The sequence below is a fragment of the Brevibacterium sp. NPDC049920 genome (assembly GCF_040656435.1).
Classification (GTDB): Bacteria; Actinomycetota; Actinomycetes; order Actinomycetales; family Brevibacteriaceae; genus Brevibacterium; species Brevibacterium pityocampae.
This window is the reverse complement of sequence record NZ_JBFAMF010000005.1, coordinates 1-54,253: the sequence shown is the minus strand read 5'-3', so window position 1 is coordinate 54,253 and position 54,253 is coordinate 1. Positions and strand designations below refer to the sequence as shown.

59 protein-coding genes, 1 tRNA gene and 1 pseudogene (1 of these 61 cut by a window edge) are annotated in these 54,253 nt (G+C 70.0%); 39 read left to right on the top strand and 22 right to left on the bottom strand.

Annotated features, from left to right (window positions below):
* A protein-coding gene (locus tag AB0I45_RS06155) for an N-acetyltransferase family protein (protein WP_345030782.1) crosses the window boundary here: on the top strand, positions 1 to 238 show its 3' portion. 284 nt of this gene lie to the left of the window's left edge; 238 of the gene's 522 nt are visible here — the last part of the coding sequence; its start codon lies beyond the left edge, outside the window; the stop codon is at positions 236 to 238.
* Between the two features lie 45 nt (positions 239 to 283).
* On the opposite strand, the gene AB0I45_RS06150 is transcribed toward AB0I45_RS06155, so the two are convergent.
* The gene (locus AB0I45_RS06150; protein ID WP_345030779.1) at positions 284 to 1,057 is read right to left on the bottom strand and encodes a DUF899 domain-containing protein; all 774 of its coding nucleotides are present in this window, start codon (positions 1,055 to 1,057) and stop codon (positions 284 to 286) included.
* 252 nt (positions 1,058 to 1,309) lie between these two features.
* On the opposite strand from AB0I45_RS06150, the gene AB0I45_RS06145 reads away from it, so the two are divergent.
* Complete coding sequence (locus AB0I45_RS06145; protein WP_265808671.1) at positions 1,310 to 1,996, top strand: nitroreductase; 687 nt, start codon at positions 1,310 to 1,312, stop codon at positions 1,994 to 1,996.
* 3 nt (positions 1,997 to 1,999) lie between these two features.
* Here the strand turns inward: AB0I45_RS06145 and AB0I45_RS06140 are convergent, their stop codons facing one another.
* Positions 2,000 to 3,208 carry an MFS transporter gene (locus tag AB0I45_RS06140; protein WP_345030775.1) on the bottom strand — a complete coding sequence of 403 codons (1,209 nt, stop codon included), beginning with the start codon at positions 3,206 to 3,208 and terminating at the stop codon, positions 2,000 to 2,002.
* Between the two features lie 260 nt (positions 3,209 to 3,468).
* On the opposite strand from AB0I45_RS06140, the gene AB0I45_RS06135 reads away from it, so the two are divergent.
* A complete protein-coding gene (locus tag AB0I45_RS06135; RefSeq protein ID WP_345030773.1) occupies positions 3,469 to 3,720 on the top strand; it encodes a type II toxin-antitoxin system ParD family antitoxin in 252 nt (83 codons plus the stop codon).
* Positions 3,717 to 3,935, top strand: coding sequence for a type II toxin-antitoxin system RelE/ParE family toxin (locus tag AB0I45_RS06130; protein ID WP_345030772.1), 219 nt, complete (start codon positions 3,717 to 3,719; stop codon positions 3,933 to 3,935). The genes AB0I45_RS06135 and AB0I45_RS06130 overlap by 4 nt, the downstream gene beginning before the upstream one ends.
* A 147-nt stretch (positions 3,936 to 4,082) precedes the next feature.
* Here AB0I45_RS06130 and AB0I45_RS06125 read toward each other — a convergent pair whose 3' ends face one another.
* The 3 genes from AB0I45_RS06125 to AB0I45_RS06115 form a co-directional block, all read right to left on the bottom strand.
* Positions 4,083 to 4,505 (bottom strand): LysE family transporter, encoded by a 423-nt coding sequence (locus AB0I45_RS06125; protein ID WP_345030769.1) that lies wholly within the window; start codon positions 4,503 to 4,505, stop codon positions 4,083 to 4,085.
* A 95-nt stretch (positions 4,506 to 4,600) separates the two neighbouring features.
* Positions 4,601 to 4,723 (bottom strand): helix-turn-helix domain-containing protein, encoded by a 123-nt coding sequence (locus AB0I45_RS06120; protein ID WP_247618665.1) that lies wholly within the window; start codon positions 4,721 to 4,723, stop codon positions 4,601 to 4,603.
* Between the two features lie 22 nt (positions 4,724 to 4,745).
* On the bottom strand, positions 4,746 to 5,030 hold the full coding sequence (locus AB0I45_RS06115; protein ID WP_345030764.1) for an AraC family ligand binding domain-containing protein: 285 nt from the start codon (positions 5,028 to 5,030) through the stop codon (positions 4,746 to 4,748).
* On the opposite strand from AB0I45_RS06115, the gene AB0I45_RS06110 reads away from it, so the two are divergent.
* On the top strand, positions 5,017 to 5,289 hold the full coding sequence (locus AB0I45_RS06110) for a hypothetical protein (RefSeq protein ID WP_345030762.1): 273 nt from the start codon (positions 5,017 to 5,019) through the stop codon (positions 5,287 to 5,289). The genes AB0I45_RS06115 and AB0I45_RS06110 overlap by 14 nt on opposite strands.
* Here AB0I45_RS06110 and AB0I45_RS06105 read toward each other — a convergent pair.
* Together AB0I45_RS06105 and AB0I45_RS06100 are read right to left on the bottom strand one after the other, a co-directional pair.
* Entirely contained in the window at positions 5,264 to 7,225 is a 1,962-nt protein-coding gene (locus tag AB0I45_RS06105; RefSeq protein ID WP_345030760.1) for a KUP/HAK/KT family potassium transporter, read from the bottom strand. The two genes, AB0I45_RS06110 and AB0I45_RS06105, sit on opposite strands and share 26 nt — an antisense overlap.
* Positions 7,226 to 7,229: 4 nt before the next feature.
* Positions 7,230 to 8,150 carry a LysR family transcriptional regulator gene (locus AB0I45_RS06100; RefSeq protein ID WP_345030758.1) on the bottom strand — a complete coding sequence of 307 codons (921 nt, stop codon included), beginning with the start codon at positions 8,148 to 8,150 and terminating at the stop codon, positions 7,230 to 7,232.
* 79 nt (positions 8,151 to 8,229) lie between these two features.
* Here AB0I45_RS06100 and AB0I45_RS06095 point away from each other — a divergent pair, with 79 nt between their 5' ends.
* Positions 8,230 to 9,183, top strand: a complete 954-nt coding sequence (locus AB0I45_RS06095; RefSeq protein WP_137319528.1) for an EamA family transporter — start codon at positions 8,230 to 8,232, stop codon at positions 9,181 to 9,183.
* Positions 9,180 to 9,818, top strand: coding sequence for an NAD(P)H-binding protein (locus AB0I45_RS06090; protein ID WP_137319527.1), 639 nt, complete (start codon positions 9,180 to 9,182; stop codon positions 9,816 to 9,818). The genes AB0I45_RS06095 and AB0I45_RS06090 overlap by 4 nt, the downstream gene beginning before the upstream one ends.
* Here the strand turns inward: AB0I45_RS06090 and AB0I45_RS06085 are convergent.
* A complete protein-coding gene (locus AB0I45_RS06085) occupies positions 9,799 to 10,524 on the bottom strand; it encodes an SDR family NAD(P)-dependent oxidoreductase (protein ID WP_137319526.1) in 726 nt (241 codons plus the stop codon). The genes AB0I45_RS06090 and AB0I45_RS06085 overlap by 20 nt on opposite strands.
* Before the next feature lie 37 nt (positions 10,525 to 10,561).
* A complete protein-coding gene (locus AB0I45_RS06080) occupies positions 10,562 to 11,386 on the bottom strand; it encodes a helix-turn-helix domain-containing protein (protein WP_137319525.1) in 825 nt (274 codons plus the stop codon).
* 71 nt (positions 11,387 to 11,457) lie between these two features.
* On the opposite strand from AB0I45_RS06080, the gene AB0I45_RS06075 reads away from it, so the two are divergent.
* The 7 genes from AB0I45_RS06075 to AB0I45_RS06045 all read left to right on the top strand — a co-directional run bounded on the left by AB0I45_RS06075 (position 11,458) and on the right by AB0I45_RS06045 (position 16,972).
* Positions 11,458 to 11,973 (top strand): VOC family protein, encoded by a 516-nt coding sequence (locus AB0I45_RS06075; protein WP_137319524.1) that lies wholly within the window; start codon positions 11,458 to 11,460, stop codon positions 11,971 to 11,973.
* Positions 11,974 to 12,100: 127 nt separating this feature from the next.
* On the top strand, positions 12,101 to 12,517 hold the full coding sequence (locus AB0I45_RS06070) for a hypothetical protein (RefSeq protein WP_137319523.1): 417 nt from the start codon (positions 12,101 to 12,103) through the stop codon (positions 12,515 to 12,517).
* A 45-nt stretch (positions 12,518 to 12,562) separates the two neighbouring features.
* Complete coding sequence (locus AB0I45_RS06065) at positions 12,563 to 13,714, top strand: VanZ family protein (protein ID WP_137319522.1); 1,152 nt, start codon at positions 12,563 to 12,565, stop codon at positions 13,712 to 13,714.
* A gap of 65 nt (positions 13,715 to 13,779) precedes the next feature.
* Complete coding sequence (locus AB0I45_RS06060) at positions 13,780 to 14,424, top strand: maleylpyruvate isomerase family mycothiol-dependent enzyme (RefSeq protein ID WP_137319521.1); 645 nt, start codon at positions 13,780 to 13,782, stop codon at positions 14,422 to 14,424.
* 91 nt (positions 14,425 to 14,515) lie between these two features.
* Positions 14,516 to 16,276 (top strand): ABC transporter ATP-binding protein, encoded by a 1,761-nt coding sequence (locus tag AB0I45_RS06055; protein WP_345030751.1) that lies wholly within the window; start codon positions 14,516 to 14,518, stop codon positions 16,274 to 16,276.
* Positions 16,277 to 16,466: 190 nt separating this feature from the next.
* Positions 16,467 to 16,697, top strand: coding sequence for a hypothetical protein (locus AB0I45_RS06050; RefSeq protein ID WP_345030749.1), 231 nt, complete (start codon positions 16,467 to 16,469; stop codon positions 16,695 to 16,697).
* Positions 16,698 to 16,702: 5 nt separating this feature from the next.
* Complete coding sequence (locus AB0I45_RS06045) at positions 16,703 to 16,972, top strand: hypothetical protein (RefSeq protein ID WP_247618675.1); 270 nt, start codon at positions 16,703 to 16,705, stop codon at positions 16,970 to 16,972.
* Between the two features lie 186 nt (positions 16,973 to 17,158).
* Here AB0I45_RS06045 and AB0I45_RS06040 read toward each other — a convergent pair whose 3' ends face one another.
* From AB0I45_RS06040 to AB0I45_RS06025, 4 genes are all read right to left on the bottom strand, one after another.
* Positions 17,159 to 18,376, bottom strand: coding sequence for a cation:proton antiporter (locus AB0I45_RS06040; protein ID WP_247618676.1), 1,218 nt, complete (start codon positions 18,374 to 18,376; stop codon positions 17,159 to 17,161).
* Positions 18,377 to 18,690: 314 nt separating this feature from the next.
* Positions 18,691 to 18,763: transfer RNA gene (locus tag AB0I45_RS06035), tRNA-Ala, on the bottom strand.
* 145 nt (positions 18,764 to 18,908) lie between these two features.
* On the bottom strand, positions 18,909 to 19,886 hold the full coding sequence (locus tag AB0I45_RS06030; RefSeq protein WP_247618685.1) for a RelA/SpoT domain-containing protein: 978 nt from the start codon (positions 19,884 to 19,886) through the stop codon (positions 18,909 to 18,911).
* Between the two features lie 36 nt (positions 19,887 to 19,922).
* On the bottom strand, positions 19,923 to 21,419 hold the full coding sequence (locus tag AB0I45_RS06025; protein WP_345030746.1) for a hypothetical protein: 1,497 nt from the start codon (positions 21,417 to 21,419) through the stop codon (positions 19,923 to 19,925).
* 243 nt (positions 21,420 to 21,662) lie between these two features.
* Here AB0I45_RS06025 and AB0I45_RS06020 point away from each other — a divergent pair, with 243 nt between their 5' ends.
* From AB0I45_RS06020 to AB0I45_RS06000, 5 genes are read left to right on the top strand one after another with little or no spacing between them, the layout of a single operon-like run.
* Complete coding sequence (locus AB0I45_RS06020; protein WP_345030744.1) at positions 21,663 to 23,132, top strand: GntP family permease; 1,470 nt, start codon at positions 21,663 to 21,665, stop codon at positions 23,130 to 23,132.
* A 4-nt stretch (positions 23,133 to 23,136) separates the two neighbouring features.
* Positions 23,137 to 24,546: a four-carbon acid sugar kinase family protein gene (locus tag AB0I45_RS06015; RefSeq protein ID WP_345030741.1), complete on the top strand. Its 1,410-nt coding sequence runs from the start codon at positions 23,137 to 23,139 to the stop codon at positions 24,544 to 24,546.
* On the top strand, positions 24,543 to 25,601 hold the full coding sequence (gene pdxA, locus AB0I45_RS06010) for a 4-hydroxythreonine-4-phosphate dehydrogenase PdxA (protein ID WP_345030738.1): 1,059 nt from the start codon (positions 24,543 to 24,545) through the stop codon (positions 25,599 to 25,601). The genes AB0I45_RS06015 and pdxA overlap by 4 nt, the downstream gene beginning before the upstream one ends.
* Before the next feature lie 16 nt (positions 25,602 to 25,617).
* On the top strand, positions 25,618 to 26,397 hold the full coding sequence (locus AB0I45_RS06005; protein WP_295690271.1) for a DeoR/GlpR family DNA-binding transcription regulator: 780 nt from the start codon (positions 25,618 to 25,620) through the stop codon (positions 26,395 to 26,397).
* Positions 26,398 to 26,444: 47 nt separating this feature from the next.
* Positions 26,445 to 27,146 (top strand): hypothetical protein, encoded by a 702-nt coding sequence (locus AB0I45_RS06000; RefSeq protein ID WP_295690272.1) that lies wholly within the window; start codon positions 26,445 to 26,447, stop codon positions 27,144 to 27,146.
* Positions 27,147 to 27,210: 64 nt separating this feature from the next.
* Here the strand turns inward: AB0I45_RS06000 and AB0I45_RS05995 are convergent.
* Positions 27,211 to 28,046: pseudogene (locus AB0I45_RS05995) on the bottom strand (ornithine cyclodeaminase); the annotation flags it as partial.
* Positions 28,047 to 28,353: 307 nt separating this feature from the next.
* Between AB0I45_RS05995 and AB0I45_RS05990 the strand changes: the two are divergent.
* From AB0I45_RS05990 to AB0I45_RS05955, 8 genes are all read left to right on the top strand, one after another.
* Positions 28,354 to 28,785, top strand: coding sequence for an Lrp/AsnC family transcriptional regulator (locus AB0I45_RS05990; RefSeq protein ID WP_137319498.1), 432 nt, complete (start codon positions 28,354 to 28,356; stop codon positions 28,783 to 28,785).
* 3 nt (positions 28,786 to 28,788) lie between these two features.
* Positions 28,789 to 29,715 carry a DUF817 domain-containing protein gene (locus tag AB0I45_RS05985; protein ID WP_247618690.1) on the top strand — a complete coding sequence of 309 codons (927 nt, stop codon included), beginning with the start codon at positions 28,789 to 28,791 and terminating at the stop codon, positions 29,713 to 29,715.
* A gap of 182 nt (positions 29,716 to 29,897) precedes the next feature.
* The gene (locus AB0I45_RS05980; protein ID WP_345030729.1) at positions 29,898 to 30,734 is read left to right on the top strand and encodes an ABC transporter ATP-binding protein; all 837 of its coding nucleotides are present in this window, start codon (positions 29,898 to 29,900) and stop codon (positions 30,732 to 30,734) included.
* 98 nt (positions 30,735 to 30,832) lie between these two features.
* Entirely contained in the window at positions 30,833 to 31,876 is a 1,044-nt protein-coding gene (locus AB0I45_RS05975; protein WP_295690733.1) for an aliphatic sulfonate ABC transporter substrate-binding protein, read from the top strand.
* Complete coding sequence (locus AB0I45_RS05970) at positions 31,876 to 32,727, top strand: ABC transporter permease (protein WP_295690736.1); 852 nt, start codon at positions 31,876 to 31,878, stop codon at positions 32,725 to 32,727. The genes AB0I45_RS05975 and AB0I45_RS05970 overlap by 1 nt, the downstream gene beginning before the upstream one ends.
* Positions 32,724 to 34,808: an acetate--CoA ligase gene (gene acs, locus AB0I45_RS05965; RefSeq protein WP_295690739.1), complete on the top strand. Its 2,085-nt coding sequence runs from the start codon at positions 32,724 to 32,726 to the stop codon at positions 34,806 to 34,808. The genes AB0I45_RS05970 and acs overlap by 4 nt, the downstream gene beginning before the upstream one ends.
* Before the next feature lie 47 nt (positions 34,809 to 34,855).
* The gene (locus AB0I45_RS05960; protein WP_295690743.1) at positions 34,856 to 36,178 is read left to right on the top strand and encodes an O-acetylhomoserine aminocarboxypropyltransferase/cysteine synthase family protein; all 1,323 of its coding nucleotides are present in this window, start codon (positions 34,856 to 34,858) and stop codon (positions 36,176 to 36,178) included.
* Entirely contained in the window at positions 36,175 to 36,666 is a 492-nt protein-coding gene (locus AB0I45_RS05955) for a CoA-binding protein (protein ID WP_295690746.1), read from the top strand. Before AB0I45_RS05960 ends, AB0I45_RS05955 begins: the two co-directional genes overlap by 4 nt.
* Before the next feature lie 58 nt (positions 36,667 to 36,724).
* Here the strand turns inward: AB0I45_RS05955 and AB0I45_RS05950 are convergent, their stop codons facing one another.
* Positions 36,725 to 37,900, bottom strand: a complete 1,176-nt coding sequence (locus AB0I45_RS05950) for an oxygenase MpaB family protein (protein ID WP_295688643.1) — start codon at positions 37,898 to 37,900, stop codon at positions 36,725 to 36,727.
* A 98-nt stretch (positions 37,901 to 37,998) separates the two neighbouring features.
* On the opposite strand from AB0I45_RS05950, the gene AB0I45_RS05945 reads away from it, so the two are divergent.
* From AB0I45_RS05945 to AB0I45_RS05910, 8 genes are all read left to right on the top strand, one after another.
* Positions 37,999 to 38,460 (top strand): hypothetical protein, encoded by a 462-nt coding sequence (locus AB0I45_RS05945; protein ID WP_295688645.1) that lies wholly within the window; start codon positions 37,999 to 38,001, stop codon positions 38,458 to 38,460.
* Between the two features lie 137 nt (positions 38,461 to 38,597).
* Positions 38,598 to 39,407 carry an ATP-binding cassette domain-containing protein gene (locus AB0I45_RS05940; RefSeq protein WP_295688647.1) on the top strand — a complete coding sequence of 270 codons (810 nt, stop codon included), beginning with the start codon at positions 38,598 to 38,600 and terminating at the stop codon, positions 39,405 to 39,407.
* Between the two features lie 19 nt (positions 39,408 to 39,426).
* Positions 39,427 to 40,110 carry an ABC transporter permease subunit gene (locus AB0I45_RS05935; protein WP_295688649.1) on the top strand — a complete coding sequence of 228 codons (684 nt, stop codon included), beginning with the start codon at positions 39,427 to 39,429 and terminating at the stop codon, positions 40,108 to 40,110.
* A complete protein-coding gene (locus tag AB0I45_RS05930) occupies positions 40,107 to 40,790 on the top strand; it encodes an ABC transporter permease subunit (protein WP_295688651.1) in 684 nt (227 codons plus the stop codon). The genes AB0I45_RS05935 and AB0I45_RS05930 overlap by 4 nt, the downstream gene beginning before the upstream one ends.
* The gene (locus AB0I45_RS05925; RefSeq protein ID WP_247618695.1) at positions 40,787 to 41,713 is read left to right on the top strand and encodes an ABC transporter substrate-binding protein; all 927 of its coding nucleotides are present in this window, start codon (positions 40,787 to 40,789) and stop codon (positions 41,711 to 41,713) included. The genes AB0I45_RS05930 and AB0I45_RS05925 overlap by 4 nt, the downstream gene beginning before the upstream one ends.
* A complete protein-coding gene (locus tag AB0I45_RS05920) occupies positions 41,710 to 43,260 on the top strand; it encodes a protein adenylyltransferase SelO (RefSeq protein WP_295688653.1) in 1,551 nt (516 codons plus the stop codon). Before AB0I45_RS05925 ends, AB0I45_RS05920 begins: the two co-directional genes overlap by 4 nt.
* A gap of 124 nt (positions 43,261 to 43,384) precedes the next feature.
* Positions 43,385 to 43,585, top strand: coding sequence for a hypothetical protein (locus tag AB0I45_RS05915; protein WP_247618697.1), 201 nt, complete (start codon positions 43,385 to 43,387; stop codon positions 43,583 to 43,585).
* Positions 43,582 to 43,809, top strand: a complete 228-nt coding sequence (locus AB0I45_RS05910) for a hypothetical protein (protein ID WP_247618698.1) — start codon at positions 43,582 to 43,584, stop codon at positions 43,807 to 43,809. Before AB0I45_RS05915 ends, AB0I45_RS05910 begins: the two co-directional genes overlap by 4 nt.
* Before the next feature lie 129 nt (positions 43,810 to 43,938).
* On the opposite strand, the gene AB0I45_RS05905 is transcribed toward AB0I45_RS05910, so the two are convergent.
* The 3 genes from AB0I45_RS05905 to AB0I45_RS05895 all read right to left on the bottom strand — a co-directional run bounded on the left by AB0I45_RS05905 (position 43,939) and on the right by AB0I45_RS05895 (position 45,644).
* The gene (locus AB0I45_RS05905; RefSeq protein ID WP_247618699.1) at positions 43,939 to 44,316 is read right to left on the bottom strand and encodes a HepT-like ribonuclease domain-containing protein; all 378 of its coding nucleotides are present in this window, start codon (positions 44,314 to 44,316) and stop codon (positions 43,939 to 43,941) included.
* Positions 44,313 to 44,753, bottom strand: a complete 441-nt coding sequence (locus tag AB0I45_RS05900; protein WP_295688656.1) for an XRE family transcriptional regulator — start codon at positions 44,751 to 44,753, stop codon at positions 44,313 to 44,315. The genes AB0I45_RS05905 and AB0I45_RS05900 overlap by 4 nt, the downstream gene beginning before the upstream one ends.
* A 132-nt stretch (positions 44,754 to 44,885) precedes the next feature.
* The gene (locus AB0I45_RS05895; RefSeq protein WP_295688658.1) at positions 44,886 to 45,644 is read right to left on the bottom strand and encodes a CPBP family intramembrane glutamic endopeptidase; all 759 of its coding nucleotides are present in this window, start codon (positions 45,642 to 45,644) and stop codon (positions 44,886 to 44,888) included.
* Between the two features lie 203 nt (positions 45,645 to 45,847).
* On the opposite strand from AB0I45_RS05895, the gene AB0I45_RS05890 reads away from it, so the two are divergent.
* Positions 45,848 to 46,210, top strand: a complete 363-nt coding sequence (locus tag AB0I45_RS05890; RefSeq protein ID WP_295688661.1) for a helix-turn-helix domain-containing protein — start codon at positions 45,848 to 45,850, stop codon at positions 46,208 to 46,210.
* Between the two features lie 11 nt (positions 46,211 to 46,221).
* Here the strand turns inward: AB0I45_RS05890 and AB0I45_RS05885 are convergent, their stop codons facing one another.
* Positions 46,222 to 46,614, bottom strand: a complete 393-nt coding sequence (locus AB0I45_RS05885) for a hypothetical protein (RefSeq protein ID WP_295688662.1) — start codon at positions 46,612 to 46,614, stop codon at positions 46,222 to 46,224.
* A gap of 284 nt (positions 46,615 to 46,898) precedes the next feature.
* On the opposite strand from AB0I45_RS05885, the gene AB0I45_RS05880 reads away from it, so the two are divergent.
* Entirely contained in the window at positions 46,899 to 48,065 is a 1,167-nt protein-coding gene (locus AB0I45_RS05880) for a hypothetical protein (protein ID WP_295688663.1), read from the top strand.
* Entirely contained in the window at positions 48,066 to 50,876 is a 2,811-nt protein-coding gene (locus AB0I45_RS05875; protein ID WP_295688665.1) for a DUF4365 domain-containing protein, read from the top strand.
* Between the two features lie 14 nt (positions 50,877 to 50,890).
* Here the strand turns inward: AB0I45_RS05875 and AB0I45_RS05870 are convergent, their stop codons facing one another.
* Both AB0I45_RS05870 and AB0I45_RS05865 read right to left on the bottom strand, forming a co-directional pair.
* Positions 50,891 to 51,685, bottom strand: coding sequence for a hypothetical protein (locus tag AB0I45_RS05870; RefSeq protein ID WP_295688667.1), 795 nt, complete (start codon positions 51,683 to 51,685; stop codon positions 50,891 to 50,893).
* Positions 51,686 to 51,752: 67 nt separating this feature from the next.
* Positions 51,753 to 52,915, bottom strand: a protein-coding gene (locus AB0I45_RS05865) for an IS3 family transposase (RefSeq protein WP_295688669.1) whose coding sequence is annotated in 2 segments (ribosomal slippage) — positions 51,753 to 52,628 and positions 52,631 to 52,915 — 1,161 coding nt in all. Because the reading frame shifts where the segments join, the coding sequence is not laid out codon by codon here.
* A gap of 417 nt (positions 52,916 to 53,332) precedes the next feature.
* Between AB0I45_RS05865 and AB0I45_RS05860 the strand changes: the two genes are divergently transcribed.
* Positions 53,333 to 53,935, top strand: a complete 603-nt coding sequence (locus AB0I45_RS05860; RefSeq protein WP_345030699.1) for a recombinase family protein — start codon at positions 53,333 to 53,335, stop codon at positions 53,933 to 53,935.
* Positions 53,936 to 53,960: 25 nt separating this feature from the next.
* On the opposite strand, the gene AB0I45_RS05855 is transcribed toward AB0I45_RS05860, so the two are convergent.
* Positions 53,961 to 54,164 (bottom strand): integrase core domain-containing protein, encoded by a 204-nt coding sequence (locus tag AB0I45_RS05855; RefSeq protein ID WP_360317353.1) that lies wholly within the window; start codon positions 54,162 to 54,164, stop codon positions 53,961 to 53,963.
* Between the last annotated feature and the right edge of the window lie 89 nt (positions 54,165 to 54,253).

The following is a 54,253-nucleotide window of genomic DNA, read 5'->3' as shown; positions in this document are numbered from 1 at the left end:
GGAGTTCGGCCGCGGCCTCGGCGCACGGCTGCTGGCCGAGTTCATCCGGGTCGCCGACGCGCACGGCGTCTGGACGATCCAGGGCTCGCTGTTCCCGGAGAACACCGCGAGCGTCCGGCTCCACGCGCGCGCCGGGTTCCGGGTCGTGGGCCGCCGGGAGCGGATCGCGCTCATGACCTACGGTCCGCAGGCCGGGCAGTGGCGCGACACCGTCATCGTCGAGCGCCGACGGCCGTGAGGATCAGCAGACCATGAGGACCGGGAGGCAATGAGGGCCGAGTGGTCATGAGGGCCGAGGTGCAGGCCCGTCCTCCGCGCCGATCGTCTCCTCCGCGGTCCCCGGGGGATCCGAGTCGTGGCAGGTGCAGGGCTGTCCGGTGCGGTCGTAGCTGTCGCTGAGCCGCATCCACGAGTACGTCGGCTCCTGCGGCACCCCGGGCGGCGAGCTCTCCCACTCCTCCTGCCGCCCGAAGGGGGTGAGGTCGAGGAGGTCGAACACCATCATGAAGGGCTCCTCACCGCGGGCGTAGGTCGACCAGGTGTGGAACACGCGGTCGCCGCGGCGCAGGAACACGCTGATCGCCTGCTGCTCTGCGCCGTCGACGGTCGCCCCGAAGTCGATGTTGAAGGCGTCGCCCTCGGTCGAGTACCACGGCAGGTCCCAGCCCATGCGCTCGCGGAAGGCGTGCAGGCGCTCGAGCGGAGCGCGCGAGCTGAGCACGAATGCGGTCCGGCGAGCGTGGAGGTGGGAGAGCGGCCCGATGTGCTCGGCCATCATCGAGCACCCGTCGCACCCCTCCTGCCAGTCGGGTCCGAACATGAAGTGCTGGACGATGAGCTGCGGGTGCCCGTCGAACAGGTCGAGCAGCGTCACGGTGCCGTCCGGGCCGTGGAAACGGTAATCGGAGCGCACCTCGACCATGGGCATCCGGCGCCGGGCGGCGCTGATCGCGTCCTTCATCCGGGTGAGCGCCTTCTCCTGCTGCAGCAGCACGGCGCGTGCGTCGTCCCAGACGGCGCGGTCGACGATCGGCGGCCACTCTTCGGCGGCGCTCATCGGCCGAACCCGTCGTGCGGATCGTGGCCGTGGTCCCGTGATGTGCATGGTGCAGTCCTACACCATCGACGATCACAGCGATTGGGCCTCCGCCGCGATGCCGAGCTCGCGGCCGTCGACCGGCTCGACCACCTCGACGGGGACCGGCGGCGGATGATCCTGCCGGCGATGTGATAGTGATGAGGGATGGACACAGTCGTCTCACCGAGAACAGCACCGAGGAGTGCGGAGCGCACCCTGCAGCCCCTCCCTATGACCTACGACGAGGTGGTGCTCGGACGCCGGACGATCCGCGGGTTCACCGACGAACCCGTGTCACGGGCCGTGATCGAGGAGATCATCGGCCTGGCGATCCGGTCGCCGTCCTCACTCAACAGCCAGCCGTGGAACTTCTACGTCATCACCGGCGAGCCCCTCGAGCGGATCCGCGCCGGCAACGTCGAGCGCAACCTCGCCGGCATCCCGGAGTCGCGGGAGTTCCGCGGCTCCGACCCGTACCAGGGCAAGCACCGGGAGCGACAGATCGGCGTCGCCAAGCAGCTCTTCGCCGCAATGGGCATCGCACGCGAGGACAAACCGGCGCGCCAGGACTGGGTGCTGCGCGGCTTCCGGCAGTTCGACGCCCCGGCCTGCATCATCGTCACCTACGACCGGGACCTCCACGGCGGGGACGTGCCGGTGTTCGACTGCGGAGCGGTCGCCACCGCGCTCGTCAACGCGGCGTGGTCCCGGGGCCTCGGCTGCTGCGTCAACTCGCAGGGCATCATGCAGTCCCCCGTCGTGCGGGAGCACGCCGGCATCGCCGAGGACCAGGTCATCATGATCGCGATCGCCATCGGCCACCCGGACGAGTCCTTCCCGGCGAACAGCGTCGTGTCCGCCCGCAAGTCGGTGGACGAGGCGGCGGTGTTCGTCGGCTTCGACGAACCTGCGAACTGACCCTCAGGCTGCTCCTGCCCGCCGATCGACGAGGAGGAGCGCGAGCACGGTGACGCAGACGACGGCGAGTACGACGGCGGCGATACCCACTGCCGCGCCGAGCGAGCCGGCGGTCGCGAGCACCCCGACACCGAGCACGGCCACCGCCTGGAGGGTGTAGGCGACGAGGTAGAGCAGGGAGAGCACGGCACCGCGGTGCTCATCCGGAGCGATCCGGTTGATGACGCCGAGCCCGCCGGTGAATGCCAGCGAGTAGGCGATGCCGCCGACGATGCACCAGGCGAAGAACAGCGGCAGGGACTCGAATGCGCTCGCCACGGCCATGAGTCCGACGCTGAGTACGGTGGCCAGCGCTCCGGCGGCGACGAGCGCGCCGGCGCGCGCACGTCCGAGGAACAGCCCGGTGAGTCCGATGCAGGCGGCCGACGCTCCCAGCAGACCGCCGACGACTGCGGTGTTGTCGGTGCTCGTGAACTGGTCGATCATCGTCGCGCCGAGGGAGAGGAAGAGCGCTCCGACGCAGTACGCGAGCGCCGCGGACAGGGTCGCGATGAGGAACCCGAGGCGCATCCCCGCCGGCACATACGGGGCCTGCGGGCGCCACCTCGCCCGGGCGGCGGGCCGGTCGTCCGGGCTGAGCACGAGCGCGATGATCGACACTGCAGCAAGGCCGAGGAGAACGATGTAGCTCCACACCAGCGGCAGCGGGAAATGCTCGGCGAGCACACCGCTGAGGACCAGGGCGCAGGCGAGACCGGTGGCGGTCGCGACGGTGGCGGTGGTGCTCGCGAAGCGCGGATTCGCAGTGGGGTTGTTCTCCGTCAGCGCCGCAGTGGCTGCGCCCACCGTGAGCCCGGTTCCCGCACCCTGGAGGACGCGCCCGGCGTAGAGGAACACCACGTTCGGGGCGAGCGCGAAGACGAGTGCTGAGAGCCCGATCAGAGCGATGCCGACGATCATCACCCGTCGTCTGCCGTAGAGGTCGGACAGATTGCCGAACAACGGCAGCACGACCATGAGCGAGAGCTGGTAGGTGGCGAACACCGACGTCACGACGACCGGCGCGAGGTCCCACCGGTCCGCGTAGATCGGGTAGAGGACGCTCGGCGACCCGGAGGACCACAGGCCGAGTGCGAGGACAGAGGCTGCCGCCCAGAAGTAGCCCGTCCGTCCGAGCCGGGGCGGGGCGGATCCGTCGGACGACCTGCGCATGCGTGCTCTCCTCTCCGCCCCGACCGGAGAGCCCCTCGCAGCGGAAGGTGCCTCGTCGTCGCGGCCGGTTCCGATCCTACCCACGGAGCGTCCTCCGCGCGGTTCCTACGGTCGATGCAGCACTGAGGCACAGCTCACCCTCGAGCGTCGCCCGCGGCACCGTCGAAATCCTCTCGAACGAGCCTCGCCTGCAGGCCTCGCCCTGAGTAGGATGGAATCCCATCGGAGTTCGGAGGTCGATCATGCGGACCACCCGTCAATTGAGCATCACGCTCCCCAACGACATGGCCGACGCCCTCCGCGAGCGGGTCCGCTCGGGAGAGTACGCGAGTGAGAGCGAAGTCGTCCGAGATGGGTTGCGTGCTCTGTTCGCCCGCGATATTGCGATCGAACGGTGGTTGCAGGACGAGGTCGCCGCCGCCTACGACTCCGCGGTCGAATCACCTGCCGAAGCCGCGAGTCCGGATGAGGTTCGAGCCCGCCTTGCATCTCGGCACTCCCGCGAGACGTGAACGACTACCGCGTCGTCTTCGGCCGCGACTCGCTCAGTCAGCTCGATGACCTGTACGACTACATCGCCGATGCTGATTCACCCGACACCGCATTGCGATTCACCAATGCAATCGTCGACTTCTGCGAGGGGCTTGGAGACTTCCCTTCCGTGGTTCCGAACGCGATGACATCAGACCGGGGCTCCGCACGATCGGCTACAGAAGACGAGTGGTGATCGCGTTCGCCGTGCTCGAAGAGGTGGTCGCAATCATCGGCATCTTCTACGGCGGGCGAGACTACGAATCGATACTCGCTGAGAACGGAGGATAGCTCGGTTCCGGTCTCCAAAACGTTTCGAGCAGACTACCCGAGCGACTGCGGTTCATCCTTCATCCCGCTGCCGGCGATCAGCCCGCCGGAAACCGAGCGCCATGGCGACGAACAGGTCCCAGACGAGCACGAGGGTGAACATCCACCCGCCGTAGAGCACGAGCGCAGCCGGGCTCGCGGTGGTCACCGCAGAGGCGAGGCTGACGTAGAACAGCGCGTTCTTGGGGTTGAGCAGACCGGAGGCGAGGCCCAGGCCGAGGTTGCGCGTCCACGTGGTCCGGGCGGCCCGGTGCACCTCGGCCGGGTCGAGTGCTGTGCGGGAGCGCAGGAACACGATCCCGATGTGCACGAGGAAGATCCCCCCTGTTGCCTGGATGACGTGGAGCACCGCATCGTTCGTGATGAGCGCCATGCCGGAGAAGGCCGCGGCGATGATGAGGCCGTTGGCCAGGGCGACGGCGAGGAACTGCTCCACGGGACCTCCGGGGCTCGACGATGATCTGCATCGAGCATGGCCGGAGCAGTGAGGCGCGGTCTTGTACGAAGTTGCAGGTGTGCCGGGCGCGGCGGTCAGCCGCGGTAGGCACCGGGCAGTGCGGCCACGTGGGCCCGGAACACCCGGTGGAAGTGGCTCTGGTCGACGAACCCCAGGGCGATCGCGGTTTCCACGACAGAGGTTCCGGCGCGCAGCATCTCCCGGCCGCGGATGACCCGGTCATTCTGCCGCCAGGCCAGCGGCGAGGAGCTCGGAGTGATCGTCCGGGACGAGCGCGGCGAGCCAGGCCTCATCGGCGTGGATCATCCGGTACTCCCAGCGACCGCCGTCGGGGTTGCACGCGTGGACGAAGCCCGCGGGGATGAGGATGACGTCCCCGGGCACCAGGCGGACCGGGTCACCAACCGCGCCGGAGAACAGCGTCGATCCGCTGTCGATGATCCCGACGGAGAACCGCTCGTGCGTGCCGATCGCCTGGGGTGCGGCGGCGGTGTTCGGCGCCACCTACATCGGTCTCACCGGGATCCTGCTGATCTGGAGGACCCAGGTGCACCCGCGCTCCCCCGCCACCGGCGTCGGCCTCGCCTTCCTCGTCCTCGCCCTCGGGCAGGCGGCAGGAGCACCGTTGGTCGGGTCGCTGTCGACAGCCATCGGTCCGCCGCTCGCCTTCGCCGCCGCTGCGCTCGTCGGTGTCGCCGGAGCGTTCGTCCGACCGGCACGGCGCTGCTCCCGCGCCCTCACAGCACGAGCCGGCCGCCCATGATCACGGTCCGGTCGGGCGGCAGGTGGAACGCCGTCGTCCGGTCCGCGGCGGTCCCGGCGAGCCAGAGGAACACCGCGGTGCGCCACCGGCGCCACGAGGGCGGATGAGCTGTGGTCAGGCGCACGATGGAGAGGAAGTACCGGGCGCGGTGCACGTCGAGATCGAGGTCCGGGACCAGAGCCTGCGCCCGCGCCAGCGCCCGGGGCACGTCCTGCGGGTCCATGAAACCGACCCGGCAGATGACGTGGATGAACCCCGGGTGTGGCAGCCGCTCCACCACGACGCGCTCGGCGTGCCTGATGTGCGGCACGTCGGCGTTGACGACGGTCATGATGACGTTCTGCGCGTGGAGCACCCGGTTGAACGTCACCGTGTCGCGCAGCGGCAGCGGGGTCGTCGCGGGATCCTGGTGGAGGAACACCGCGACCCCCGGCACGCGGTCCGCCTGTGCGTCGGTGCCGGAGAGGAACGCGTCGAGGGGCGATTCGAGCCGGGCGCGGCCGGCCGCCGCGCGCGCCGCTCCCCACCGCCACGTCGCCATTACGGTGACGAGCACGATCGCGATCGTCACCGGCAGCCAGCCGCCGTGGAGCAGCTTGGTGAGGTTCGCCGCGAGGAGCACGAGCTCGACTCCCATGACGAGCACGAGGAACACCACGAGCTGCCACCAGGCCGCACCCAGGACCCGACGGGCGAACACCGTGAACAGCACGGAGGTCAGCACGAGCGTGCCGGTCACCGCCAGCCCGTAGGCCGCGGCGAGGGCCACGGAGGAGCGGAAGAGCGCGATGAGGACGAGGACTCCGGCGAAGAGCACCCAGTTGACCGAGCCGATGTAGATCTGCCCGCCCTCCCGCCGCGAGGTGTGCCTGATGGTCAGGCGCGGCAGGATCCCCAGGCGGGCAGCCTGGCGGGACACGGAGAATGCCCCGGAGATCACGGCCTGCGAGGCGATGACGGTCGCGAGCGCGGCGAGGCCGACGAGCGGCAGCGTCGCCCAGGTCGGGGCGAGGCGGAAGAACGGGTTGTCGATCGCGGTCGGATCGCCCAGGATCACGGCGACCTGCCCCAGGTAGTTGAGCGTGAGCGTCGGGAACACGAGACCGAACCACGCCAGCCGGATGGGCCGGGGGCCGACGTGTCCCATGTCGGCGTAGAGCGCCTCGGCACCGGTGATGACGAGCACCACCGCACCCATCGCGATGAACGCCACGCCGGGGCGCTCGACGGCGAAGACGATCGCGTGGTGAGGCAGCAGCGCGCCGAGGATCTCCGGGGTGCCGAGGATGTGCGGCACCCCGAGCACGGCGAGCGTGAGGAACCAGACCACCGTGATCGGCCCGTAGAGGTGGCCGACGGCGGTCGTGCCGAACCGCTGCACCCAGAAGACCACGGCGAGCAGCCCCACCGACAGCGGCAGCACCCACCCGGACAGCCCGTGCCGCACCACCGCGAGGCCCTCGAAGGCCGACATCACGGAGATCGCCGGGGTGATGAGCGAGTCGCCGTAGAACAGGGCGGCACCGACCATGCCGAGGATCAGCGCGGTGCCGGTGAGCCTGCCGCGCTCCCCTAGCCTGCGCAGGATGAGGGCGACGAGCGCGAGGATCCCGCCTTCGCCGTCGTTGTCGGCGCGCATGACGAGGGCGATGTACTTGACGGAGACGATGACGGTGATGACCCAGAACACCATCGAGATGATGCCGAACACGTCGCCGCGCGTGGGTGCGACGGAGTTGTGGTCGACGCTGAACACCGCCTGCAGCGAGTACAGCGGGCTGGTGCCGATGTCGCCGAACACGATGCCGAGTGCGCTGAGGGCGAGCGGACCGCGGGCCGCATGGTGAGCCCGCGGCGCCTCGGGCCCGGTTCCAGCGGGTCCGGACCCCTGCGGGGGCGGATCTGCGGGCGGGTCGAGCGGGGCGTCGGACGCCATGGACTCATGGTCCCACGGATCGCCCTTCCCGGCGGATGAAGATGCCGCCCCGGCACTCCGGCGGCTGGATTCCGCCAAGGAACGCCAGCGCCGCCGGTGAGGGGTTGAAGCCGCTCCAGGCGAGGTACTCGATGCGGGTGGGCCCGCCGGCGACGGTGACCGTGCTCAGCCCCGGGTCCTCGGGCACCACCGCGGGCGGAAGCAGGGTGACGACGAGGTCTTCGCGGACGAGGTCGAGGATGAGCTCGGCGCTCATCGCCTCGAACGCGACCTCGCGGCGCAGACCGGCGGCCCGGAACGCGAGGTCGGACTGGGTGCGCCCGGGCGTGCCCTGCGCGAAGTCGACGAACGCCTCTCCGGCGAGGTCGGCGAGCTCGATGCGCTTCCGCCCGGCAAGCCGGTGATGGGAGGACACGACGGCGACGTGACGCTGCCGTGCGAGCACCCGGGAGGCGACTCCCTGCGGCGGCCCGGTGTCAGGCAGGCCGAGCACCGCGACGTCCATCCGTCCGTCCGCGATGGCGGAGGCGAACGTGTCGCTGCCGCCGCCGCGCAGCGTGATCCGTACCTCGGGGTGCGCCCGGTGGAAGGCGCCGAGCGTCGCGGCGATGTCGAGCGCGGTGACGGTGGGGATCACCCCGAGGGTCAGGGTGCCGCTGATGCGTCCGATCGCGGCGGCGGAATCGGCCACCGCGCGCTCGGCGGCCTCGAGGCTCGCCCGCGCCTGCGGGAGGAACGCTCGGCCGGCGGGCGTGGGCTCGACCCGGCGGCTCGACCGGGCGAACAGGGTGACGCCGAGCTCGTGCTCGAGCGCCTTGATCTGGTGGCTGAGCGCGGACTGCACGACGAAGCAGCGTTCGGCCGCCCGGGTGAAGCTGCGCTCCTCGGCGACAGCGACGACGTACCGCATCTGCTGGAGCTCCATCCATCCATGATGGCTGTTCATCCTTAGCATGACAACAATGTGTTGGACTCATCCTCGGGGGAGGTCCGACGATGGACGCATGACACCGACCCCGCCCCGCTCCACCGCTCCGGCAGCCGACCTGACCGGAAGCACCCGCGCGGGCTGGACGGCGCTCGCCGCACTCGCCCCGGCGGTCTGGGGAACGACGTACATCGTCACCACGCACCTGCTGCCCGAGGGCCACCCGCTGTTCGCCGCGCTCATGCGCTCGCTCCCCGCCGGCCTCCTCGCGGTGCTGCTGGTCGGGCAGCTGCCGCACGGCACGTGGTGGTGGAAGAGCCTGGTCCTCGGCACGCTCAACATGGGCGCGTTCTTCCCCCTCCTGTTCCTCTCCGCGCAGCTCCTGCCCGGCGGGGTCGCCGCCACGCTCGGTGCCACCCAGCCGCTCGTCGTCGCGTTCCTCGCCGTCGCGATCCTCCACGAACGGCTCTCCGCGTGGCGCGTGACCTGGGGAATCATCGGCGTCGTGGGCATCGGCCTCGTCGTCCTCGGGCCCACCGCCGCGCTGAGTCCGCTCGGCGTGCTCGCCGGGATGGCCGGGGCCGTGTCGATGGGCACCGGAGTCGTGCTCACCAAGCGCTGGGGCCGCCCACCCGGGGTGTCCTCGCTCGGCCTTGCCAGCTGGCAGCTCACCGCCGGCGGGCTCGTGCTGCTCGTCCCGGCACTCGTCATCGACGGGGTGCCCGCCGGCATCGATGCCCCGGCGGTCGCGGGGTACCTGTGGCTGGGGCTCGTCGGCGCGCTCCTGACGTACACCCTGTGGTTCTCCGGCATCCGGCGCCTGCCCGTCACCGCGACCGCGCTCCTCGGCCTCCTCTCCCCGCTCGTCGCCGCTGTCCTCGGCGCAGCGATCGCCGGCGAGGCCCTCGCCCCGGTCCAGCTGGCAGGATTCGCCGTCGCACTCACCGCGATGGTCGCCGGTCAGCTCCCCTCACCCACCCGTTCGAACCCGACACCCGACATCCCACAGAAGGAGACTCGACCATCATGAGAATCGCCGTATTCGGCGCCACCGGCATGGTCGGCAGCGCCACCGTCGCCGAGGCGCTCAGCCGCAGCCATTCCGTCCTCGCCCTCTCCCGCCGGCCGGGCGCGGAGCCGGACCGGCCGGGGTGCGAATCCCGTGCCGTCGACATCGCCGACCACGCGGCGGTCAAGGCAGTGCTCGCCGAGGTCGACGCCGCGGTGCTCGCCATCCGGCTGCCACCCGGGGAGGAGTCCGCCGTCGCCGGGCTCACCCGCGGGGTGCTCGATGCCGCGGAGCGGTCCGGCACCCGGGTCCTCATCGTCGGCGGCTCCGCGCCGCTGCGCTCCCCGGGAGATCCCGGGCGCCTCCTCATCGACGACCCGGAACACGTGCCCGAGGCGTGGCGGGCGGTCGCCGCGGCGAGTCTGGCGCAGTACCGCGTATGCCGGAGGCATGCCTTCACCGGGTGGACCTATCTCAGCCCGCCGGCCGTGCTCGAGCCCGGTGCGCGCACCGGCGTGTACCGGCGCGGGACCACGACGCTGCTCACCGACGCGCACGGGCGCTCGCGCATCACGGCCCCGGACCTCGCGATCGCCGTGGTCAACGAGCTCGAGCACCCCGGGGAGGACCGGCACTTCACGGTCGCGGCAGGCTGACCCCGGTAGGGCGCTCGAGGGCGGCGCACAGCTCGTCCTGGAACTGCTCGTCTTGGACCGTCGGATGCGGCTCCTCGATCCGCTGGTGGCGCCAATAGCCTCCGGAGTCGCGTGCCGCGGGGTCGTCCGTGGCCGCGAGCCACGCCTGGGTCACGTGTCCGAGCGCCAGATCGTCGGTCGCGGACGGCCCGCCCATCTTCGTCGGCACCCATCCGGGATCCACGGCGTGGGAGATGACGTCGGGCCGGCGCCGCGCGACGGCCGCCATGAGAGCGGTGACGAGCAGCTTGCTGTCGGAGTACGACACCGATTCACCTGGCTGCTCGATTCCGGTGAGCTCAGCCCGGCCGCCTCGGTGCATGCCGCTGCTGAGGTAGATCACCCGCGCGGCCGGGACGAGCGCGGTGAGCAGATAGGGTGCGATGACGTTGGCCGGCAGCACGTCCGGCCCGTCGATGATCCCGGCGTTGTGGATGACGGCGTCGATCGGCCCGAACCGGGATACGTCCTCGGCCAGTGATGCCACCTCGTCGGGGCGGGCGAGGTCGCCGACGATCGCCTCGGCCCCGAGGGAGGTCAGCTCCGCGACGACGGCGAGCCGCTGCGGGCTGCGGGCATGGACGACGACCTCGTGGCCGTCATCGAGGAGTGATGCGGCGCCGGCCCGGCCGAGGCCGTCGGTCGACCCGGTGATGAGGATGCGCATGAACTTCTCCTTCCATCTCATGCGAGCGGTGCGTCGGTCATCGTCCACCGGACTCCGTCCGGTGCCTCGGCGAATGGATCGGATCACCGCGGTAGGACAGCGGAGTGAATCCGAGCACGCGGCGGAAGTCGGTGCTCAGGTGGGCATGGTCGGCGTAGCCGAGCTCCGCGGCGACCCGCGCGATCGACAGCGTCGGGTCCTCGCGGAGTCGCTGCGCGGCCTCCTGGAGCCGGTACCGGCGGATGATGGTCAGCGGCGGCAGTCCGACGTACCGCTGCGCGATCCTCTGCACACCGCGCACGGAGATGCGCAGGCGGACTGCGACCTCGTCGACGCGGACGAGGGAGCGGTCGGCGGCGATGAGGTCCTCCATCGCGTTGGCGAGGAGACCGCCCTCGTCCGGCGGTGCGAGGTTCTCGCGGAGCCACGCGGTGAACGACTCGGCGGCACGATCACGGTCGTGCTCCTCGCCGCCGTCCTGCATCGCGGTGGTCACCGACCGGTGCAATGCGGGTGCCGCGAAGGGCACCTCGGAGTCGGCGATTGCGCGGGGATCGGGGTGAAGGGCTGCGATCCCGGCCGGCCGCAGCAGCGCCCCGAACGCCCACCCGCTGCCGCTGAGCTCGCGATGGGAGGCCCCCGTGGTGGGCCCGACGAGGGACACTCCGGTGGGATCGACGACGAGGTTCGAGGCAGGGAACGGCAGCAGGTTCTGCCGCGAGCTCTCCCCCGGCGGGAGGTCCCACACCGGGTTCCAGAGCCAGCGGATCCGATCGCTGAGGTCGACGGGAGCCGGGTACCGGTGGAAGCGCGGGAGCGCTGCCGGGTACAGGATCCCCCGCTCATCGCTCGGGTCGGTCATCGCACCGTCCCTCCGGGAAGTCGTCGTGAATCTCCAAGCGTCGACGTCAGGCTCACTCGTACGCTCATTCCATGAACACACATGACACACTCCGTTTCGGAGTCACAGGAGACCACACGACCGACGGAATCCCCCACGGCTCGACGAGCCTCACCCCGTTCCTCGCCATCGAGGGTGCAGGTGATGCACTCGAATTCTATCGCTCGGTGTTCGGCGCCCGCGTCGTCGACGCCACCGAGATGGGCGGCGTCGTCGTCCACGCCGAGCTCGACCTCGGTACCGGCAGGCTCCAGATCGGCGAGCCCAGCCCGGACTACGGCATGGTTCCGGCCCCGGGCGGCGATCGGGCCTGCTATTCGCTGGGACTGTACTGCTCGGACGTCGATGCGGTCGTACAGCGCGCCGAGGAGTCCGGGGCGGTGGTGCGTGAGCCGGTGAGCACCTTCGTCTCCGGCGACCGGTACGCCTCGATCCGGGACCCGTTCGGGGTGCGCTGGTCGATCATGTCCCGGGTGGAGGACCTCTCCGAGGAGGAGAGCAGCCGCCGGATCGCCGCCTGGGCGGCCGAACAGGAGGCGGCCGGCTGACCTTGTGCTGGGGCGGCCGGCTATGCCCTGAGGCATACGCGGAAGATCGGCCCCGAGGGAGACGATCGGGGCGCGGCATTCCGCGAGAGTGGTGGACACGACAACGCTCCAGCGAAAGGAAGCCACCATGTCCACCACGCATCTCACCCCCAGCACCGCCGGCCACCGTGAGCAGGCGGCGACGTCCCGGAACAGTGCGGCGCCTGCACCGCAGGGGTCCGCGACCGGCGGGGGCGTCCTCGCCCTCGTGCTCTCCGGGGTCGCGCTGCTCACCGCACCGGTCCTCCTGCTCCTCCCCTCCATCGGTTTCGCTCCGGCGCTCGCCGCCGCGGCCGGGATCGTCCTCGCCGCCACCGGGCTGCGCGGGGCGACCCACGGCCGAGGTGTCGCCGTCACCGGGCTCGTCGTGTCCACACTGCTGTTCGTGGTCCTGCTGGGTGCCGCGGTCGTGTGGAACCTCGGGGTCGCCGGCCCGGCGATCCGGGACTACGCCGAGCTCCACGAGGCCATCGACCGCGTCCGCTCGATCGTCCTCGGCGCCTGACGCGCGTCGTGGAATCACCGACCGCACAGGGAGAGAGGAGTCGCCATGACCGCGCAGTTCTTCGGGTCGATCCTCGTCGGCCTCATCGTCTCAGCACTGCTGTTCCTGCCGCTGCTCGTGTGGCAGTACCGCCGCTACGGCCGCTTCGATGCGCTGCGGATGCTGTGGACCACCGCCGGGTTCGTCTACGCCACCGCCATCGTCGCGTTCACCGTGTTCCCGCTGCCGGAGTTCACCGACGGCTACTGCGCAGCCCACGGCACGCGGCCGCTGCTCGACCCGCTGCGGTTCCCCCGCGAGCTCGTCGAGCTCGTCCGGTCCCAGGGGCCGCGGGCGGTCATCGGCGATGGGCTCGTGTGGGAGTTCGTGCTCAACATCGTGCTGTTCGTCCCGTTCGGGCTGATCGTGCGCCGCGTCATGGAGTGGCCGCGCGGCACCGTCCTCGCCGCGGCGCTGGGCACCTCGCTCCTCATCGAGCTCACCCAGCTCACCGGCAACTGGGGCCTAGCGCCGTGCGCGTACCGGTTCGCCGACACCACCGACCTCCTCACCAACACCACCGGCGCGGTCGCCGGGCTCGGCCTCGCGGCGATCACCCCGCGGCTCCTGTCCACCAAGGCGCACCTGTTCGCCCACCGGGAGCGGGCGCGTCCGGTGACCCGCGGCCGCCGGGGGCTCGGCATGGTCCTCGACTGCTGGTTCCTCGTACTCGCCGCGGTGCTCGGGGGAACCGCCGGGTCGACGCTCTTCACCCTCGCCCAGAGCGGTCCCGACGGTGCTCTCAGCCCGGAGCAGTACCTCGCGCTCGAGCGGACCATCGTCACCGGCGCGTGGATCGCCGCACTCGGCGTGATCGTCGTGCCGGCAGTCATCGGCACCGGTGCCTCGCTCGGTCAGCGCACCGTCTACCTCGCCCCCGTGGCGAAGAACGGATCGCGGGTGCGGCTCCTCGCCCGCGCGCTCACGGTGCACGGCGCGATGGTCACGGCCCTGTTCTGCGGGTTCCCGTCCGCGCTCCTCGTCCTGCCGCTGGGTGCAGCCGCCCTCCTCGCCGTCGCCGTCGACCCCCGCGGACTCAGCTGCCTGCTCACCGGGTGCCTGCTCCGCGATGCACGGCAGCCCGCCTCGGGCGCGGTGGCGGACGGGCCGGGCACGGGTGCGGCCCCGACGCGGGATCCGGTCGGCGCGACCCGATGAAACCGGGGCGCGACGTCACGTCGGATCCTCTCCTGCCGGCGCTCGACCCCGGCTATGCTCGCCCCATGACGCGACGTGAGACCGATGCCCTCTGGACCCTCGTCCGCGCCGAGCGCGCCGCCCTGCTCAGCGACCTCCAAGGTCTCACCGACGAGCAGTGGCGCAGTCCCAGCCTGTGCGGTGAGTGGGACGTGGAGAATGTCGTCGCCCACCTCACGGCGGCCGCCACGACGACCCGCTTCGGGTGGTTGCGGAGCATGGCGGCGGCCCGCTTCCGGCCGGCGATGCACAACGAGCGCCGGCTGGCCGAGCACCTCGGCGCCACCCCGCAGCAGACCCTCGAGGCGTTCCGGGCCGTCATCGACGCGCGGATCGCGCCGACCTCGGACATCACGGCCTTCCTCGGGGAGGTCGTCGTCCATGCGCAGGACATCCGCGAACCCCTCGGGCTGACGACGACGCCTTCGGCCGAGGCGCTCACGGCGGTCGCGGAGTTCTACGCGGCCAAGGACTTCGCCGTGCCGAGCCACGCCATGGTCGAAGGTCTGCGCCTGCGCGCGAGCGATACCCCGTTCACCCATGGCACCGGACCCGAGGTCGTGGGCCCGCTGCTGTCGCTCGTCATGGCGATGGCGGTGCGCCCGAGCCACCTCGACCGGCTCGACGGCGCGGGTGCAGCGACGCTGCGCCAGCGGGTCGAGGACGAGTAGATCGAGGAGCGGCGGTTGCGCATCTACAGTCGACCGTTCTCAGCGCCACTCATGAGGCGCTGGCGATGAATGACCAGAAGGTGGAACAGACGTGACGGACGACCAGACCTCTCCCCCGCCCGCACGACTGCGGGACCTCTTCTCCTACCTCGCCGAGCACCGCGGCGTACTCATCGTCGTCCTCGTCATCTCCCTGGTCAGTGCCGGACTCAGCCTCGCTCAGCCGGTCATGGTCAACCGGGTCATCGACGGCGTGGGCGCGGGTACGGCGATCGGCGGCACGGTCATCATCCTCGTCGCCCTCGTCGTCGCCGCAGGAATCACCGAAGCCGTGCAGCAGTACCTGCTGGGGCGGACCGCCGAGGGAGTCGTGTTCAGCGCCCGGCGGCGCCTGCTCGGCCGTCTGCTCAGGCTGCCGGTGAAGGAGTACGACACCCGCCGGACCGGAGACCTCGTCTCCCGCGTCGGCTCGGACACGACCATGGTGCGCGAGGCGCTCACCGGCGGTCTGATCGAGGCGGTGAGCGGTGCGCTCGTCTTCGTCGGCGCGCTCATCGCCATGGCTCTGCTAGACCTGACCCTGCTCGGCATCACGGCCGCCGTCGTTCTCGTTGCCGTCCTCTGCGTGACGCTGGTGAGCTCGCGTATCCAGGCACTCACCCTGGAGTCCCAGGAAGCGCTGGGCCGGGTCTCCTCCGGGGTGGAGCGGGCCATCTCCGGGGTGCGCACGATCCGCGCCTCCGGCGCCACGGCGCGGGAGGAGGCCGCTCTGGTCGCCGATGCGGGGGCCGCATATCGCCTCGGGGTCCGGATCGTGCGGATCAGCGCCCTGCTGTGGCCGGTGAGCGGCCTCGCTATCCAGGGGGCGTTCCTCGCGGTGCTCGGCGTCGGCGGCTACCGCGTCGCCTCGGGCACCCTGTCGGTGGCGGATCTCGTCACCTTCATCCTCTTCCTGTTCATGATGCTCATGCCGCTGGGCACCGCGTTCGGGGCGGTCATCACCGTGCGGACCGCGCTCGGCGCTCTCTCCCGCATCGAGGAGGTGCTCGATCTCCCTTCCGAGAGCGACGACGATGCCCCAGCGTTGCGGTCGGCGGACAGAATCGCGCAGCCAGCCTCTGTCAATCAGGTCGAGTTCGACCGCGTCTCGTTCGCCTACCGGGACGGAAAGCCCGTTCTCCGAGAGGCGAGCTTCGCAGTCCCCCACGGTTCGACGACTGCCCTCGTCGGGCCGTCCGGGGCGGGGAAGTCGACGGCCCTGGCGCTCATCGAGCGCTTCTATGATCCGGCCGACGGGTCGATCTCCGTCGACGGGACGGACATCCGCGACATGCCGCGCGCAGAGCTCCGCGCCAGGATCGGCTACGTCGAGCAGAATGCGCCGGTGCTGGCCGGGACTATCCGGGACAACCTCCTCCTCGCCGCCCCCGAGGCGGACGAGGCCCGGTGCCGGCGGGTGCTCGCCGAGGTCAACCTGCTCGACCGCATCGACCAGCACCCGCTGGGCCTCGATGCGGTCGTGGGCGATGACGGGGCGGGTCTGTCCGGCGGGGAGCGCCAGCGGCTGTCGATCGCCCGCGCGCTCATCGCCGACACTCCCCTGCTCCTGCTCGACGAACCGACAGCGAGCCTCGATACGCGGAACGAATCGGCGATGCGCAGCGCCATCGAGTCCGCATCGATCGGACGCACGGTCGTGATCATCGCGCATCGCCTCGCCACCGTCGCGGACGCGGATCAGATCGTCGTGCTCGACGACGGCCGGGTCACCGCCACCGGCACCCATGCCGAGCTCCTCGAGACGAGCGACCTCTACCGCGACCTCGCCCGCCGGCAGCTGCTCGTGCGGTAGCCGACAGCTCACCCACTACGGGAGCAGGACGAGCATCCAGCATCGATCCCGTACTCCAGAGCCGAGGGATGTACTCGCACGCCGACGCCGGGCGTCGCGGATCACTCGGCGCGAGTCCTGCCGTCCAGCTCTGCGCGCGGATACGTGAAAGACTGTTGACCACGCCGCTTCTGCAAGTTATCTTGGAAGGGTGCCGGATGAACCGCTCATCGCTCCGTCCGCACTCAAGCACGGACTGGAAGAAACCGACATTCTCCACGCCTACCGAAACCCCGTCCGAATCTGGGATCTGGGTGACGGGTTCACCATGATCGTCGGCCCCAACCGGGCGGCGATCCTTCTGGAGGTCGGCTACGTCGATGGCGAGCAGATCCACGTCATCGTCCACGCCATGGTTGCCCGCGAGAAGTTCCTGAGGTGATGAATATGCCACGCACGGTCGAGGAGATCCTGGCCCACGCCGAGGAGCTGGCCACCCGGTTCGAGGACTACGAGCCCAACCCCGCCGCCGAACTCGACGCCGACGCAGTCGCGCTGCTCCGCGCTGCCGTCGCCGAACGCTCTGAAGCCGAACGCCACATGGTCGATGCTGTCCGCACCGCCCGAGAGGCCGGCATGCCCTGGTCCACCATCGGTTCCTTCGTCGGCACTTCCGGCGAAGCCGCCCGACAGCGCTACAGCTCGAAGGTCGCCTGACGAACCTGAACGCGGCAGCTGCAACAAGCATCGCCAAGAGTTTCGTGACGAGGTCGGCGCTCGTCCACCATCGCCGCTCGATGACTGCGCCGGACTCGTCGATCGCCAGGACGGACCACTCGGGCCGGATGCGGCCCGACTCCAGCTCCCGGATGCCATATGCGCCCCCGGACTGCCCTGTGGTCGTCAGTCGGCGCGCGCCCGCTCCACCTTCCGGAACCACGCGCGCCCGGGTGCCGACGAGATCCCGTGGGCGAGGGTGCTCGCGACGACGATGAGTGTGCCGGCGGCGAGGATCTCCGGGTGGACGCTGCCGTACTCGACCTCCATCGTGAGGTAGAAGATCGCGGCCACGCCGACGGGCCCGAACCAACCGAGGAACGCCGCGCTGTGCAGCGGCATCCCCAGGGGGCGGGCCAGGCCGAGGATCAGCGGCAGGCGGCGCAGGACGAGCACCGCAACCGCGAGCGCCACGCCCGTCCACCCGAGCGCCCTCCACTCGGCCCAGGGGAGCATGGCGCCCAGGGCGACGAAGAAGGGCAGGACGGCGAACTGGTTGACAGCCTCATCGATCTGCACCTCAGTCTCGCGCTCGGCGCCGGTGCTCACCAGGTTGAACGCCAACCCGGCGCAGAAGGCCCCGAAGACGCCGTTGAGGTTTGCGAGGCCGCAGACGCCGAGGACCAGCAGCGCCAGGAGGATCGTGTAGAGCAGCATCGGGCCCTGTTCGGTGGTCTTGTGGCGCTGCGCCAGGTGCAGGGCCTTCGCCGCGACCACGCCGCCCACCACACCCACGACGAGCGCGCCGAGCACCTGCCACCCAGATTCCAGCACGGCCTGTCCCGCGGAGAGCGGCCCCGCCACAGCGAGCGCGAGCAGGACAAGCGGCATGGCGAGGCCATCGTTGGCGCCGGACTCGAGGGAGAGGATCTGGCGATCGCGCTTCGGGAGGTCCTCCTCGGCGTCCAGGCCGGTCACCGCGCTGGACGCGAGCACCGGGTCGGTAGGGCAGACGGCCGCGCCGAGCAGCAGGGCGAGCGCGAAGGAGGTGCCGAGCAGCCACATCGCCAGCCCGGTGGAGACCAGCGCCATTGCGGGCATCACCACCCCGATGAGGAGGGCGAGCGACCTCCAGTTCCGCCGCAGGGCCGCGAAGGGGTAGCGCAATGCCACGCCCATCACGGACACCGCCAGGAGAACCTCCGCGCCGTGCTGCAGGAGGGAGGGCTCGGCGGTGAGCTCGGGCAGTTCGAGGATCCCGGTGACGGCCGGGCCGAGCAGCACACCCGCCACGATCGCAATGAGGGGCTCCGAGACAGGCCACTGGTGGAGCCGGGCCGAGATGGCCACGATGACGACGCCGAGGGCGCCGACCACCACGAGCAACAGGTCGAGCGTGGACACGTCAGCACTCCTGTCGGGGACACACTCGGGCGGGCACAGGGTCGGGGTCGCTCAGCCGCCGGGCTTCGCGTTGACCTACCGTGCATCGATCGTACTGGCCCCCGCCACCTCAGAGCGATAGTCACAACTTATCGCAGCGCGTCGAGGGCGGCCTCAGTGGAGTCGAACACACGGAAGTCACACCATCGGCACGACCTCTGCACCCGGCCCAGTCATCGGAGTTCGTTGCTGAATCTGCCCCGCGCGCGACGAAGGCCCGGCCGGCATCCCGGCTGGGCCTTCATCGACGAGTCACTGTCTCACGGTTTCTCGAGTGGAGCTAAGGGGAATCGAACCCCTGACCTTTTCATTGCGAACGAAACGCTCTACCAACTGAGCTATAGCCCCGAGACCCCGTTACTGTAGCAAACCCACGGCCCGGTTTCACAATCGGCGGATCGGCCTCGGAACTCTGCGTCACAGCGGGGACGCGTCACAGCGGGGACGCGTCACAGCGGGGACGCGTCACAGCGGGGACGTCCCCGCCGCTCCCCTACCCGCGCTCGGCGAACTCGACCGGCGCGAAGTAGCGGTTGCCCTTGAACTCGACCTCCGCGGCCGGCAGCTCGTCGCCCACCTTGACGAGGTCGGAGACCTTGATCTGCTTGCGGTTCTCCCCCGACTTCTCCGCAGCTCCCGTGACCTCGGCGAGCAGCCGGACGTCACGGGCGCGGATGAGGCCGCGCCGGCCGAGCTCGTCCTCGGCGATCGCATAGCCCGGACCGGTGCGCGTCACGGTGACGCGCAGCAGGTCGCCGGCCTGCGTCTCGCCCTCACCGTCCTGCGCATCCCCGCGCGAGGTCTGCTCGATGTCCTGGGCGAGCAGGTCCGCGAGCCGGTCGACCTCGGACAGGAGATTGGCCATCGAGGCCGCGACCTGCGTGTGGAAATCACTCGGCGACAGCGGTCCGCCGGGCTTGTAGAGGTCGTCGTGGGTGAGCTCGCCCCAGGCGTCCTGGAGCCGGGTGCGCACCTGGATCTCCACCCGCACAGGGTGCTGCGCCTTGGAGTCCTCCGCGCCGAGCACCGCATGGAATGCGCGGTAGCCGCTCGGCTTCGGGTCGAGGTGGTAGTTCTTCACCGGCTCGACGACCTCGAACCGACTGGCCCGGCCCATCTCCGCGCGCAGCACGTCGACGAAGGCCTCGAGGTCGCGGGAGGACTTGCACAGCACCTTGACCCCGGCGAGGTCGGAGATCATCTCCACGATCTCCCCGGGCTCGCTCGGCAGCGCCTGGCCCTCGGACTTCTTGAGCACTTTCTCCAGCGTCCGCATGGGCTCCTTGATCCGGTAGCCGTCGACGACGATCCTGGAGCGATCGGCGAGCTCCATGCTCTCGGTGATCCCCTCGAGGAAGCGGATCACTCGCTGACACGCCACCTCCCAGCGCTGGGAGTCGGCTTGGTAGAGCCGGTCGACGGCGGCGCGCACGCGGGCACGCGCGAGGTGGGGAGCGGGGTCGGTGTTCATCGTTCCCAGGATACGCGGCACCGCGCCGGGTACGCCTCAGCCGCGACGGCGCAAGCGCAGCACGGTGACGGCACCGACCGCCACGAGAACTGCGCCGATCCCGAGGAGCCCGAGCACCTGGGTGCCGGTGCGCGGCAGCGAACCGGGCGAGTCGCCACGACCTGACCCGGAGGCGCTGTCGTCGGTGGAATCATCGTCGCGTCCGCCCGGCGAGGTGGGAGAGTACGTATGCGTGGGCTGGGCGTCGGGCGACGGTGACACCGACGGGGTCGAGTCCGGAGCCTCGGTCGGATCACCGCTCGGGCGATCGGTGGGCTCGGGAGCAGTCGGCTCCCCGGTCGGGCCATCACTCGACCCGTCGCTCGGCTCCTCGCTCGGCTCCTCGGTCGGAGTCGGCTCCCCCGTCGGCTCCCCGGCCGTAGGGGTGAGCACGTATCCACGGGCGCCCTCGGGGGTCTCCGCAGTCCCGACGATCTGGCCTGCCTCGTTGATGTCACGGGCTTCCCGCAGCGTCACGCCCTCCGGGAGGTCGACCACGGAGTCGAGGGCGGTGACTCCACCGCCGTCCCACAGGAGCGCCGACCCGCCGAAGCTCGTATTGCCGGCGTAGCGGGAGGCGTACCCGACGGCCTGCCCCTGCGTGTTCACCGCCGCGGCCTTGGTGTGCGGGTACTCAGCCATTGGGGTCGTGGCGAGCGCCTCGGCCCGCCCTTCGCGCCAGACGTAGGCGGTTTCCACCCGGTCGATCCGGGCAGAGCCGACCACGAGGTCCGCGCCCGCGATCCCGGCCGGGTCCGCGGAGACGTGTTCGGCCGGCTCCTCGAGCAGCGTCGGGGTATCGCCGTCCCACACGACCGCGCGGCGCACCCCGTGGGAGTGATCGCCGTGGGCCTCCTCGATCGTCGCGGTGCCGACCGCGGAACCGTCCTCGGCGAGCGCGGTCACCCGCACCCGCGTCACCTCGGACCCGGGCTCCTCGGCGGCCGGGGCGGGCAGCGGCTCGAGCGCATCGGGCCGCCAGCGGAAGGCACCCTCGGCCGTCTGCACGACGATCGTGCCCGAGTTCGCGATGTCGACCGCAAATCCCGAGCTGTCGTGCGCACGCACCGGTGCGGCCCCATCGGCCCACAGCACAGGCACCGAGGATCCTGCGTCGTCGAACGCCTCCCCTACCGCGGTGCGCGCATCACTGATGTCGAAGGGGCGGGAGAACTGCGAGGTGCCCTGGTACTGGCCCAGGGCCTCCCCCGTCGCCTCACCGGCCCGCCACAGCACGGTCTCCTGCGGCTGCGCCTTCTTCGTCGGGCGCTGGAGACCGATGACCTCGCCGGACTCGCTGATCCCCTGCGCGCTGCTCATCACCCCGTCGGTCGGGTCGAGGAGGGTGAGCGTGTACTCGGCAGCACCCCGGTCAGGATCCGCGGGAGCGGCCGCAGCGGCCGGCGGCAGGACTGCGGCAGAGGAGAGTGCGAGCGCGCTGAGCGCGCTGAGCGCGGGGACGGAGAACGAGGCGGAAGGACGGCTGCGGGACATGATGACCTCGAATCGGCAGAGCGGAGTTGACGGTGCACGCGCTGCGGACGAGCCCTCGGCACCCGACTCGAAGCTAGCGGACCACAGGGCACATGCACCTATCCTCATCTGCAGATACGTTGATCTGTGCCGCTACTGGCAGCCCCTGCGCTCCCCGGCCTCTTGTGCGGTCACGCAGAGAAGGTGCATGATTCACTCAGCAAACCTGCGCAGTTCGATCATCTCGACCCAAGGAGACCGCCCATGGATGTGCGGCTGATTCTCGCCCTCGTGCTCGGCATCGCGACCATCGTCGTCCTTGTGCTGCGCACCCGCCTCGACGCGTTCGTCGCCCTGCTCATCGCCGCCCTCGTCACCGGCCTCGTCGCCGGTCAGGAGATCCTCGGCGTCATCGACTCCGTCACCACCGGCTTCGGCAGCACGCTGGCGAGCATCGGCATCGTGATCGGCCTCGGCGTGGCCGTCGGCAAGATCCTCGAGGTCTCCGGCGCCGCCGACGCGCTCGCCCGCGCCTTCCTCCGCGGCTTCGGCAAGGGCAAGGAGCCCTGGGCCGTGGGCACCGTCGGCTCGCTCGTGTCGATCCCGGTGTTCTGCGATTCCGGGTTCGTCATCATGAACCCGCTCGCCCGCTCGATCGCCCGCGTCAAACGCGGCGGCTACGTCACCCTGTGCCTCGCGCTCGGCTGCGGCATGACGCTCACCCACCACATGGTGCCCCCGACCCCGGGACCGCTCGCGGTGTCCGGTCTGCTCGGCGCTGACCTCGGCGCGGTCATCCTCACCGGCATGATCTTCACCGTCCTCCTGCTGCCCGTCGTCGTGCTCTACGCGAAGTGGATGGGGCCCAAGCTCGAGTCCCGGCTCAACACCGAGGTCGCCGCTGACGTCTACGGCGCCGACCACGACCTCGCGCTCGCCGAATCCGGCGGCGAGGACGTCCACTCGAAGCTCGACACGATCCAGACCTACCGCGCCGAGGACTTCCTCGGCGAGACCCCGGCGGGGAAGAAGCCACATCGCATCAACGCGTTCATCGGCTCCCTGCCGCTGCTCGTCCCGCTGCTCCTCATCGTCCTCAACACCGTGACCGCCGCGATCGACAAGAACGCGACCGGTCAGATCAATGCCGAGGAGTACGCCGCCTCCGACTGGGTCATCCCGTTCCTGTTCCTCGGCAACCCGGTCATCGCCCTGATCATCGGCATCATCCTCGCCGTCTATGTCCTGCTGCCCCGCTGGACCCCGCGCACCAAGGTCCATTCCTGGCTCGCCCAGGCCGCCGAGTCCGCCGGCCTCATCCTCCTCATCACCGGCGCCGGCGGTGCCTTCGGCCAGGTGCTGCGCGACTCCGGGGTGGGCGACGCGCTCGCCGGGGCCGTGTCCGCGCTGCCGATGCCGGCGTTCATCGTGCCCTTCGTCATCGCCTCGCTCGTGCGCGTGGCGCAGGGCTCGGGCACCGTCGCGATGATCACCGCCGCCTCGGTCACCGCCCCGCTCGTCGGGTCGCTCGGGATCTCCCCGGTGATGGCCGCGATGGCCTGCGTGTGCGGCTCGATGGTGTTCAGCTACTTCAACGACTCGTACTTCTGGGTCGTCACCCGCTTCACCGGTCTCGACGGGACCGCCGCCCTCAAGGGCTGGTCGGGCATCACCACCGCCGTGTGGGCCGGCAGCATCCCGCTGCTGTTCATCGCCAACCTCGTCATCGGCTGACCCCATGACTCGCATCCTCATCGTCGCCGACGACCTCACCGGCGGGAACGGCTGCGCGGCGGGCTTCACCCGGGCGGGCCTGCGCGCGGCCACCCTGCGGGCGGACGCCTCGGCCACGGAGATCGGCACCCACCTCGACGCCTACGACGCGCTGGTCATCACCACCGACTCCCGGCACCTCCCGGCCGCGCGGGCCACTGCGGCCGTCACCGCGGTGCTCGATGCCGGGTGGCCGGCCGACCTCGTGTGCTCGCGCGCCGACTCCACCCTGCGCGGGAACTTCGGCGCCGAGGCCGAGGCGGTCGTCACCGGGGTGCGCGCCCGCGGCCGCCGCGCGGTGGGCCTGTGCATGCCGGCCTTCCCCACGGCCGACCGGCAGACCGTGCACGGTCTCCAGCTGCTCGGCGGGACCCGGCTCGAGCACACCGAGCTCGCCCACGACGTCCGCTCCCCGATGACGAGCTCCTCGGTCGCCGAGGCGCTGCGGAAGGACACGCACCTGTCCGCGCTCGGCATCGACCTCGCCGCCGTCACGGGCCCGCGCTCGGCGCTCGTCGACAGGATCCGCACCCTGCTCAGCGAGGAGCCCGACGTCATCATCGCCGACGCCCTCACCGAGGCCCACCTGCGCGATGTCGCCGAGGCCGCCGTCGAGGCCGACCCCGAGGTCATGTGGGTGGGGATCGATCCCGGGCCGGGCTCGCTCGCGATCGCCCGGGCGATGGGCGCCCAGGGTGCTGCTGGAGCTCCCCCGCTGCTCGCGATCGCCGGCTCCGCCACCGAGCTCACCCAGGCCCAGCTCCAGCGGGTGCTCGGCGAGCGCCCGACCACCCTCGTACGGCCCGTACCCCGGGCCGAGGGCTCCGCCGTGCCCGATGTCGAGGCGACCGCCGCCGAGGTCAGCACCGCAGTGCGCCGTGCGCAGGCCGGGGAGATCGTGCTCCTCGCCTCCGTCGTCCACCCCGAGGACGTGCGCGAGCTCAGAGACGAGGAATCCGACGCCCTGCCCGAGGCGCTCGGCCGGATCGCAGCCCGGGTCGTCTCCGCGCACGCCGTCTCCGCGCATGACGCGCCGGCGACCGACGCCGGGCCCGGCCCCGCGATCGGCGGCCTCTACACCACCGGCGGCGACATCACCACGAGCGTGCTCGCCGCCCTCGGTGCCGCCGGCATGGAGATCGACGAGGAGGTCGTGCCGCTCGCCGCCGCCGGCGCGCTCGTCGGCGGGCGGTGGGCCGGACTGCCGATCGTCACCAAGGGCGGGCTCGTCGGCGATGCCGGGACCGCGCTCGCCTGCCTCGACCACCTCTCCGGCATGGTGCGGATGCGCACCCGCCTCCTCCAGTCCCGCGCCGCGCAGACCACCGCTCGACGCCCAGCCCCTGACAGCCCGCCTCGAAAGGACACCCCATGACCGCTCCCGCCTCCGCTGCCCCCACGCTCGCCGTCACCGTCGGCGACCCCGTCGGCATCGGCCCGGAGATCACCGCCGCCGTCCTCCACGAGTTCTCCGGCGACACGAGCCAGCACGGCATCGCCGTGGCCGACCTCGCGGTGATGGAGAAGGCCGTGCAGGTGCTCGACCTCGACGCCGAGGTGCGCGCCGTGTCCTCCTGGAACACGCCAGCAGCCGGTGAGGGCGTCATCGACGTGTTCGACATCGGCGTGCTCGGCTCCGACCTGCCCGACTGGGGCCGGGTCGACGAGCGCGCCGGGCGCGCGGCGGTCACCGCGATCGAGGTCGCCACGCAGGCTGCGCTGGCCCAGCAGGTCACCGGCATCGTCACCGGGCCGATCAACAAGGAGGCGGTCTGGAAGACCGGCTCGGAGCACCTCGGGCACACGGAGATGCTCGGCGAGCTCACCGGCGTGACCAAGCAGGACACGATGTTCGTCGTGGAGAACACGCACGTGCCCGGCCACCGCCTCCAGGTGTTCTTCGCCACCCGCCACATGTCTCTGCGGAAGGCCCTCGACGCGATCACCGTCGACACCCAGGTCGACTCGATCCTCCGCGCCCACCGCGCGCTCGAGGTCTACGGGGTGGCGAACCCCCGGCTGGCCACCGCCGCGATCAACCCGCACGCCGGGGAGAACGGCGCGTTCGGCGACGAGGAGATCGAGATCCTCACCCCCGCTGTCGACCGGGTGCGCTCCCAGGGCCTCGAGGTCGCCGGCCCGATCCCCGCGGACTCGGTGTTCCACCACGGCCTGCAGGGCCGCTACGACGGGATCCTGTCCCAGTACCACGACCAGGGGCACATCGCGACGAAGACCTTCGACTTCGACGGCACCATCAGCGTCACCGTCGGCCTGCCGATCCTCCGCACCTCGGTGGACCACGGAACCGCCTTCGACATCGCCGGCACCGGCAAGGCGGATCCCGGCACCATGCGCTCGGCCTACCGGGCCGCCGTCGGCTACGCGCCCTACGTCGACGGCATCCGCGCCGAATACCTCCCCCGGTGACCGCAGGACGGCCCCGATGACCTCCCGTTCGGCCACCCGCGAGCGTCGCGACCGGCTGCTGCGCCTCGTGCGCTCCGGCACCGACCGCGTCGAGGACCTCGCCGTGCACGCCGGGGTGTCGGAGTCGACGATCCGTCGCGACCTCGCCGCGCTCGAGCGCTCCGGCCGGCTGGCCCGCACCTACGGCGGGGCGACCTCGGTGGCGCCGTTCCGGGAGCGCGGGCTCGCCGAGCGGATAGCGGCGCGCACCTCGGCGAAGGCAGCGATCGGCCGGATCGCGGCCGCGCTCGTGCCGGCCGGGGCGACGATCTTCGTCGATGCCGGCTCCACCACCGCTCAGCTCGTCGAGTCCTTGGCACGCGATCAGGAGCTCACCGTGGTCACGCGCGGGCTCGAGATCGCGCTCGCGCTCGCCGCGGAACCCCGGGTCGACGTGCAGCTCATCGGTGGGCGCCTGTCCGCCGGCAGCCACGGCACCACCGGGGCGCTCGCACTCGAGGGCATCGACCGCTTCTCCTTCGACCTCGCGTTCCTCGGTGCCGACGCCGTCGACCCGGCCTGCGGGGTCGGCGAGCCCACCGTGGACGAGACGTACACGAAGGAACGCGTCGCGGCCCGCTCGCGGCGCACCGTCGTCCTCGCCGACGCCGCGAAGCTCGCCCCGCGCAGCGTGCCGGCCTGGGCTCGTCTGCCCCACGGATGGACCCTCGTCACCGATGAGTGCGATCCCGCGCTCCTCGAGGAGTACCGGGAGGCCGGGGTCGAGGTGCTCCACCCGGCCACACAGACGGCGTGACGCACCTCACCTCCGCTCAGGTGCCGCTCCTCCGCTAGGCTCCACACGTGAGCGAATACGACACAGAACCCTTGCAGATGTCCGACGTCCTCGTGACCGCCCGGTCGCTCGAGGAGTACATCGCGATGTTCGACCTCGACATCGACGACCTCGCAGGGAAGTGCGTCCTCGACTGTCCGGGCGGATCCGCGAGCGCTCCGGCGGAGCTCGCGGCCCGCGGCATCGAATCCTTCGCGATCGACCCGCTCTACGGCGGAGACCGCCACCTGCTCGCGGACCGGGTGGCGCACGAGGTGGAGCGCTGGGCCGACTTCGCCCGCACCCACGGCGAGCGCCTCGACTGGCAGCAGTCCGGCACCGGCGAGGAGCTCTACCGGGCACGCGTGCACTCCGCGCAGCAGTTCCTCGACGACTTCAACGCCCGTCCGGCGCACTACATCGATGCGACGCTGCCGCACCTGCCGTTCTCCGACGACGCCTTCGACCTCGCGGTGAGCAGCCACCTGCTCTTCACCTACGCGGGGATGTTCGACGCGGACTTCCACGTCGCCTCGCTCCTCGAGCTCGCCCGTGTGGCGAAGGAGGTGCGGGCCTACCCGCTCGTGTCGATCGAGGGGGTCGAGGACGCCGCATTGCTGGACACGGTGACCAGCGAACTCACCGATGCGGGGCTGGAGGTCGAGCGGCCGGCCTCGCGCTACAGGCGGCAGGTCAGGGCCACGACCTACCTGCGGATCACCCGCCGCTGAGGTGCCCCGGCCGAGGTGCGGGACCTCGGCCGGAGCAAGGGAGCTGGGCCGCCGCCGAGCGGCCTCAGCCGACCGGGGAGAGCGCGCCGATGAGACCGAACAGGTCCTTCGGGTCCTCGGGCTCGGCGACGAGGTCGATGTCGTCCTGGTAGGCCGTGCCGGCGGTCGCGTCGCGCACGTAGCGCAGTGCGGAGAAGTCCGCGATCGCGAAGCCCACGGAGTCGAAGATCGTCACCTGCTGCGGCGAGGTGCGCCCTGCGGCCTGACCGGTGAGCACCTGCCACATCTCAGTGACGGGGAAGTCCGGATCCCGGAGCTGGATCTTGCCCTCGATGCGGGTCTGCTCGGGGAACTCGACGAACACCTCGCCCAGGTCGAGGATCGCGAGGTCGAGCTCGGTCTTGCCGGGGCAGTCCCCGCCCACGGAATTGATGTGCACGCCGGGCTTCACATCTGCGGCCTCGAGGACCACGCAGTGGGCCTTGTCGGCAATGCACGTGGTGACGACGTCGACGCCGGCGACCGCCTCGGAGGCGGAGGCGGCCTCGGTGATGGTGAATCCGAGGGGCTCGAGGTTCCGGCGCAGCTTCGCCATCGCTTGCGGGTCGGTGTCGAACACGGCGAGCTCGGAGATGCCGAGCGCGGCGCGCATGCCGAGTGCCTGGAACTCGGCCTGGCTGCCGCAGCCGATGAGCGCCATGCGGGTGGAGTCGGGGCGGGCGAGCGCGCGGGCGACCATCGCGGAGGTCGCGGCGGTGCGCAGGGCGGTGACGAGGGTCATCTCGCCGAGGAACACCGGGTAGCCGTTGTGGACGTCGGCGAGCACGCCGAAGGCGGTGACGGTCTGGAAGGCGGGGCCGGGTTGAAGGGGTGGCCGTTGACGTACTTGAAGGAGTAGGTGTCCCCGCGGGCCGTGTTCTCGACGCCGACGAAAGCCGTCATGGGTTCCTCCTGCTCAGACGATGATGCGTGGGATGGGGATGAGTGCGGGCCGGGGCCGGGGCCGGGGCCTCATGGTCCACGACCTCGGGGTGGATGACCCCGCGGTCCGTGGAGCAGTTTACGGGCGCGCCCCTGCAGGGATCCGTTCCGTTTTCGCAGTACCGTCTGAGTCTAGGTTCGGGCCGAGGGCAGCAACAATGAGCAGACCCTCCGAAATCTGCGCACCGGGCGATCATTGTGCGCACCGCAGGTTTACACTCTGACCATGTACCGCATGGACGACCTCGACCGCCGCCTCATCGCGGCGCTGCGCCGGGATGGGCGCTCCCCGGTGTCGACGCTCGCCGCGGACCTCCACACCACTCGCACCACCGTGACGAGCCGGATGAAGCGGCTGACCGACGCCGGCATCATCGTCGGCTACACCGTGCGGGTCGACACGGATGCGGAGGGCGGCGGCCTCCAGGCGATGAGCCTCATCGAGGTCGAGGGCAGGACCACCGACCGCGTCATCCACGAGCTGCGCGGACTGCCGGAGATCAGCGCGCTCCACACGACGAACGGCGGCTGGGACCTCATCGCAGAGCTCGAGTGCACCGGCCTGCAGAACTTCGACGAGGTGCTCCGCCGCATCCGCGGGGTGCCGGGCATCGTCAACAGCCGCACCCACGTCCTCCTCCGCTCGGTCGTGCGCTGAGCGATGACGGACGAGTCCCGGGAGCGGCCCGAGCATCCGCGCGCCGACCTCACCCGGGTCGAGGCCGCCCTCGACGCCTGGGCCCACCGGCACCTGTCCGCAGAGTCCGGGGCCCGAGGCGCCCGCCGGGCCGGGGTCGAGTTCCTCGTCTTCATCCTCAAGCAGGCCTGGGCGTGCGTGTTCGGCGCGCTCATGCTCGCAGCCCTCGTCGCCACCGCCCTGTGGTACCCCGACGGTGCGGCGCTCAGCCGCAACGACGCGCTCGTCCTCATCGCGGTGGCGATCCAGGTGCTCATGGTCGCCCTCCGGCTGGAGAGCGGCCGCGAGCTGTGGGTGATCGTCCTGTTCCACCTCGTCGGCACGGTGATGGAGCTGTTCAAGACGGCCGCCGGATCGTGGGAGTACGGCGGAGCCGGCGTGCTCGCGATCGGCGCGGTGCCGCTCTACACCGGGTTCATGTACGCCGCGGTCGGCTCCTACATGGTGCGCGTGTTCAAGCTCTTCGACCTGCGGTTCGTGCGCTATCCCCCGCTGTGGCTCACCGCCGTGATCGGGGCGGCCATCTACGCGAACTTCTTCACCCACCACTTTCTGCCCGATGCCCGCTGGGTGCTGCTGGTCGCCGTCGTCCTCGTATGGGGGCGGTGCATCATGCTGTTCCGGAACCATCGCGAGCGGCCGGCTCGCAGCCTGCCGATCCTCCTGCCGTTCCTCGGGGTGGCGTTCTTCATCTGGATCGCGGAGAACATCGGGACGGCCGCCGGGGCCTGGATCTACCCGCACCAGGCGGGCGGCTGGGAGATGGTGTCGCTGTCGAAGATGGTGAGCTGGTTCCTCCTCATGATCATCTCCGTCGTCCTCGTCACCCTCGTCTACCGCCCCCGGCCGCCGGGAGAGCCCGCACCCACCGGTGCCGCAGAGCAGCACTGAGGCACGGTCCGCACGACGCGTCCGGCCGCGATCGCACCGGGTAGCACAGCGCGCACCTCCCGCCGCGCGACCCGCGCCACAGTCCGTCATACGTCGTCATATGACGCGCGAATACGACGCCGTCTGACGGCGTGTGACGCCAAGCGGCGGCTGTGACGCGGGCGTGCGGCTCAATTGACGACATGACCGTCCAGACTCATGCCCCCGCCGCAGCCGCGCCCGCTCCCGGCCCCCAGGCCCACCGCGCCTTCGAGGTCCGCTTCGAGGGCTTCGGCAAGACCTTCGGCACCGGCCCGGACGCCCACACGGTGCTCACCGAGGTGTCCTTCACCGCACACCCGGGAGAGATCATCTCGATCCTCGGTGCCTCCGGGTGCGGCAAATCGACGCTGCTCCGTGCCGCCGCGGGCCTCGGACCGGCGACCGCCGGCTCCGTGACGATCGACGGGACCGAGGTCACCGGCATCGACACCCGGGCCGCCGTCGCCTTCCAGGAGGCCCGCCTCCTCCCCTGGCGCACTGTCCGCCGCAACATCGAGCTCGGCCTGCCGCGCGCCACCCCGAAGGCCGACGCCCGGGACCAGGTCACCGAACTCCTCGAGCTCACCGGACTCGGCGACAAGGGCGAGCTGCGGCCCAAACAGATCTCCGGCGGCATGGCCCAGCGCGTCTCGCTCGCCCGGGCACTCGCCCGCAACCCCGGTGTGCTCCTCCTCGACGAACCGTTCGGCGCGCTCGACGCGCTGACCCGGATCAGGATGCAGGACCTCCTCCTCGACATCCACGCGGACCGGCCCGCCACCGTGCTGCTCGTCACCCACGACGTCGACGAGGCGCTCCAGCTCTCCGACCGGATCGTCGTCCTCGGCCGTCCCGGGCCCGCTGCCGCCGGCCCCGCCACGATCACCAGCCTGGTGCCGGTCCCGGGTGAACGCCCGCGCGACCGCGGCGCCTCGGAGCTCGCACACCTCCGCGCCGAGCTCCTCACCCACCTCGGCGTGGACACCCGCGCCCGCTGACGCCCCCGTCGCTCCACCCTCCGCACCGACCACGACCACGACCACCGCGCCGCCCGCACCGGGCCCCACCGCGCCGCCCGTCCATCCGAAAGGCCATCATGACCTCCACTCTCCGCCGACTCGCCACCGCCGCCGGTCTCCTCACCGTGTCCTCCCTCGCCCTGTCCGGCTGCCTCGCCGGTGAGGACGCCGCCCCGGCCGACGCCGCCGACGGCGCACCCGATTCCCTGTCGGTCGACTACGCGACCTACAACCCGCTCTCGCTCGTCATCAAGGAGAAGGGCTGGCTCGAAGCCGCGCTCGCCGAGGACGGCGTCGAGGTCGAGTGGGTGTTCTCCGCCGGCTCGAACAAGGCCAACGAATCGCTGCGCGCCCAGGCCGTCGACGTCGGCTCCACCGCGGGCTCCGCCGCGCTCCTCGCCCGTGCGAACGGCTCCCCGATCCACGTCATCGACCTCTACTCGCAGCCGGAGTGGTCGGCGCTCGTCACCACCCCGGACTCCGGAATCGGCTCCGTCGCCGACCTCGAGGGGAAGACGGTCGCCGCGACCAAGGGCACCGACCCGTATTTCTTCCTCGTCCAAGCGCTCGCCACCGAGGGGCTCACCATCGACGACGTCGAGGTGCAGAACATCCAGCACGCCGACGGCCGCACCGCGCTGGAGAACGGCCAGGTCGACGCCTGGTCCGGGCTCGACCCGATCATGGCCGCGAGCGAAGGCGCCGGGAACACGCTCTTCTACCGGAACATCGACTTCAACACCTACGGCTTCCTCAATGCCGACGAGTCGTTCCTCGAGGAGTCCCCCGAGCTCGCGCAGACCGTCGTCGACGTCTACGCCTACGCCCGCGACTGGGCGCTGGCCAACACCGAGGAGACCACGCGGATCCTCGCCGCGGAGGCGAGCATCGAGGAGGATGTCGCCGCCACCACGATCGAGCGCACCCACCTCGACATCGATCCCGTGCCCGGCCCCGACCAGATCGAGGTGCTCGAGCGCATCGCACCGACCCTTGTGGAGACCGGCGACGTGTCCGACCAGGCGCAGGTCGACGAGGCGATCGACACGATCGTCGACGACCGGTTCGCCGCCGGTGCCGATGCCTCCCGCGTGGCCGAGGCGATCGAGGCGGCGGGCTGATGGCGGCGAACGTCCCCGTCCGCACCCCGCGCGTCGGCTCCGAGGCGACCGTCACCGGCTCCCCCGCGACCGGCAGCGGCACCGGCCCCCGCCACCTACCCGGGTCCGTCCGGCTGGGCCTCGGGCTGCTCCTGCCGGCGGCGCTCCTCGCGCTGTGGCAGCTGCTGAGCTCCACCGGGGTCTTCACCTTCGTCCAGCTCCCGCCCCCGCTCGCCGTGCTCGATGCAGCCGTCGAGCTCATCCAGCGCGGCGACCTGTGGATCAACATCGCGATCTCGGTCCAGCGCGTCGTGCTCGGCTTCCTCGCCGGAGCCGTGCTCGGCCTGCTGCTCGGCTCGCTCGTCGGTCTGTCCCGGTTCGCCGACGTCCTCATCGCCCCGACCATCGGCGCGTTCCGGGCCGTGCCCTCCCTCGCCTGGGTCCCGCTCCTCCTCCTGTGGATCGGGCTCGGCGAGGACTCCAAGGTCACGCTCATCGCGATCGGCGCGTTCTTCCCCGTCTACACCACCGTCGCCTCCGCCCTGCGCCACGTCGACACCCACCTCGTCGAGGCCGCACGGAGCTTCGGCTACTCCGGTCTGCGCCTGCTCATCACCGTGCAGCTGCCGGCCGTCGTGCCCTCGGTGTTCTCCGGGCTGCGCCTCGCACTCGCCCAGTCGTGGCTGTTCCTCGTCGCCGCGGAGCTGCTCGGCGCCTCGATGGGCCTCGGCTTCCTCCTCACCGACTCGCAGAACAACGGCCGGACCGACCGGCTGCTGCTCGCCATCGTGCTCCTCGCGGTGTTCGGCAAGATCACCGACGCACTCCTCGGGTGGCTGGAGAAGAAAGCGATCGTGCGGTGGGCGCCATGACGACCGACTCCACCTTCGCTCCCGCCTCCGCACCCCCCGTGCTCTCCCCCGTCGCCAGGGCCGATGCGAACCCGGCGCAGGAGTCCGATGCCGCACGGATCGCATTCTGGGAGAAGCAGGCCACCCGGCTCGACTGGGATTCCCCCTGGCACACCGCCCACACCTTCGAGAAGCCGCGTCGAGTCGACACCCCCGCCCCGGAATCCGGCGTCACCGAACCCGGCGACCACGAGTACACCGTGCCGCGCATCGAGTGGTTCGCCGGCGGCACGCTCAACGCGGCAGTCAACTGCCTCGACCGGCACGTCGCCGCCGGGCACGGGGACCGGGTGGCGCTCCACTTCGAGGGCGAGCCCGGCGACCGCCGCACCTACACCTATGCGGGGCTCCTCACGGAGGTGTCCCGCGCGGCGAACGCTCTCGAAGCGCTCGGCGTCGTCCCCGGTGACCGCGTGGTGATCTACCTGCCGGTGATCCCGGAGACGATCATCATCACGCTCGCCTGCGCCCGGATCGGCGCGGTCCACTCGCTCGTGTTCGGCGGGTTCTCCGCCGAGGCGCTGCGCTTCCGCATCGAGGACACCCGGGCGAAGGTGCTCGTCACGAGCGACGGACAGTTCCGGCGCGGCGCGGCCGTGCCGGTCAAGGCCGCCGCGGACGCCGCATGCGCCGGTGACAACGCGATCGAGCACGTGCTCGTCGTCTCCCGGACCGGCGACGACATCCCGTGGACCGCCGGCCGCGACCTGTGGTGGCACGAGTCGCTCGCCGCCCAGCCGGACACCCACACCCCGCGCGCCTTCGACGCCGAGCACCCGCTGTTCATCATCTACACCTCCGGCACCACCGGGAAGCCCAAGGGGCTCGTCCACACCACCGGCGGGTACCTCGTGCAGACGGCCTACACCCACGCGCTGCTCTTCGACCTCGTCGACGACGAGCTCGCCGCGGTCAACGACCCCGCCCGGGTGGACAGCACTGTCCACTGGTGCACTGCGGACCTCGCCTGGGTCACCGCCCACACGTACGAGATCTACGGCCCTCTTCTCAACGGCGTCACCCAGGTGATCTACGAGGGCACCCCGGCCAGCCCGCACCCGGGCCGCCACTTCGAGATCATCGAGCGCTACGGCGTGACGAACTACTACACCGCCCCCACCCTCGTCCGCTCGCACATGGGGAACTTCCCCGACGGTCTGCCCGCCGCCTGGGACCTGTCATCGCTGCGTCTGCTCGGCACTGTCGGGGAATCGATCAACCCCGAGGCATGGCGCTGGCTGCGCGGCGAGCTCGGCGGCGGCATCCTGCCGGTGATCGACACGTGGTGGCAGTCGGAGACCGGGTCGACGATCATGTCCCCGCGCCCCCACGACCCGTGCTTCGATCCCGGGTCCGGGAGCGCCCCGAAGCCCGGCTGCGCGACCCGCGCCCTGCCCGGCGTGTCGACCCGGGTGGTCGACGAGACCGGTGCGGACACCCCGGACGGCGAGCAGGGGTATGTCGTCGTCGACCGGATCGGGCCGTCGATGGCGCGCACCGTGTGGGGCGACCCGCAGCGCTACCTCGACTCGTACTGGAGGGCTTTCGGCGAGCGCGGCTGGTTCTTCTCCGGCGACGGCGGCCGGCGCGATGCGGACGGGGACATCACCCTGCTCGGGCGGGTCGACGACGTCATCAACGTCTCCGGCCACCGGCTCTCGACGATCGAGCTCGAATCCGCGCTCATCGCCCATCCCGACGTCGTCGAGGCCGGCTCCGCGCCGATCGCGGATCCGCTCACCGGGCAGGCCGCGATCGCCTACGTGGTCCTCAGCGAAGCCGCACGCACGCGGCCGCCGGCCGAGGTCGAGGCGGAGCTGCGCGCCCACGTGGCCCGGGAGATCGGCCCCGTCGCCAAGCCGGCGCGGGTCATCCCCGTGCCCGAGGTGCCCAAGACCCGGTCGGGGAAGATCATGCGCCGCCTCCTCACCCAGCTCTTCGAGGGCACGGCGCTGGGCGACACCACCTCGCTCCAGAACCCCGAGGCGATCGACGGGATCGCTCGGATCGTGGGACACCCGAGCACGACCGGCTCCCGCTGAACCAGACTCCCAATCACCACCGACCAACCGGAAGAGGCCCCCACCCGATGTCAGATCATCAGTTCGGCTTCCGCACCCTGGCGCTCCACGCCGGGGGCACCCCCGACGCCATGCACGGCTCCCGGGCGGTGCCGATCTACCAGTCCACCTCGTTCGTGTTCCAGAACGCCGCCGACGCCGCGAACCTCTTCGCGCTGCAGAAGTACGGCAACATCTACTCCCGGATCGGCAACCCGACGGTCGCCTCGTTCGAGGAGCGGATCGCCGCGCTCGAGGGCGGGATCGGAGCGGTCGCCACGGCCTCGGGCATGGCGGCGGAGTTCATCACCTTCGCCGCGCTCACCCAGGCCGGCGACCACATCGTGGCCTCCTCCCAGCTCTACGGCGGCACCGTCACCCAGCTCGACGTCACGCTGCGCCGCTTCGGGGTGGACACGACGTTCGTCCCCGGCACCGACCCGGCCGACTACCGCGCCGCCCTCCGCCCGGAGACCAAGGCGCTCTACTGCGAGCTCGTCGCCAACCCCTCCGGTGAGATCAGCGACCTCGAGGCGCTCGCAGAGATCGCCCACGAAGCCGGCATCCCGCTCGTCGTCGACGCCACGCTCACCCCGCCCTACCTGTGCCGGCCGTTCGACCACGGCGCGGACATCGTGATCCATTCGGCGACGAAGTTCCTCGGCGGCCACGGCACCACGCTCGGCGGCGTCGTCGTCGAGTCCGGCCGCTTCGACTGGGGCAACGGCAGCTTCCCGGCGATGACCGAGCCGGTGCCCTCGTACAACGGCCTGTCGTGGTGGGACAACTTCGGTGAGTTCGGGTTCCTCACCCGGCTGCGCTCCGAGCAGCTGCGCGACATCGGCCCGAGCCTCTCCGCGCAGTCGGCCTGGCAGCTCCTCCAGGGCGTGGAGACCCTCCCCCAGCGCCTCGACGCCCACCTGGCGAACGCGCGGGCCGTCGCCGAATGGCTCGACTCCGACCCCCGCGTGTCCTACGTCAACTACGCCGGTCTGCCCTCGCACCCGCACCACGCCCGCGCACAGAAGTACCTGCCCAAGGGCACGAGCCCGGTGTTCTCCTTCGGCGTCACCGCGACCGCGGAGCTCAGCGGGCGCGAGGTCGGGGCCCGGTTCATCGAGGCCACGCAGCTCGCCAGCCACCTGGCCAACGTCGGCGACGCCCGCACCCTCGTGCTCCACCCGGCGTCGACCACGCACCAGCAGCTCACCGCCGAGCAGCTCGTCTCCGGCGGCGTCCACGAGGATCTCATCCGACTGTCGGTGGGCATCGAGGACGTCGAGGACATCATCTGGGACTTCGATCAGGCGCTCACCGCCGCGACCGGACTGGAACGAGAGGACGCACGATGATCGAGACCCGCACCTGGGTGGGACCCAGCGCCACCGAACGCCTGCGGATCCTCCGCGACGCGGAGTCGATCGCCATCGTGGGGGCATCGGACAAGCCCTCGCGCGCCTCGAACTTCGTGGCGACCTATCTGCTGTCCTCCTCGCCGTACCGGGTGTACTTCATCAACCCGGTGCTCGACGAGATCCTCGGGCACCCCGTCTACCCCTCGCTCGCCGACCTGCCGGAGGTCCCCGACATCGTCGACGCGTTCCGCAGGCACGACGACCTCCCCGGGGTCGCGCGGGAGGCCGTGGAGATCGGAGCGAAGACCCTGTGGCTCCAGCTCGGCTCCTGGAACGAGGAAGCCGCTGCGATCGCGGAGGCCGGCGGCCTGCAGGTCGTCATGGACCGCTGCACGAAGATCGAGCACGCCCGCTTCCACGGCGGGCTCCACCTCGCCGGCTTCAACACCGGGGTGATCTCCTCGAAGCGCCAGGTCACCGCCTGAACCGCACGCGACACCGGCTCCCCTCGGCCACGGGTCCGAGGGGAGCCGGCGCGTCTGCTCAGGCGGCGGTCTCCTCCCCGGCGGGCGCCGTCTCGTAGGCCGACTTCCCGTCCTCGGTCGCGGCGAGGAGATGGGTGAGCATCGCCTCGTTCGTCGCGATCTCCCGCTCGAGCTCAGCGGGCAGCTGCCGGAGGAAGTCGTACCGCTGCCTCACCACCGGCACCTGGAGGAGCTCGGCGACCTGCATCGAGGTCCGCGGGATCGCGAGCCAGTCGGCGAGCTCGTCGCCGTGGATGATCCGGATCTGCGCCTGCGTCCGCTCCACGAGCGGCCCCTCGGGGAGACCGAGGACGAGCGCGAGCTGCGCGGCAGTCGCCCCGACGAGCGCGTCGACGAGCGCCCGCGAGCCGTCGTCGGGCTTCCCGGCGACGGCGGCGATCGCCTGCACCATCGGCTCGGAGGACTCGTGGTCGTCGAGCCCGGCGAGGAGGTCGGCGGGGATCCCGAGCAGCCGCCCGACGACCTGCCACATCCCGTAGACGTCGCGGATCTGCTCCTCCGTGAGGTCGTAGCCCATGGCCGCCAGACCGCGGTACGGGATGTAGGTGAAGTCGAACCACGTGCGGAGCATGTCGATCGCATTGATCGGCAGGCCCCACTCCCCCGTGTCCGGGTGCCGCTCGAGATGCTGGGCGCGCGCGTAGGCGTGCATCGCCCGGACCATCCCGGTGTGCTCGAAGCCGCCGCCGCCCGGCTCGAGCGCGCCGGCGGCATAGAGATGGTAGTTCCAGTTGCGGGTGTCGATGAGCCGACGCAGCGCCCCGTCCACCAGCCGACCGGTGCCCACGAGCACGGTGGAGATCGCCGGGCTCGAGTACGTGTTGACGAGCGATCCCGGGCCGAGCGCCACGGAGTGGGTGAGGACGGGGATCGACAGGTACACCCGCCGGCCGCGCTCGATCTGCTCCCAGTCCGCATCGCTCACCCCCGCGCGCATGTCGTCGAGGAAGGCCGCGACCTGGGGCGCGTCACCAGGTGCGGCCTCCCCGGCGCGCAAGGCGCTGCGGAGCTGCCGCATGAGCGCGGCCCGGGGGACGTCGGCCGTGAACAGGGCGTCGCCGACGGGGTCCCCCTCGTGGAACGCGGTGAGGAAGCGCGCGGCGCGCTCCTCCCCGTGGGTCCGGGTGAAAGCGGCGCGGTCGCCGCGTCCGGCAGGCCAGTCGGTGCGCGTCATGGGTACTCCTTCGGAACCATGCAGTGGTGCGCTGAGCCTAGCCGAACGTTTGCTCGGAGGCCAGGGCATCACACTGCGCGCCCGAGCGGTCCGACACGGTGTCGGGAAATCGATCGATCCGACACCGTATCAGCAAGCTGGCAGGCCTGGAGATTCTCAAGAACGTCATCCTCGTCGTGCACTTCATCGGCATCGCGGCACTGCTCGGCGGGGTGATCATGCAGTCACTCGCGATGCGGGAGGCGCGGGCCCGGATCGTTGCCCCGCTCATGCACGGCGCGTGGACGATGCTCATCACCGGCGCGCTCCTCGTCGGCCTCCGGCACCCGATCGGCAACGAGGTCAACGACACGAAGATCACCGTCAAGCTCCTCGCGCTCGTCGCGATCGAGAGCTGGGGCCAGAAGATCGAGGACCTCGGGATCGAGGAGGCCCACCGGCGCGCCTCCCTGGTGCAGGGCATGATCGGGGCCGGGATGGAGCTCATCGCCCACGGGGTCGACGAGCACACTGCCGCCGCCGACGTCTACCGCATCCTCGTCGACGGCCTCAAGGCCTGAGCGGTCGACCGGGCCCCTCTGTTCTCCCCGGCTCCGTCACGTAGACTTGCCGCAACCGAGCCGGATGACCGGGGCGGGCGAGTTCACCGCCCCCGGCCCGCCGGCGCACCAGTCGACGACCCCCGGGTGGTGGCTCCATGATCGAGTTCGAATCCGTCTCCAAGACCTATCCCGGTGCGCCCGCGGCCGTGACGGACTTCTCCCTCATCATCCCCTCGCACCGCACCGTCGTGCTCGTCGGTTCGTCCGGCTCCGGCAAGACCACCCTCATGCGGATGGTCAACCGGATGGTCGAGCCGACGAGCGGCCGGGTGCTCATCGACGGCACGGACGTGCAGAGCGTCGACCCGGTTCAGCTGCGCCGCTCGATCGGCTACGTGCTCCAGCACGGCGGCCTGCTCCCTCACCGCACCGTGCTCGACAACGTCGCCACCGTGCCCGTCCTCCGGGGGCAGGGGAAGAAGCAGGCCCGCGCCGAGGCCGGCGAGCTGCTGCGCCGCGTCGGCCTCGACCCGGCGGTCGGCACCCGCTATCCCGGCCAGCTCTCCGGCGGCCAGCAGCAGCGCGTCGGGGTCGCCCGGGCGCTCGCCGCGGATCCGAACATCCTCCTCATGGACGAGCCGTTCGGCGCCGTCGACCCGATCGTGCGCCGCGAGCTCCAGGACGAGCTGCTGCGCCTCCAGTCCGAGCTCGGCAAGACGATCCTCTTCGTCACTCACGACATCGACGAGGCGTTCCGGCTCGGCGACGAGGTCGTCGTGCTCCGCGACGGCGGTCGGATCGCCCAGCAGGGCACCCCCGCCCAGATCCTCGCCGCCCCGGCCGACGACTTCCTCCGGGGCTTCATCGGCGCCGACCGCGGCGAGCGGCAGCTGCGCACCGAGGTCGTCGACGGCCGCACCATCGCGATCGACGCCACCGGGCGGCCGGTGGGGGTCCTCGAATGACTGCGACGGAGAAGCCGGTATGAACTGGCTGGCCAACAACTGGCCCCAGGTCGTCGATCTCACCGGCGCCCACCTGGTGCTCAGCATCCCCGCGATCCTCCTCAGCGTGCTCATCGCGGTGCCGATCGGGCGCCTCGCGTTCTCCCGCCCGCGCCTGGGGTCCCCGCTGCTCGGAGCCGCCTCGCTCATGTACGCGATCCCCGCGCTGCCGCTGCTGATCATCATCCCCGCCGTGCTCGGGTTGCCCCTGCGCTCGCGGGCGACCATGATCGTCGCGCTCACCGTCTACGGCGTCGCGCTGCTCGTCCGCACCGCCGCGGACGCCTTCGCCGCCGTCGACGCCCGCACCCGCGATGCGGCGATCGCGCTCGGCCATTCGCGCTCGAGCGTGTTCTGGCGGGTCGACCTGCCCCTCGCGGTGCCCGTGCTCCTCTCCGGCGTGCGGGTGGTCACGGTGAGCACCGTGAGCCTCGTGACGATCGGTGCGCTCATCGGGGTGCCCGGCCTCGGCTCCCTGCTCACCGACGGCTTCCAGCGCGGCATCACGGCCGAGGTCGTCACCGGGGTGCTCGCCACCGTCGTCCTCGCGCTCGTGCTCGACGGCCTCCTCCTGCTCCTCGGCCAGGCGCTCACCCCGTGGGCGCGCACGAAGGCCGGCCGCGGCACCCACCGTCGGGCCGCCGGAGCGGGGAGCCGCGGATGAATCTCTTCCTCGAAGCCGTGTCCTGGCTCGCCGATCCCGCGCACTGGACGGGCCCGAACGCCGTCGGCGTGCGGATAGTCGAGCACCTGTGGATCTCGTTCCTCGCCGTGCTCATCGCCGCAGTCCTCGCGGTGCCGGCCGGGATCGTCATCGGGCACACCCGCTGCGGCGCCGGGATCGTCGGGGCGCTCACCGGGGCGGCCCGCGCGATCCCCACGCTCGGCCTGCTCACCCTGTTCGGCCTCGCGCTCGGCATCGGGCTCGAGGCGCCGCTGCTCGCCCTCGTCGTCCTCGCCGTGCCCTCGCTGCTCGCCGGCGCCTACGCCGGGGTGCAGTCGATCGACCCGGTCATCCCCGACTCGGCCCGCGCGATCGGCCTGAGCCCGGCCCAGGTCATCCTCCGGGTCGAGGTGCCGCTCGCCTCGCCCGTGCTGCTCGGCGGGCTGCGAGCGGCGACCCTGCAGGTCGTCGCGACGGCGACGCTCGCCGCATACACCGCCGACTACGGGCTGGGGCGCTACCTGTTCTCCGGACTCAAATCCCGCGAGTACGATCAGATGCTCGCCGGCGCGCTCCTCGTCGCCGTCATCGCCCTCCTCCTCGAACTCCTGCTCGGCGCCGCCCAGCGCCTCGCCCGCACCCGCATCGCCCATCCCGCACCGGAGAGGACCTCCTCATGAATCGCACACCGCTCACCCTGCTCGCCGCGCTCACCGCCGCCGGCCTGCTCACCCTGTCCGCGTGCGGGGGCGACCCGCTCGCCGAGGACACCACGGGCTCCGGGGGCACCGGCGGCGGAGGCGGCGACACGATCGTCATCGGCTCGCAGGCCTACTACTCGAACGAGATCATCGCCGAGGCCTACGCCCAGGCCCTCGAGGCCGCCGGCGAGTCCGTGGACCGGCAGTACCAGATCGGGCAGCGGGAGGTGTACCTGCCGGAGATCGAGGCCGGGGAGATCGATCTGTTCCCCGAGTACTCCGGCCCGCTCCTCCAGTACTGGGAGTCCGACACCCCGGCGCGCCAGGGCGAGGAGGTCTACAGCGCCCTGCAGGAGGCCATGCCCGACGGCCTGCGCGCCCTCGCCCAAGCACCGGCGACCGACCAGGACTCCTACGTCGTCACCCGCGAGTTCGCCGAGCAGCACGATCTCACCACGATCGCGGACCTCGCCGAGGTCGACGAGGACCTCACGCTGGGCGCGAACTCGGAGGCCGAGAACCGGCCGAACGGACCGCAGGGCATCAAGGAGGCCTACGGGATCGACGTCGGCTTCTCCCCGATCGAGGACAGCGGCGGTCCGCTCACCGTCAAGGCGCTCGAGGACGGCGACATCCAGCTCGCGATCGTCTACACCGCCGACCCGTCGATCACCGAGAACGACCTCGTCGTCCTCGAGGACCCGGAGGGACTGTTCCTCACCTCGCAGGTCGTGCCGATCGCCGGCGAGAACGTGTCCGAGGACGCAGCAGCCGTCGTCGACGAGGTCAGCGCGGCGCTCACCACCGAGGTGCTCCGGGATCTCAACGCACGCAGCGTCACCGACGAGCTGCCCTCGTCGACGATCGCCGGGGACTGGCTGACGGAGGAGGGATTGCTGTGACCGGCGCGGACGCAGGCATCACGCTCTCCCACCGCTTCGCCGACGAGCTGCCGGAGCTCGCGGTGCCGTGGCAGGCCGCGAAGCCGCCCGAGCCCCGACTCCTCGTCCTCAACGATCCGCTGGCCGCGCAGCTCGGCCTCGACCCGGAGGCGCTGCGCGGCCCGGACGGAGGCGGCTCGAGTGCCGGACTCGGTCTGCTCACGGGAACCGCGCCGCCGGCCGGGACGCAGCCGGTGGCCCAGGCCTACACCGGGCACCAGTTCGGGACGCTCAACCCGCGCCTCGGCGACGGGCGGGCCCTGCTGCTCGGCGAGGCGGCGGGACCCGGCGGAGAACTGCTCGACATCCATCTCAAGGGGTCGGGGCGCACGCCTTTCGCTCGCGGCGGGGACGGGCTCGCCGCGGTCGGGCCGATGCTGCGGGAGCACCTCGTGAGCGAGGCGATGCACGGACTGGGGATCCCCACCACGCGGGCGCTCGCGGTGGTCGCGACGGGCGGCTGGGTGCGCCGCGAGCGGGCGCTGCCCGGTGCGGTGCTCGCCCGGGTCGCGCGCAGTCATGTGCGGGTGGGCAGCTTCCAGTTCGCCCGGCTGTCCGGCGACGACGCGCTGCTGCGCCGGCTCGCCGATCACGCGATCGACCGGCTCCACCCGGAGGCACGCGCGGCCGCCGACCCCTACCTCGGCCTGTTCGAGGCCGTCGTCGCGGCGCAGGCGGAGCTCGTGGCGCGGTGGATGCTCGTGGGATTCATCCACGGGGTGATGAACACCGACAACATGACGATCTCCGGGGAGACGATCGACTACGGTCCGTGCGCGTTCATGGACGCCTTCGACCCGACGACCGTGTACAGCTCGATCGACACCGGCGGGCGCTACGCGTATGCGAACCAGCCGCTCATCGCCGAATGGAACCTCGCCCGGTTCGCCGAGGCGCTCCTCCCCCTGCTCGGTGAGGACCAGGAGGCCGGGATCGCGGCCGCCCAGGAGGTGCTCGGCGGGTTCCGCGCCCGCTACAGCGCGGCGTGGACGGCCGGCATGCGGCAGAAGCTCGGGCTCCGGGACGCGGTGTCCGAGGAGACCGCGGGCGAGGCGATCAACGCGATCCTCCTCATGCTCCGGGACCACCGGGTCGACTACACGGGATTCTTCCGGGGTCTGGCGGACGCAGGCAAGACTGGTCCGGGAAGTGCCGGCGGCGGTGCCGGGGCGCGCGGTGATGACGCGGGTCGTGCCGGGCAGGGCAGTGCAGACGCGAGCGTCGTCGCCGAGATGCTCGCCGACGTCCCCGAGTTCGCCGACTGGCTCGAGACCTGGCGAGGGCTGGATCCGGATGCCGCGCTCATGCGGCGGGTCAACCCGGTCTACATCCCTCGCAACCACCTCGTCGAGGAGGCGCTCGCCGCCGGGGAGGCCGGGGACATGGAACCGTTCACCCGGCTGCTCGAGGCGGTGACGGATCCGCACACCGAGCGCCCAGGGCTCGAGCGGTACGCGCTGCCGGCACCCGAGGACTTCGGACCCTACCGGACCTTCTGCGGGACGTGAGGACTGTGGGCGGCGCATGCCCGAACGCTTGACGGGTTCCATCCGCACCGATAGAAGTGATGCATGTCACTCGATGAGGAGTCGCGGCACCTGATCGCGGCATTCGCCGCCGCTGGGCGGTGATGTGCGGGGATCCTGGACCGAGGTGTTCGCGGACTCCCGCAACCGCCGCGTCGTCGTCAAGGCCGTCCACGGCGGTGGGAGAAGGCGCGGTGTGCTGTCGGACCCGCTGCCTGCGGATCCCCCGATGGACGGCCCCCAGCTGGTCGAGGACTGGATCGAGCACGACGGGAGAGACCGCAAGGCCTACGTCGCCGGTGGGTGAGCGGGCTGCTCAAGCCCTCGACTCTCGACCACGAGCACACCACCGAAGGTGAACCCTTCGCCGTAGACGGTGATCTCGCCGCCCTCGCCCGGCATGCAGCGGCCGGCCTCGGGATGCACCTCGCCGGCGTCGACGGGGTCATCGGCCCGCGCGGCCCGGTCGTCGTCGACGTCAACGCCTTCCCCGGCTTCCGCGGGGTGTGGACGGTGCGCCGGAGGCGGTAGCGGAGCATCTGGTCGAGCACGCGGGGCGGGCCGGGGCTGATCCGGACCGGGCGCCGGACCACCCGTGTCCGAACCCGCCGGTAGGGTGAGACCGACAAGCGAACCGAACGGGACTGCCGGATCAGCCGACTACTGATCCGGGTCGTCCTCGCGATCCTCGAGCAGGGTTTCGACGTGGCGACGCAGGTCGGCGGCGTGCACCGAGATAACCTGCCACACGATCTCGTAGTCGACCGCGTCGTATTCGTGGGCGAGCCGGTTTCGCATCCCGACGGCACGGCGCCAGGTGGGCTGTTCGGCACGGTCGCGCAGGAAGTCCTCGGGCAGTCGGCGGACCGCTTCTCCCAGCTTGAGTACGAGGGAGTCTGCCGCGAGGTGCGGTACGCCCAGCTCAGGGTCGCTGTCGTACCACTCCCGGCCCCGGGCCGCCAGCGCCTCCGCGCGACGACACAGCCGAATGATGTCCTCGAGTCCGCGGCGGATCCCAGCGGTCAGCGGTGGGTTCACAATGCCACCGTAGCGCGGGCGATCTCGTGATCAGCACGGAGCGAGCGCGAGGTGATGATGTCCACGCCTCTGCCCAGCAGCTCCTCCAGCAGCTCTGCGGCATCGATGATGTCGAGCAGGTCCAGGTCGGGCTCTGCATCGACGAGCAGATCGATGTCGCTGCCAGGATGATCCTCATCGCGGGCGACGGAACCGAACACCCGGGGATTGCTCATACGGTGCTCCCTGAGCACGGTCAGGATCGCGTCATGATGGTGGGCCAGAGCGGCGCGAGCGGAAGGTCGCAGTGCCGAGTCCAGGCGCTCGACGGTGGCCGCCGAGGGGCGGCGCCGGCCTCGCTCGTAGGCGGCGATGTTCGGCTGCGGCACACCGCTACGTTCGGCGAGCTGCGCCTGGGTGAGTCCCGCCTGCACTCGACGAGATCTGAGGTCTTCCATGACCCGAGTATAGCGCGCGATATACTCGCGCGATCCCGCTGACGATCGACCCCGTGCCGAGGGCCGGCGGCCAACGCCGTCGGCCCGAGGAGCACTGCCGTGCCCGCGGCGCACCCCGGCAGGCCTCTTGCGTCAGACCAGCCCGCTGCTGAGGAGGAAGATCGCGAGGCCGTGGGCGATCGCCGCCGGGATGACGCCTCGGCGCAGGCGGAGGAACGCGCAGATCAGACCCTCCCAGAGGGTGAATGCCAGCAGCGGCCATCCGACGTCGGTCACGGTGGTGGCGAGGTAGGCGTGGCAGGCCGCGAAGATGACGGCCGACAGCAGCGCGGCACGCACGGCCGGCATGGCGGTCTCGAGCCGCCCCTGCAGGTAGCCCCGGAAGAACACCTCCTCGCCGAGGTTGCCGGCCAGCGCCATGAACGCCAGGGCGGGGAGCACGCCGAGAGCGACCGCGCCGCCGCGCTCCTCCAGCGGAGCTGCGGCCGACACCGCGAGGATGGGAGCCGCGGCGAGGATCCCGCCGAGGATGCCCAGCCCGAGGGTGCTGGGATTCGGCGTCCCCCACTGCACGAGCGACCGCAGGCGCGGGTCACGCAGGGTGGCGAGGACCAGGAGGATGCTGCCGAGACCGAATGCCACGAGCACCACCGGGTCGTCGGTCATGCGCAGCCAGGGCACGAAGTCGCCGACGAGTCCGAACTCCCACAGCCGGGTGGGAGTCATCGCGTCACGGATGAGGATGAAGCCGAGGATGAGGACGACGATGCGCAGGAGCGAGTCGCGGTCCGCACGCGCCAGCCAGAAGCACACCCCGAGGAGGAGCAGGCCGGGGACGAGCATGGCGCCATAGCCCAGCAGCGTGCTCGCGGAATCGAGAAGATCGGTCATGGAGATGCCCCTCCGGGGATGACGGTGCGAGCTGCGAACGGTCGGGGAGTGAGAACGACCCCGCCGGTGGCGGGGCCGTTCTGCTGTTCACTTCGGTGGACCTCCGTAGCAGCTTCTCAAACCCCCGGAAGCCGCTCGGATCGCTGATTTCCCGTGTTCTACGGGGTTCTCGGGCTCGTCAGCCGCGCGCTCGGGGTGCTCGGATGACCGATGAGCGCGGTCCGGTGCGTGAGAATTCGCGGCAGTCTCAAACCCGTTTGAGCGTCTCCAATCGAGCCGAGCTGATCGCCGGTTACGCCGATGGTGTGCCCGTGCGGGAGCTGGCGACGCGATTCAACGTGCACCGCGGCACTGTGCGGGAGATAGCTCGGGAGGCGGGCTTGGCGGCGCGTCGCCCGGAGTTGCCGGACGCGATCCGACAGGACGCCGCTCAACTCTATGCGGGTGGGATGACGCTCGCTCAGGTCGCCGCGCGACTCGGAGTCAGCCATGAGGCCGTGCGCTCGGCGGTGATCGCGTGCGGCGGGACGATCCGTACCGGCGGTCGTCGCCGGGTCGGTGCCTGAGTTCTCACACTTCACCGAATACCTATCGCGTCCACCGCGGCACGCTCTTCGGCGTCGTCTGCTTCGGAAGACAAGCTGGTGCGCTCGCGACGGGCGGTGATGGACTCGCGGACACGGGCGCGGATTAGGAGCACAGCGCTGACCGGCCCGATCCAGAGCATCTTGAGCATGTTCCAGATCGCCCACAGCACTGCGAGGTGGAGCCATCCGGGGGCGCCGTCGTCGATGAGTTGGACACAGGCGTTCGCGATCAGGATGTACGGGACTGCGAGCAGCATCGCGGGGATACCCCACTTCAAGCCGCGTCGGCGGGTTCGGATCGCATACAGCAGGATGTTGGTGGGCATGTAGCGCCGCAGGAAGTAGCGGGTGTGGACGCTGACGGTCCAGATCAGACGGATCATGGTCTTGTTCCTCTCCATCGCACAGTGCATCTGGTGAGGCAGTGCGTTGAAGAATGACCCGAGGGTCTGCCGAGACCGGCGCGTTACAGAGGAGAAATCCGCCTCATCAGGCAGTCTACGGGTGATTCCTGTCAGAAGGAAGAAGCTGGACAGCCAGGGTCGCGGTCCTGGAGCGCTCCGACTGGTCGTCCGCCCTACTCTCGTATGAGGCGTGGATCATGCTGCGTGCCGGTGGCCCGGCGAGGCGACTGGGCAGGCCGATTTCGCGACCATACGCTTGTTGAATGTACCCGCCACCAGCCGGGCCGGACCTGACGGCCGAGCAGTGTCAGGAGCTTGACGACACTTTTTTGTCGTCTGATCCGTACGGGTACTTCAGCGCTCGGATCGGCATGATGCTGCGGTGGGCAGAGTCGGACGTCGACAGCGATGAGCATCCCCTGGCCGCATCCGCGGAACAGCAGCACGCGATCGAGACCCGTGGGCGGTTCGCTCGCCTCCTTGGTCGGCCGGTGGGCTTCGTACCCGAGACCTCGCCGAGGTCCATTGCCACACAGGTCGCCACGGACGCGTACGCCCTGCGGCACCATGCGGCTGAGTCGCTTGTGCGGTTGACGGCGGCACTCTCGCAACGGACGAACGTCGCCGAATCGTGCGTTTGGGAAGCCCTGTCGGCCGGGCGAAACCAACTCGATCAGGTCGTAAGCCAGCTCCGCGAGTCCTTCTCCTCGGCGGAGGCCCCGATGCAGTTCGTCCGTCTGGTTCTCCGCGAGCAGGACTTGCAGAGCGGGATGACGGGCCGACTTGCTTCGGCGTCCAACGTGTTCGCTGACTGGCTCCAGTTCGCTATCGACCTACTCGTGGGACATGAGCTCCAACTCAACGCTGCTCACAACAAGGTCAAGCACGGTCTCTCAGTCCGCGCTCGTGATGATCTCAAAGTCTCATTCGTCACCACTCCGCCCAGCGCAGATGGGACCATCCCGGTTGGTGTGCTGACCGGCCCGGACGCTGTGGACATCTTCGACCGCCCCGTCATCGAAGTTCTCGCACAGGCACCCAAGGTGGACGGGCATCGACAAGGGCTGGAGCTAACGCAGTTGAGGGTGGATGTCCCTGCCGTTCTCGCCGAGGCCTACATGATCGCCTGGGCCCACGGGGCGATGTTCCATGTCGCGGCCACGAAACACTTCGAAGGACGGGTAGACCTTCCCGACTATCTGGGCGCTCCCGCTCATCCCGGTTATCCCGTGGGCGGCCCACATCCTGACCATGTTTCCGGCAAGGCTCCGGTGGGAATGAGGTTCCCTCTCACCACTCCTCCCGGTGGCGGGCCTGCGAGGCGGCCAGCGGGAATCGCGTTTCGAGACTCGTTCATTCCGCTCATATTCACTGGCTCTGCGATGCGCAACGTTCGCGTTGTTGCGGACGAGGCAACGGAGGAGGCGTAGGTGCGGGCGCCAAAGAACGAAGCTACGGGAACCTCGGGTGAGTCTGAGGTCTTGGCGCAGTTCGAGCGCTTGGGCTGGGGAGGGGTGATCGATAGCCGGCACGACACAGGCACCGATCTATATCTGCGGCCGCGAGATGCCCGCCGGTACGAACTCGGCGCCGTGATGGGTGCCCAGGTCAAGACCGGGTCGTCTTACTTCAAGACCCCGCAGAAGGACGCCGAGGGCACGATCACTGGGTGGTGGTTTGCCGAGGACGACCGTGAACACTTCGACTACTGGCTGCGCCACGCGCTGCCCCACGTGGTGATCCTGCGCGATCAAGACAGAAACCTCTCGTTCTGGGTTCACGTCACCCCTGCGCGAGTCGTCTCGACCGGCAAGGGCGCCAAGATTCTTGTACCGGCCTCCCAAACCGTTGACGCGGACCACAACGAAGCACTCTCCGACGTCGCGCTGACGCAGCTTCCGACTCCGACCTGGGACGGCACTGCGTGGACCGGCGCGGTGCATCTTGCACCGGTCGACGAAGTTCGGCATGCCCTCATCACTCCCCGGCTCATCGCACCCCACCCGAACCTGGTCCCAGATTCGATCTCCGGGCTCGAAGCCCTCGCCATGCAAGTGCACTTCCGGGACGACCTTGAACGGATTCTGGAACCGATGAGCCTTCCTGCGCTCGCAGGGGAGAATGACGCCGAGCGGAAGGGGCTGTCACTCGACGATGCACGTGAGGCCGATGACTGGTGTTGGCGCGCCACCGCGGCCCTTCATCTCTGGCACTACCAGGGAGAACCCGCTGACCTGCTTCAGCTTGTCGACCTAGCTTCCACGCCGAGTGAACGCTCCGCGGCATCCGTGCTCCGCTGCGTCTATCACTTCGACGAGAACGATCCCGATACGGCGCTCCAAGTGCTTCAGGACGCCCTGGCACATGACGACTACTCCTCAGTGGATCACGCATGGCTAGAAGCTCAACGAGCACGGGCGCTGCTGGAGGTCGGACGACACGAGGAGGCTTTCGACCTCGCGATGAAGACCCAGCGAATCCATCGAGAGGCACCGTCGGACGTCACGGCTGCGGCCATCGCGGGCGCGTGTGCGCTGACGTCGTTCAGGGCCAGCGGATGGATGCAGGGCGACATCGCCAACATCATCCAGCGCAGCGACAACCCAGCGTCGTGGTGGAGAACCCAGGTGATGTCCTATGGGCTATCCGCTCATCTCTCTGAGGAGTTCCGGAGATGGAGCGAGGATGCGTCGATTCGGATCGGGGGCTCGGACACTGCCCACAAGCGCCTGCTTTCCGCGGCGTTGCTGGCCTCGTGCGCTGGTGACCACGACGGGTGGCGTGGCGCAATTGGCGCTCTCGCGGAGCACTTCCTTGTCACCACCGGCCCCACGGATGATCCCGACAGGGTCGCCGGCCGGCTGACTCTTCTCCGTCTCTCCGGTGACAGCAAGAGCACTGGGCGCGCGACTCGACACATCGTGCGCACGGGTCCAACGATGGCCGCCAGGATCGCGGCGAGCAGCGTGGACTTGTCTCGATCGACTCGAACGACCGCTTTGGCAGATATCGAACTGCTGACGGCCGCCGGCGACGTTCTCGAACCAGCACGCGCCGACGAAACCTGTGCGTGGGCGCTGGCGATGCTCCAAGAGCCACAGGCCTACCTGGAACGTGCTCGGCCTACATTCATCGTGCTCTACAAGATCATCGATCTGCTGAAGGCCATGGTGTGGACGTTGAGCGAGGACGCCCTTCACAACGTGATCGACTACTTCCTCGACCAGCCCCCGGTCACCGACGACGGAACCGCGCAGACACTCGCCCGGCTGATCCATACGATCCCCGCATCCGCGTGGCGTGAGAGTGACCGTCAGCGCGCGGCGAACCGATCTGACGGCGACGCCGCCTACCTACGCGAGGCCTTCTTGAGGGTCGCTGCTCCTGCAGTAGCCGAGAGTCGCGAGCAAGTCCTTCAACGAGCCCGGGCCGGGGAGTTGATCGTCTTCGAAGCCATCGACGACGTGCGAACGCTGCCCTCCGATGCAGTCAATGCTCTTACTGACCGACTGTGCAGCGTCATCGACAATCTCATCGAGGATGCCGCCAAGGGGGCGTACAGTGTCGGCGGTCTCGACCCCGGCCATGCAATGACCCTGCTCGGTGTCTGGCACCCGTCGAGTGGGCGGTGGGATCGTATCGAAGCTCTGTTGACGGCTCCCGGGGTCCGACCTCAGCAACAGTCTGGCGCATTGCAGGTACTCGCCATCCATGGAGCGACACTCGCCGACCCAATCAAGACACAACTTGTCGAAGCCGTGTCAGCGCTTCGGAACCGAGAGCCAGTGCGGACCTTCTTCGATGACGACGAGGACATCCGCGGCCTCGCCGCCGAAGCGCTCGCTGCTCTCGCAGATGAGGCCGCGCGCGAACCGTTGATACGGGACCTTCTTGGCGGGGACACCGTTCGCCGTGCCGCAAGTGCACGGATCATCGAACGTTTCGGAGACAAGGCAGAGTCCGAACTCCTTCTCGCTCTAGCGGGTGACGCAACCGAAGCCGTACGTGACGCGGCGCTCAGAGGGCTGAGCAGGTTGGTCGTTGCCGAGCGCGCATCTGAGGGAGTCGCGACGATCCTGTCGAAGGTCCTGAAGTCTGGCGGAAGGCGGAGTGCCGCGGCGGTCGTTTCCGGGCTCCACACGCCTTCGGAGGTGCCAGCCGTTTCTCAACTGCTGACCATCGCCGCGCAGCACCCTTCAGCACAGATTCGCGAAGCTGCACGCGAGAGCACCAGCGACTGAGAGTTCCGCAGGCGCTATTGTTCCTCCGCCGTCGGCGGTGGCAGTGATGCTCGATCCGTGCTGGAATCCGCCTCATCCTCGGGTGCTGGCGGTGCGAGTTGCTGCCTGGTGAAGGCGTCGCTCATTTCATTGAGTTCGACCGTCTCTGGCGCTGGGTAATCCAAGCGATCGACAACACGCTTCATCGTCTTGTCTACGCCACCCACGGCCTTGGTGAGGTCTTTGATCGCGCCACGTACATGGTGCAGTGAGCCGTCCGGAGCGTCCCTGGCCTGACGCCACTCTGAGATGTCGATCTGAATTTCGAGGACAGGCAGCGGACCGTGCGGGCCCTCGCCTTCGACACGCACAGTGCGGACCTGTGGTTCCTCGCTGGACAGGAGGTCGTAGCCGGCACCGAGCGTCCACCGGATTTCCCGTTTCGGCGCGAGTGAGCGGAGTCCGCTGGCGAGCACCCGCTGAACACTCTCGACCTTGTCCGACTGTTGCTGGCCGGCTGGAAGCGGTGGATCGAACGTCACCCTCACGTTGCGTGCGACGGTGGGACCGTTGTTACCCACCACCACGTGCATCACGGTGCCTTGTTGCATATCTGGCTGGATGTCCGCCCACACGTAGGGCTGTAGTGCCTCATGAGCGAGATCGCGTTGTAGTTGAGTCTGCTCCCGCGCGGCGGCTGCCTGCTCGCGTTGGATCTCCGTCTGGTCGTGCGCCGCCTTCGCCTGCCTCGCGGCCGCCCGCGCTGCCCAGATGGTGAATGGCAGGGCGAAGGCCGAGATGACCAGGGCAACGATTGAGATGGCTACCATGCTTCAACCTTCCCATGGCGGTCTGACACAGGCGGGACTGATGCACGGATAGGTGACATTTCGGGTTTCACGCTGCAAGTGCAACGGGTTCAATGATGGCTTCGTACTCCACCGGGGTCAATTTCCCGAGACGGGCTTGACGACGTCGGCGGTGGTAAGTCCGCTCGATCCAGGTCACGATCGCGATCCGCAGCTGCTCATATGTAGTCCACCGGCGGCGGTCGAGGACGTTCTTTTGCAGGAGCGCGAAGAACGATTCCATGGCCGCGTTGTCACCTGCTGCCCCGACCCGGCCCATCGATCCGATGAGCCCGTGACGGGCCAGCGCGCGGAGGAACTTGCGTGACCGGAACTGAGATCCTCTGTCACTGTGTACCACGCAGCCGCCCACGTCGCCGCGCCGGGCGACGGCCATCTCGAGGGCATCGACGGCCAGCCGGGCCTTCATCCGCCGGTCGATGGAGTAGCCGACGATCCGCCCCGAGTAGACGTCCTTGACCGCGCACATGTACAGCTTGCCCTCGGTGGTCCTGTGCTCAGTGATATCGGTCAGCCATAGTGCGTTCGGGGCGGTGGCGGTGAATACCCGTTCGACGAGGTCATCGTGGACCGGCGGGCCCGGCGGTGGCCCATTCTTCGCACGGGCTTTGCCGAAGACGCTCCACCACGAGTTGTCCGCGCAGATTCGCCACGCCGTGCGCACGCACATGGCCTCACCGATGGCTTCGGCTTCGTCGGCCAGCAGTCGGTAGCCGAACTCCGGGTCGTCCCGATGAGCCTCGAACAGCGCATTGGCCCGATAGGCCTCAACCAGCTCGGCCGGCCCGATGGGTTGTCTGAGCCAACGGTAGTAGGGCTGGCGGGAGAGCTTGAGCACCCGACACGTCACCGCCACGGGAACCCCGTCGGCGGCGAGCTCTCTCATGAGCGGGTAGAGCCTTTTGACGGCAGATTCGCCTGCGACAGATACGCTGCGGCGCGGCGCAGGACCTCGTTCTCCTGCTCCAGCAACCGGTTGTGGCGCCGCAGCTCGCGCAACTCGGCGGACTCATCGGTGGTGGTGCCGGGCTTGCTGCCGGCATCGATTTCGGCCTTTCGGATCCACTTCGTGACGGTGCCTTCGTGGACGCCGAAGTCCTTGGCAATCTGCGCGATCGTAGTGTGCTCGTCCCGATTCAGGGCAACGCGCACGACGTCGTCGCGAAACTCTTTCGGATAGGGCTTGGGCATGATGCTGACATCCTTCCAGACCTGCCTGTTAGCAAGCCAGATCAGGTGTCACCTATCCGTGCATCAGTCCCGCCCGCTCCCGCGCCGAACAAGACCGCGCCCGTCCCGCACCGGACGCCGTGTCGCCGGTTCCCGGCGCATGTCGGGACAGCAAGGTAGAATCGGACCAGCAAGAAGCCAACGACTGAACCTCCGGTTCGGTCGTGGTGCGCAGTCCTGTTTGGCCTTCGTGGCTTACCCAGCAGGCTCCGATATCGAGTCGGCTGGGTCGTGTTTCCCTTTTACGAGTCGCACCGCACCAAGCGGTAGCCGCCGCTTGTGCTGGCCCCGATCAATCCGGGGAAGGGAACACGACCCGTGACCATTACACAACCACCAGCCACTACTGCTCTGGACCGCATCGGTGAGACCACCACCATGGCCGTCTCCTACCTGCGCGTGTCCACCAAGGAACAAGCCGAACGCGGCGGCCGTGCCGAGGGCTTCTCGATCCCCGCCCAGCGGGAGGCGAATTTGCGCAAGGCCCGCGACCTGAACGCCGTCATCACCGAGGAGTTCATCGACGCCGGCGAGTCCGCCCGCAAGGCCGACCGGCCCGAACTGATGCGGATGATCGAGTACGTCCAAACGCACCAGGTCGCATACTGCATCGTCCACAAGGTCGACCGGCTCGCCCGCAACAGCGCCGATGACGTGACCATCCACCTCGCCCTCAAAGAGGCCGGGGTCGTGCTCGTCTCCGCGACCGAGAACATCGACGAGACTCCGTCGGGGATGCTGCTGCACGGCATCATGTCGACCATCGCGGAGTTCTACTCCCGCAACCTCGCTGGCGAGGTCTCCAAGGGCATGAACCAGAAGGCGCTCAGTGGCGGCACCAACGGCAAAGCACCCATGGGCTACCTCAACGTCACCCGCCGCGACGAACTCGGCCGCGAGGTCCGCACCGTCGAGGTGGACCCCGACCGTGCCCCGCTGGTGCGATGGGCGTTCGAGGCCTATGTCAAATCCCGGGTTTAGTTGAGGCTGAACGGTTGTTCTGTATTCAGGCTGCGTTGCCGATGGTCTGGTTCTCGGCGAAATGTGTGGCCTCGATCTCGGCAGGGGTCTGGTAGTCGAGCATGGAATGGAGCCGTTCGGTGTTGAACCAGTGGACCCAGTCCGCGGTCGCGGCCTCGACGTCCTCCCGGCCGGCCCAGGGCCCGTCGAGGTGGATCAACTCTGCCTTGTAGAGCGAGTTCAGTGTCAAATCCCGGGTTTAGTTGAGGCTGAACGGTTGTTCTGTATTCAGGCTGCGTTGCCGATGGTCTGGTTCTCGGCGAAATGTGTGGCCTCGAT

What these genes read in the sequence shown, in the direction of transcription:
- AB0I45_RS05870 (WP_295688667.1), bottom strand. Translation starts at nt 51,685, where the DNA reads ATGGTAGCCATCTCAATCGTTGCCCTGGTCATCTCGGCCTTCGCCCTG.
- AB0I45_RS06075 (WP_137319524.1), top strand. Translation starts at nt 11,458, where the DNA reads ATGAACACACATGACACACTCCGTTTCGGAGTCACAGGAGACCACACG.
- AB0I45_RS05860 (WP_345030699.1), top strand. Translation starts at nt 53,333, where the DNA reads ATGGCCGTCTCCTACCTGCGCGTGTCCACCAAGGAACAAGCCGAACGC.
- AB0I45_RS06120 (WP_247618665.1), bottom strand. Translation starts at nt 4,723, where the DNA reads ATGCTGCGCGCCGGAACCTCTGTCGTGGAAACCGCGATCGCCCTGGGG.
- AB0I45_RS06100 (WP_345030758.1), bottom strand. Translation starts at nt 8,150, where the DNA reads ATGGAGCTCCAGCAGATGCGGTACGTCGTCGCTGTCGCCGAGGAGCGC.
- acs (WP_295690739.1), top strand. Translation starts at nt 32,724, where the DNA reads ATGACGACCGACTCCACCTTCGCTCCCGCCTCCGCACCCCCCGTGCTC.
- AB0I45_RS06080 (WP_137319525.1), bottom strand. Translation starts at nt 11,386, where the DNA reads ATGACCGACCCGAGCGATGAGCGGGGGATCCTGTACCCGGCAGCGCTC.
- AB0I45_RS06140 (WP_345030775.1), bottom strand. Translation starts at nt 3,208, where the DNA reads ATGCGCAGGTCGTCCGACGGATCCGCCCCGCCCCGGCTCGGACGGACG.
- AB0I45_RS05890 (WP_295688661.1), top strand. Translation starts at nt 45,848, where the DNA reads ATGACCGATGAGCGCGGTCCGGTGCGTGAGAATTCGCGGCAGTCTCAA.
- AB0I45_RS06085 (WP_137319526.1), bottom strand. Translation starts at nt 10,524, where the DNA reads ATGCGCATCCTCATCACCGGGTCGACCGACGGCCTCGGCCGGGCCGGC.
- AB0I45_RS05940 (WP_295688647.1), top strand. Translation starts at nt 38,598, where the DNA reads ATGATCGAGTTCGAATCCGTCTCCAAGACCTATCCCGGTGCGCCCGCG.
- AB0I45_RS06065 (WP_137319522.1), top strand. Translation starts at nt 12,563, where the DNA reads ATGACCGCGCAGTTCTTCGGGTCGATCCTCGTCGGCCTCATCGTCTCA.
- AB0I45_RS05930 (WP_295688651.1), top strand. Translation starts at nt 40,107, where the DNA reads ATGAATCTCTTCCTCGAAGCCGTGTCCTGGCTCGCCGATCCCGCGCAC.
- pdxA (WP_345030738.1), top strand. Translation starts at nt 24,543, where the DNA reads ATGACCGCTCCCGCCTCCGCTGCCCCCACGCTCGCCGTCACCGTCGGC.
- AB0I45_RS05975 (WP_295690733.1), top strand. Translation starts at nt 30,833, where the DNA reads ATGACCTCCACTCTCCGCCGACTCGCCACCGCCGCCGGTCTCCTCACC.
- AB0I45_RS05980 (WP_345030729.1), top strand. Translation starts at nt 29,898, where the DNA reads ATGACCGTCCAGACTCATGCCCCCGCCGCAGCCGCGCCCGCTCCCGGC.
- AB0I45_RS06015 (WP_345030741.1), top strand. Translation starts at nt 23,137, where the DNA reads ATGACTCGCATCCTCATCGTCGCCGACGACCTCACCGGCGGGAACGGC.
- AB0I45_RS05880 (WP_295688663.1), top strand. Translation starts at nt 46,899, where the DNA reads ATGTACCCGCCACCAGCCGGGCCGGACCTGACGGCCGAGCAGTGTCAG.
- AB0I45_RS05900 (WP_295688656.1), bottom strand. Translation starts at nt 44,753, where the DNA reads ATGGAAGACCTCAGATCTCGTCGAGTGCAGGCGGGACTCACCCAGGCG.
- AB0I45_RS06150 (WP_345030779.1), bottom strand. Translation starts at nt 1,057, where the DNA reads ATGAGCGCCGCCGAAGAGTGGCCGCCGATCGTCGACCGCGCCGTCTGG.
- AB0I45_RS06060 (WP_137319521.1), top strand. Translation starts at nt 13,780, where the DNA reads ATGACGCGACGTGAGACCGATGCCCTCTGGACCCTCGTCCGCGCCGAG.
- AB0I45_RS06030 (WP_247618685.1), bottom strand. Translation starts at nt 19,886, where the DNA reads ATGAACACCGACCCCGCTCCCCACCTCGCGCGTGCCCGCGTGCGCGCC.
- AB0I45_RS06105 (WP_345030760.1), bottom strand. Translation starts at nt 7,225, where the DNA reads ATGGCGTCCGACGCCCCGCTCGACCCGCCCGCAGATCCGCCCCCGCAG.
- AB0I45_RS05990 (WP_137319498.1), top strand. Translation starts at nt 28,354, where the DNA reads ATGTACCGCATGGACGACCTCGACCGCCGCCTCATCGCGGCGCTGCGC.
- AB0I45_RS06070 (WP_137319523.1), top strand. Translation starts at nt 12,101, where the DNA reads ATGTCCACCACGCATCTCACCCCCAGCACCGCCGGCCACCGTGAGCAG.
- AB0I45_RS05985 (WP_247618690.1), top strand. Translation starts at nt 28,789, where the DNA reads ATGACGGACGAGTCCCGGGAGCGGCCCGAGCATCCGCGCGCCGACCTC.
- AB0I45_RS06025 (WP_345030746.1), bottom strand. Translation starts at nt 21,419, where the DNA reads ATGTCCCGCAGCCGTCCTTCCGCCTCGTTCTCCGTCCCCGCGCTCAGC.
- AB0I45_RS06045 (WP_247618675.1), top strand. Translation starts at nt 16,703, where the DNA reads ATGCCACGCACGGTCGAGGAGATCCTGGCCCACGCCGAGGAGCTGGCC.
- AB0I45_RS05955 (WP_295690746.1), top strand. Translation starts at nt 36,175, where the DNA reads ATGATCGAGACCCGCACCTGGGTGGGACCCAGCGCCACCGAACGCCTG.
- AB0I45_RS05950 (WP_295688643.1), bottom strand. Translation starts at nt 37,900, where the DNA reads ATGACGCGCACCGACTGGCCTGCCGGACGCGGCGACCGCGCCGCTTTC.
- AB0I45_RS06005 (WP_295690271.1), top strand. Translation starts at nt 25,618, where the DNA reads ATGACCTCCCGTTCGGCCACCCGCGAGCGTCGCGACCGGCTGCTGCGC.
- AB0I45_RS05895 (WP_295688658.1), bottom strand. Translation starts at nt 45,644, where the DNA reads ATGACCGATCTTCTCGATTCCGCGAGCACGCTGCTGGGCTATGGCGCC.
- AB0I45_RS05885 (WP_295688662.1), bottom strand. Translation starts at nt 46,614, where the DNA reads ATGATCCGTCTGATCTGGACCGTCAGCGTCCACACCCGCTACTTCCTG.
- AB0I45_RS05970 (WP_295690736.1), top strand. Translation starts at nt 31,876, where the DNA reads ATGGCGGCGAACGTCCCCGTCCGCACCCCGCGCGTCGGCTCCGAGGCG.
- AB0I45_RS05935 (WP_295688649.1), top strand. Translation starts at nt 39,427, where the DNA reads ATGAACTGGCTGGCCAACAACTGGCCCCAGGTCGTCGATCTCACCGGC.
- AB0I45_RS06020 (WP_345030744.1), top strand. Translation starts at nt 21,663, where the DNA reads ATGGATGTGCGGCTGATTCTCGCCCTCGTGCTCGGCATCGCGACCATC.
- AB0I45_RS05925 (WP_247618695.1), top strand. Translation starts at nt 40,787, where the DNA reads ATGAATCGCACACCGCTCACCCTGCTCGCCGCGCTCACCGCCGCCGGC.
- AB0I45_RS06090 (WP_137319527.1), top strand. Translation starts at nt 9,180, where the DNA reads ATGAGAATCGCCGTATTCGGCGCCACCGGCATGGTCGGCAGCGCCACC.
- AB0I45_RS05960 (WP_295690743.1), top strand. Translation starts at nt 34,856, where the DNA reads ATGTCAGATCATCAGTTCGGCTTCCGCACCCTGGCGCTCCACGCCGGG.
- AB0I45_RS06145 (WP_265808671.1), top strand. Translation starts at nt 1,310, where the DNA reads ATGACCTACGACGAGGTGGTGCTCGGACGCCGGACGATCCGCGGGTTC.
- AB0I45_RS06095 (WP_137319528.1), top strand. Translation starts at nt 8,230, where the DNA reads ATGACACCGACCCCGCCCCGCTCCACCGCTCCGGCAGCCGACCTGACC.